This window comes from Pseudomonas sp. ANT_H12B, from assembly GCF_008369325.1.
Classification (GTDB): Bacteria; Pseudomonadota; Gammaproteobacteria; order Pseudomonadales; family Pseudomonadaceae; genus Aquipseudomonas.
In genome coordinates, this window is record NZ_VOBI01000009.1 from 1 (window position 1) to 57,671 (window position 57,671).

General features: G+C 59.4%; 49 protein-coding genes and 4 pseudogenes (1 of these 53 running past the window's edge). 26 read left to right on the forward strand and 27 right to left on the reverse strand.

What is annotated here, in order from left to right:
• Positions 1–233: 233 nt before the first annotated feature.
• From FQ185_RS15175 to FQ185_RS15190, 4 genes are read right to left on the reverse strand one after another with little or no spacing between them, the layout of a single operon-like run.
• Entirely contained in the window at positions 234–1,403 is a 1,170-nt protein-coding gene (locus FQ185_RS15175) for a betaine/proline/choline family ABC transporter ATP-binding protein (protein ID WP_149418115.1), read from the reverse strand.
• Positions 1,400–2,053: an ABC transporter permease gene (locus FQ185_RS15180; RefSeq protein WP_008148960.1), complete on the reverse strand. Its 654-nt coding sequence runs from the start codon at positions 2,051–2,053 to the stop codon at positions 1,400–1,402. Before FQ185_RS15180 ends, FQ185_RS15175 begins: the two co-directional genes overlap by 4 nt.
• A 12-nt stretch (positions 2,054–2,065) precedes the next feature.
• Positions 2,066–2,959, reverse strand: coding sequence for a glycine betaine ABC transporter substrate-binding protein (locus FQ185_RS15185; RefSeq protein WP_149418116.1), 894 nt, complete (start codon positions 2,957–2,959; stop codon positions 2,066–2,068).
• Positions 2,960–2,979: 20 nt separating this feature from the next.
• Positions 2,980–3,696, reverse strand: coding sequence for an ABC transporter permease (locus tag FQ185_RS15190; RefSeq protein WP_149418117.1), 717 nt, complete (start codon positions 3,694–3,696; stop codon positions 2,980–2,982).
• Between the two features lie 329 nt (positions 3,697–4,025).
• Here FQ185_RS15190 and FQ185_RS15195 point away from each other — a divergent pair, with 329 nt between their 5' ends.
• The 3 genes from FQ185_RS15195 (at position 4,026) to FQ185_RS15205 (ending at position 7,496) form a co-directional block, all read left to right on the forward strand.
• The gene (locus tag FQ185_RS15195; RefSeq protein WP_074873726.1) at positions 4,026–5,609 is read left to right on the forward strand and encodes a peptide chain release factor 3; all 1,584 of its coding nucleotides are present in this window, start codon (positions 4,026–4,028) and stop codon (positions 5,607–5,609) included.
• A gap of 247 nt (positions 5,610–5,856) precedes the next feature.
• On the forward strand, positions 5,857–7,095 hold the full coding sequence (locus FQ185_RS15200; RefSeq protein WP_149418118.1) for an MFS transporter: 1,239 nt from the start codon (positions 5,857–5,859) through the stop codon (positions 7,093–7,095).
• Between the two features lie 155 nt (positions 7,096–7,250).
• Positions 7,251–7,496, forward strand: a complete 246-nt coding sequence (locus FQ185_RS15205) for a hypothetical protein (RefSeq protein ID WP_149418119.1) — start codon at positions 7,251–7,253, stop codon at positions 7,494–7,496.
• A 106-nt stretch (positions 7,497–7,602) separates the two neighbouring features.
• Here the strand turns inward: FQ185_RS15205 and FQ185_RS15210 are convergent, their stop codons facing one another.
• The 9 genes from FQ185_RS15210 to FQ185_RS15250 all read right to left on the reverse strand — a co-directional run bounded on the left by FQ185_RS15210 (position 7,603) and on the right by FQ185_RS15250 (position 19,978).
• The gene (locus tag FQ185_RS15210; RefSeq protein ID WP_149418120.1) at positions 7,603–8,583 is read right to left on the reverse strand and encodes a peptide ABC transporter ATP-binding protein; all 981 of its coding nucleotides are present in this window, start codon (positions 8,581–8,583) and stop codon (positions 7,603–7,605) included.
• Positions 8,583–9,551: an ABC transporter ATP-binding protein gene (locus tag FQ185_RS15215; RefSeq protein ID WP_149418121.1), complete on the reverse strand. Its 969-nt coding sequence runs from the start codon at positions 9,549–9,551 to the stop codon at positions 8,583–8,585. The genes FQ185_RS15210 and FQ185_RS15215 overlap by 1 nt, the downstream gene beginning before the upstream one ends.
• Before the next feature lie 10 nt (positions 9,552–9,561).
• Positions 9,562–10,473, reverse strand: coding sequence for an ABC transporter permease subunit (locus FQ185_RS15220; protein ID WP_149418122.1), 912 nt, complete (start codon positions 10,471–10,473; stop codon positions 9,562–9,564).
• Between the two features lie 13 nt (positions 10,474–10,486).
• Positions 10,487–11,497, reverse strand: a complete 1,011-nt coding sequence (locus FQ185_RS15225) for an ABC transporter permease subunit (protein ID WP_149418123.1) — start codon at positions 11,495–11,497, stop codon at positions 10,487–10,489.
• Positions 11,498–11,569: 72 nt separating this feature from the next.
• Entirely contained in the window at positions 11,570–13,165 is a 1,596-nt protein-coding gene (locus tag FQ185_RS15230; protein ID WP_149418124.1) for an ABC transporter substrate-binding protein, read from the reverse strand.
• A 77-nt stretch (positions 13,166–13,242) separates the two neighbouring features.
• Positions 13,243–14,619, reverse strand: coding sequence for an OprD family porin (locus tag FQ185_RS15235; RefSeq protein ID WP_149418125.1), 1,377 nt, complete (start codon positions 14,617–14,619; stop codon positions 13,243–13,245).
• Positions 14,620–14,792: 173 nt separating this feature from the next.
• Complete coding sequence (locus FQ185_RS15240) at positions 14,793–16,394, reverse strand: ABC transporter substrate-binding protein (protein ID WP_149418126.1); 1,602 nt, start codon at positions 16,392–16,394, stop codon at positions 14,793–14,795.
• Between the two features lie 305 nt (positions 16,395–16,699).
• Positions 16,700–18,325: an ABC transporter substrate-binding protein gene (locus FQ185_RS15245; protein ID WP_149418127.1), complete on the reverse strand. Its 1,626-nt coding sequence runs from the start codon at positions 18,323–18,325 to the stop codon at positions 16,700–16,702.
• 936 nt (positions 18,326–19,261) lie between these two features.
• On the reverse strand, positions 19,262–19,978 hold the full coding sequence (locus tag FQ185_RS15250; RefSeq protein ID WP_149418128.1) for an SIMPL domain-containing protein: 717 nt from the start codon (positions 19,976–19,978) through the stop codon (positions 19,262–19,264).
• 314 nt (positions 19,979–20,292) lie between these two features.
• On the opposite strand from FQ185_RS15250, the gene FQ185_RS15255 reads away from it, so the two are divergent.
• From FQ185_RS15255 to FQ185_RS15270, 4 genes are all read left to right on the forward strand, one after another.
• Positions 20,293–21,555 (forward strand): ATP-binding protein, encoded by a 1,263-nt coding sequence (locus tag FQ185_RS15255; RefSeq protein ID WP_149418129.1) that lies wholly within the window; start codon positions 20,293–20,295, stop codon positions 21,553–21,555.
• Positions 21,548–22,114 (forward strand): response regulator transcription factor, encoded by a 567-nt coding sequence (locus FQ185_RS15260; protein ID WP_149418130.1) that lies wholly within the window; start codon positions 21,548–21,550, stop codon positions 22,112–22,114. The genes FQ185_RS15255 and FQ185_RS15260 overlap by 8 nt, the downstream gene beginning before the upstream one ends.
• 97 nt (positions 22,115–22,211) lie before the next feature.
• A complete protein-coding gene (locus FQ185_RS15265; protein WP_149418131.1) occupies positions 22,212–23,939 on the forward strand; it encodes an ABC transporter ATP-binding protein/permease in 1,728 nt (575 codons plus the stop codon).
• A 175-nt stretch (positions 23,940–24,114) separates the two neighbouring features.
• Positions 24,115–24,864: a FadR/GntR family transcriptional regulator gene (locus FQ185_RS15270; protein WP_178113542.1), complete on the forward strand. Its 750-nt coding sequence runs from the start codon at positions 24,115–24,117 to the stop codon at positions 24,862–24,864.
• A gap of 42 nt (positions 24,865–24,906) precedes the next feature.
• Here the strand turns inward: FQ185_RS15270 and FQ185_RS15275 are convergent.
• Positions 24,907–25,097: pseudogene (locus FQ185_RS15275) on the reverse strand (hypothetical protein).
• Between the two features lie 26 nt (positions 25,098–25,123).
• Positions 25,124–25,612, reverse strand: a pseudogene (locus FQ185_RS15280) (hypothetical protein); the annotation flags it as partial.
• Positions 25,613–25,846: 234 nt separating this feature from the next.
• Between FQ185_RS15280 and kdgD the strand changes: the two are divergent.
• From kdgD to FQ185_RS15305, 5 genes are all read left to right on the forward strand, one after another.
• Positions 25,847–26,758 (forward strand): 5-dehydro-4-deoxyglucarate dehydratase, encoded by a 912-nt coding sequence (gene kdgD, locus FQ185_RS15285; RefSeq protein ID WP_149418132.1) that lies wholly within the window; start codon positions 25,847–25,849, stop codon positions 26,756–26,758.
• Between the two features lie 60 nt (positions 26,759–26,818).
• Complete coding sequence (locus FQ185_RS15290; RefSeq protein WP_149418133.1) at positions 26,819–28,264, forward strand: aldehyde dehydrogenase family protein; 1,446 nt, start codon at positions 26,819–26,821, stop codon at positions 28,262–28,264.
• 51 nt (positions 28,265–28,315) lie between these two features.
• Complete coding sequence (locus tag FQ185_RS15295) at positions 28,316–29,791, forward strand: MFS transporter (RefSeq protein WP_371926625.1); 1,476 nt, start codon at positions 28,316–28,318, stop codon at positions 29,789–29,791.
• A gap of 11 nt (positions 29,792–29,802) precedes the next feature.
• A complete protein-coding gene (gene garD / locus FQ185_RS15300; protein ID WP_149418134.1) occupies positions 29,803–31,356 on the forward strand; it encodes a galactarate dehydratase in 1,554 nt (517 codons plus the stop codon).
• Positions 31,357–31,555: 199 nt separating this feature from the next.
• Positions 31,556–32,497: an AEC family transporter gene (locus tag FQ185_RS15305; protein ID WP_149418135.1), complete on the forward strand. Its 942-nt coding sequence runs from the start codon at positions 31,556–31,558 to the stop codon at positions 32,495–32,497.
• A 156-nt stretch (positions 32,498–32,653) separates the two neighbouring features.
• Here the strand turns inward: FQ185_RS15305 and FQ185_RS15310 are convergent, their stop codons facing one another.
• The 6 genes from FQ185_RS15310 to gatC all read right to left on the reverse strand — a co-directional run bounded on the left by FQ185_RS15310 (position 32,654) and on the right by gatC (position 37,857).
• Positions 32,654–33,034, reverse strand: a complete 381-nt coding sequence (locus FQ185_RS15310) for a carboxymuconolactone decarboxylase family protein (RefSeq protein WP_090175522.1) — start codon at positions 33,032–33,034, stop codon at positions 32,654–32,656.
• Positions 33,031–34,092, reverse strand: coding sequence for a calcium/sodium antiporter (locus tag FQ185_RS15315; RefSeq protein WP_149418136.1), 1,062 nt, complete (start codon positions 34,090–34,092; stop codon positions 33,031–33,033). Before FQ185_RS15315 ends, FQ185_RS15310 begins: the two co-directional genes overlap by 4 nt.
• Positions 34,093–34,142: 50 nt before the next feature.
• Positions 34,143–34,517 (reverse strand): septal ring lytic transglycosylase RlpA family protein, encoded by a 375-nt coding sequence (locus FQ185_RS15320; RefSeq protein WP_149418137.1) that lies wholly within the window; start codon positions 34,515–34,517, stop codon positions 34,143–34,145.
• A gap of 128 nt (positions 34,518–34,645) precedes the next feature.
• The gene (gene gatB / locus FQ185_RS15325) at positions 34,646–36,091 is read right to left on the reverse strand and encodes an Asp-tRNA(Asn)/Glu-tRNA(Gln) amidotransferase subunit GatB (RefSeq protein ID WP_149418138.1); all 1,446 of its coding nucleotides are present in this window, start codon (positions 36,089–36,091) and stop codon (positions 34,646–34,648) included.
• A 10-nt stretch (positions 36,092–36,101) separates the two neighbouring features.
• Positions 36,102–37,553, reverse strand: coding sequence for an Asp-tRNA(Asn)/Glu-tRNA(Gln) amidotransferase subunit GatA (gene gatA / locus FQ185_RS15330; protein WP_149418139.1), 1,452 nt, complete (start codon positions 37,551–37,553; stop codon positions 36,102–36,104).
• Positions 37,554–37,569: 16 nt separating this feature from the next.
• On the reverse strand, positions 37,570–37,857 hold the full coding sequence (gene gatC, locus FQ185_RS15335; RefSeq protein WP_007901429.1) for an Asp-tRNA(Asn)/Glu-tRNA(Gln) amidotransferase subunit GatC: 288 nt from the start codon (positions 37,855–37,857) through the stop codon (positions 37,570–37,572).
• Between the two features lie 214 nt (positions 37,858–38,071).
• Here gatC and mreB point away from each other — a divergent pair, with 214 nt between their 5' ends.
• From mreB to tldD, 8 genes are all read left to right on the forward strand, one after another.
• Positions 38,072–39,109: a rod shape-determining protein MreB gene (gene mreB, locus FQ185_RS15340; RefSeq protein ID WP_002555108.1), complete on the forward strand. Its 1,038-nt coding sequence runs from the start codon at positions 38,072–38,074 to the stop codon at positions 39,107–39,109.
• A 142-nt stretch (positions 39,110–39,251) separates the two neighbouring features.
• A complete protein-coding gene (gene mreC, locus FQ185_RS15345; RefSeq protein WP_149418140.1) occupies positions 39,252–40,412 on the forward strand; it encodes a rod shape-determining protein MreC in 1,161 nt (386 codons plus the stop codon).
• Positions 40,412–40,903, forward strand: coding sequence for a rod shape-determining protein MreD (mreD, locus tag FQ185_RS15350; protein WP_149418141.1), 492 nt, complete (start codon positions 40,412–40,414; stop codon positions 40,901–40,903). The genes mreC and mreD overlap by 1 nt, the downstream gene beginning before the upstream one ends.
• A gap of 201 nt (positions 40,904–41,104) precedes the next feature.
• Positions 41,105–41,701, forward strand: coding sequence for a nucleoside triphosphate pyrophosphatase (locus tag FQ185_RS15355; RefSeq protein WP_149418142.1), 597 nt, complete (start codon positions 41,105–41,107; stop codon positions 41,699–41,701).
• A gap of 57 nt (positions 41,702–41,758) precedes the next feature.
• Positions 41,759–43,216 carry a ribonuclease G gene (rng, locus tag FQ185_RS15360; protein WP_149418143.1) on the forward strand — a complete coding sequence of 486 codons (1,458 nt, stop codon included), beginning with the start codon at positions 41,759–41,761 and terminating at the stop codon, positions 43,214–43,216.
• A gap of 76 nt (positions 43,217–43,292) precedes the next feature.
• A complete protein-coding gene (locus FQ185_RS15365; protein WP_149418144.1) occupies positions 43,293–47,096 on the forward strand; it encodes a YhdP family protein in 3,804 nt (1,267 codons plus the stop codon).
• A gap of 151 nt (positions 47,097–47,247) precedes the next feature.
• Positions 47,248–48,108 carry a carbon-nitrogen hydrolase family protein gene (locus FQ185_RS15370; RefSeq protein WP_149418145.1) on the forward strand — a complete coding sequence of 287 codons (861 nt, stop codon included), beginning with the start codon at positions 47,248–47,250 and terminating at the stop codon, positions 48,106–48,108.
• Positions 48,109–48,113: 5 nt separating this feature from the next.
• Complete coding sequence (tldD, locus tag FQ185_RS15375) at positions 48,114–49,556, forward strand: metalloprotease TldD (protein ID WP_149418146.1); 1,443 nt, start codon at positions 48,114–48,116, stop codon at positions 49,554–49,556.
• A gap of 48 nt (positions 49,557–49,604) precedes the next feature.
• Here tldD and yjgA read toward each other — a convergent pair whose 3' ends face one another.
• Complete coding sequence (yjgA, locus tag FQ185_RS15380; RefSeq protein WP_059403243.1) at positions 49,605–50,129, reverse strand: ribosome biogenesis factor YjgA; 525 nt, start codon at positions 50,127–50,129, stop codon at positions 49,605–49,607.
• 108 nt (positions 50,130–50,237) lie between these two features.
• Between yjgA and pmbA the strand changes: the two genes are divergently transcribed.
• The 6 genes and pseudogenes from pmbA (at position 50,238) to FQ185_RS15410 (ending at position 54,395) form a co-directional block, all read left to right on the forward strand.
• A complete protein-coding gene (pmbA, locus tag FQ185_RS15385) occupies positions 50,238–51,584 on the forward strand; it encodes a metalloprotease PmbA (RefSeq protein WP_149418147.1) in 1,347 nt (448 codons plus the stop codon).
• 239 nt (positions 51,585–51,823) lie between these two features.
• Positions 51,824–51,913, forward strand: a pseudogene (locus FQ185_RS15390) (FagA protein); the annotation flags it as partial.
• Positions 51,914–52,403: pseudogene (locus tag FQ185_RS15395) on the forward strand (lyase family protein); the annotation flags it as partial.
• Between the two features lie 27 nt (positions 52,404–52,430).
• Positions 52,431–52,859, forward strand: coding sequence for a hypothetical protein (locus tag FQ185_RS15400; protein WP_149418148.1), 429 nt, complete (start codon positions 52,431–52,433; stop codon positions 52,857–52,859).
• 1 nt (position 52,860) lies between these two features.
• Complete coding sequence (locus tag FQ185_RS15405; protein ID WP_149418149.1) at positions 52,861–53,472, forward strand: superoxide dismutase; 612 nt, start codon at positions 52,861–52,863, stop codon at positions 53,470–53,472.
• 29 nt (positions 53,473–53,501) lie between these two features.
• On the forward strand, positions 53,502–54,395 hold the full coding sequence (locus FQ185_RS15410; protein ID WP_149418150.1) for a ZIP family metal transporter: 894 nt from the start codon (positions 53,502–53,504) through the stop codon (positions 54,393–54,395).
• Positions 54,396–54,428: 33 nt separating this feature from the next.
• Here the strand turns inward: FQ185_RS15410 and FQ185_RS15415 are convergent, their stop codons facing one another.
• The 5 genes from FQ185_RS15415 to FQ185_RS15435 form a co-directional block, all read right to left on the reverse strand.
• Positions 54,429–54,704 carry an HPr family phosphocarrier protein gene (locus FQ185_RS15415; protein ID WP_149418151.1) on the reverse strand — a complete coding sequence of 92 codons (276 nt, stop codon included), beginning with the start codon at positions 54,702–54,704 and terminating at the stop codon, positions 54,429–54,431.
• 15 nt (positions 54,705–54,719) lie between these two features.
• Positions 54,720–55,577: an RNase adapter RapZ gene (gene rapZ, locus FQ185_RS15420; protein WP_149418152.1), complete on the reverse strand. Its 858-nt coding sequence runs from the start codon at positions 55,575–55,577 to the stop codon at positions 54,720–54,722.
• Between the two features lie 2 nt (positions 55,578–55,579).
• On the reverse strand, positions 55,580–56,044 hold the full coding sequence (gene ptsN, locus FQ185_RS15425) for a PTS IIA-like nitrogen regulatory protein PtsN (RefSeq protein WP_149418153.1): 465 nt from the start codon (positions 56,042–56,044) through the stop codon (positions 55,580–55,582).
• A 12-nt stretch (positions 56,045–56,056) separates the two neighbouring features.
• Positions 56,057–56,365 (reverse strand): ribosome hibernation-promoting factor, HPF/YfiA family, encoded by a 309-nt coding sequence (gene hpf, locus FQ185_RS15430; protein ID WP_007941242.1) that lies wholly within the window; start codon positions 56,363–56,365, stop codon positions 56,057–56,059.
• Positions 56,366–56,439: 74 nt separating this feature from the next.
• Positions 56,440–57,671: the 3' portion of an RNA polymerase factor sigma-54 gene (locus FQ185_RS15435; protein ID WP_149418154.1), read on the reverse strand. It continues 262 nt past the right edge of the window; 1,232 of the gene's 1,494 nt are visible here — the last part of the coding sequence; its start codon lies off the right edge, out of view — the gene reads right to left on this strand; its stop codon occupies positions 56,440–56,442.

Consider the following 57,671-nt stretch of genomic DNA (forward strand, 5'->3'; position numbering starts at 1 on the left):
GTGTGCCACATCCCTCAAACCCGCGCTACCGGAACAGTAGTCCTGCACTGCTGCCAGTTTTACTTGCTCTGTGTACTTACCCATGACACCCCCAAAGGTTGTGTTCAACCTTTGGGGGTCAGTTCACTCTGCGTGGGAACGCATCCGGAGACGCTCTGCGTCTCAAAGGGGGGGACGCAGAGCGTCCAGGGCGGCATTCCCACGCTCTGCGTGGGAACGATCAGTAGGAAGCGTCAGGCTGTTGCGGCCTGTTCAGCCACTTCAGCAGGCGAAACAATGCTGGTCTTGCCCCCACGGGACTTACCGGAACTCAAATACTCGGCAATCGATTCCTGAGTCACTTCCCCGAGAAACACCCGCTCGGCGTCCAGCACCGGCAACCACGAGCGGTTGAACTCGTACATGCGCGACAGCAGAATGCGCAAATGCTCGTCATACACGGCGGTGGCGTTGAACTCGCGCAGGTATTGCGCACACGTACCGGCCTGACGGTGCAGGTCGCGGCGGCGTACATAACCCATCGCCTTGTTGTCGGCACACGTCACCACCACGTAGCGTCGGTCCAGTTCATCCATCAATTCCAGCGCTTCGGCCACCGGAGTTTCCGGACTCACCGACGGTGCGTTGTCCGCCGCGTCCTCGGCTTTTACCAGTAACAGACGCTTGAGGGTGCTGTCCTGACCGACGAAGCTGCTGACGAACTCGTCTGCCGGGTGCGCCAACAAGGTGTCCGGGTGATCGACCTGGATCAGTTTGCCGCCACGGAAAATCGCGATTTTGTCGCCCAGCTTGATGGCTTCGTCGATATCGTGGCTGACCATGATCACGGTCTTGCCCAGCGCACGTTGCATCTCGAAAAACTCGTTCTGGATCATCTCGCGGTTGATCGGGTCGACCGCGCCAAATGGTTCGTCCATCAACAACAGCGGCGCATCCGCTGCCAAGGCACGAATCACGCCGATCCGTTGCTGCTGGCCACCCGACAACTCACGCGGGTAGCGAGTCAGATACTGCTTGGGTTCGAGCTTGATCATGCTCATCAACTCGCGGGCGCGGTCATGGCATTTCTGTTTGTCCCAGCCCAGCAGACGCGGAACGATGGTGATGTTTTCCTCGATGGTCATGTTCGGGAACAGACCGATCTGCTGGATCACATAACCGATGTTGCGGCGCAGGGTCACGGCGTCGAGGTCGGTGGTGTCTTCGCCGTTGATCAGGATCTTGCCGGAGGTCGGCTTGATCAGGCGGTTGATCATCTTCAGCGTAGTGCTTTTGCCGCAACCCGATGGCCCGAGGAACACACAGATCTCGCCTTCATTGACGGTCAGGCTTACCGAGTCCACGGCTTTCACATCTTTGCCGTTGCTTTGGAAGGTCTTGCTGAGGTTTTGAAGTTCGATCATTTCAGGAGTCCTTTTGGAGTCAGCGTGCGTTGCAGCCATTGCAGAAGCAGGTCGGCAAAGATGGCCAGGAGACTGACCAGCACGGCGCCGACGATCAGCATCGACATGTCGCTGCGGCTGATGGAAGCGAGAATGAGTACACCGAGGCCACCGGCGCCGATGGTCGCGGCGATGGTCATCACACCGATGTTCATGACCACGGCGGTGCGCACACCGGCGAGGATCACTGGCACCGCAATCGGTAGTTCGACCATGCGCAGGCGCTGGCCGAAGGTCATGCCGATGCCGCGGGCGGCTTCGCGAATGCCGGGGTCGACACCGGTCAGGGCGAGGTAGGTGTTACGCATGATCGGCAGCAGCGAGTACAAAAACACCGCGGTGATCGCCGGCATCGGGCCCAGGCCCTGGCCGAACTTGGAGTAGAACGGCAGCAGCAGGCCGAACAGCGCAATCGACGGAACCGTCAGCAGCACCGTGGCGCTGGCCTGCAAGGGGCCGGCGAGCGTCGGGAAGCGCGTCATCAGGATGCCCAGCGGCACGCCGACCAGAATCGCCAGGGTCACGGCAATGCCGACCAGGGTGATGTGCTGCCCGGTCAGTTGCAGCACCAGCGGCCAGTCGAGATGGGAAAAGGCGTTCAGAAATTCCATGTCTTTTCCTCCTTAGTTCAATGGATGCTGGCGCAGGAAATCGGCGGCAACGGATGAAGGGCTTTCGTGATCGACATCGACCCGCGCGTTGAGCTGGCGCATGGTGGCGTCGTCGAACAGTTCGGCCAGCGGCTTGAGCTCTTCCGCGAGTTTCGGATGGGCGTCGAGGTAGACCTGACGCACCACCGGCGCAGCGGTATAGTCCGGGAAGTAATGCTTGTCGTCTTCCAGCAGTTTCAGCTTGAAGGCGTTCAAGCGACCGTCGGTGGTGTAGACCAGACCGGCAAACACCTGGCCATTACGCAGGGCGGTGTAGACCAAGCCAGCATCCATCTGCCGGATGTTTTTGCGGGTCAGGTTCATGCCGTAAAGGTCGACCATGCCGTTCAGACCGTCGGAGCGGTTGGCGAACTCGGTGTCGAGCGCGACCAGGTGATTGGTCTTCGCCTCAGCCTGCAGCACCGTGTTCAGCTCGCTGATGGTGTTGATCTGCGGGTAAGCCTTCGCGGTGTTTTCCGGCAGGGCCAGGGCGTAGGTGTTGCTGAACTTCGACGGGGTGAGCCAGATCAGGCCTTTTTTCGCGTCGAGTTCTTTCACCTTGGCGTAGGACTGAGCGCTGTCGAGCTTGTCGGTGACATGGTTGTAAGCCACCAGAGACACTCCGGTGTATTCCCACATCAAATCCAGTTGGCCACTTTCGTGGGCGCTGCGGGCCAAGTTGCTGCCCAGACCGCCGGTCACTTGCGTGTCGTAACCCTTGGTGCGCAGGTACTGGGAAGTGATTTCCGCCAGCAGGGTTTGTTCGGTGAACACCCGGGCGCCGATGCGGATCACGGGTTTTTCAGCGGCTTGGGCAATTCCTGCGAACAGCAGGACGCAGCCTAGTAATAAGCTTAATTTCTTCATGAATATTCCTTTGCCGAGGCTTAAGACGGGCGCAGGCCGCGTTCGAGCCAGAGGCGGCTGGCGAGTGTCACCAGACCGTCGAGCAGCAAGGCCAGCAGGGCGGTGCAGACCGCGCCGAGCAGCAGTTGCGGCTGATTGTTCAGGGCGATGCCAGGGAAAATCAGGCTGCCCAGACTGTTGGCACCGATCAGGAAGGCCAGCGGCGCGGTACCGACGTTGATCGCCAGCGCCACGCGCACGCCACCGATGATGATCGGTACGGCGTTTGGCAGTTCGACCCGCCACAGCACCTGAGTCGGTGTCATGCCGATGCCGACGGCTGCTTCCTTGAGCGAACCCTGGACGTTTTTCAGGCCTTCATAGGTGTTGCGCACGATCGGCAACAGCGAGGCGAGGAACAGGGCGAAAATCGCGGGGCCGCTGCCGATGCCGAGGATACCCAGGGCGATGGCCAGTACGGCGAGAGGCGGCACGGTGTTGCCGATGTTGAAGATCTGCATGAAGCGTTCAGCGCGGCCCACCATGGTCGGGCGGCTGAGAAAGATACCGGCGGGTATGCCCACAACGAGGGCGGCCAGCATGGAAGCGAGAACGAGAATCAAATGGGCTTGCAGGTAAAACAACAAATCGTCGCGGTAATGTTCGATCGTGTTGATGCCAATCCAGTGGACCAGCAGGGCCAGAAGGGCGACGACAACCGCACCTCCTATCAGCCCCTTGCCATAGCGAATAGCCACAGGCGGACTCCTTTTTCTTTGTCGGCGAACGCAGTCCCGTGTGGCAATGCCATTCCTGGCTGCCGGGAAAACAACGTTCGCGATAAGCAGCTCTTCATGCTGGTGGAACCGCATGAAATCGAGCCATAAGCGCAGCCTCGTCAGGCCAACTTGCTGATTTTTCAACCCTGACGAATGGTCGTAACAGGGGAGTGGACGCCTCCACTGTCTTAAAGGTTCCCATCTGAAGCAGCATTTGGCCACCCCTAATGTGCTCAACGGTTCGGTTCTTGATACAAGTTGGGCTATAATCGCGGCCCTTTTTTGAATCACCTGCCAGGCGATTTCCCATGACCAAACAGGCCGCCGAAGTCGCGAAACGCCGCACTTTCGCCATTATTTCCCACCCCGATGCCGGTAAAACCACCATCACCGAGAAGCTCTTGCTGATGGGCAAGGCGATTGCGATTGCTGGCACGGTGAAATCTCGAAAATCCGACCGCCATGCCACCTCCGACTGGATGGAAATGGAAAAACAACGGGGTATTTCCATTACCACGTCGGTCATGCAGTTCCCGTATCGCGACCACATGATCAACCTGCTCGACACCCCGGGCCACGAAGACTTCTCCGAAGACACCTACCGCACCCTGACGGCGGTTGACTCGGCATTGATGGTTCTCGACGGCGGTAAGGGTGTAGAGCCACGGACCATCGCGCTGATGGACGTCTGCCGTCTGCGTGACACGCCGATTGTCAGCTTCATCAACAAACTCGACCGTGACATCCGCGACCCGATCGAACTGCTCGACGAAATCGAAGCGGTTCTGAAGATCAAGGCGGCGCCGATCACCTGGCCGATCGGCTGCTACCGCGATTTCAAAGGCGTTTATCACCTCGCCGACGACTACATCATCGTGTACACCGCGGGCCACGGCCACGAGCGCACCGATGTGAAAATCATCGAGAAACTCGACTCCGATGAAGCCCGCGCACACCTCGGTGACGAATACGATCGCTTCGTCGATCAGCTGGAACTGGTGCAGGGCGCCTGTCACGAATTCAATCAACAGGAATTCCTCGACGGCCAACTGACCCCGGTGTTCTTCGGGACTGCATTGGGCAACTTCGGTGTCGATCACGTGCTCGACGCCGTGGTCAACTGGGCGCCGAAACCGCTGGCTCGTGTCGCCAACGAGCGCACCGTAGAACCGGTCGAAGAGAAATTCGCCGGCTTCGTGTTCAAGATCCAGGCGAACATGGACCCCAAACACCGCGACCGTATCGCCTTCATGCGTATCTGCTCCGGCAAATACGAAAAAGGCATGAAGATGCGCCACGTGCGCACTGGCAAGGACGTGCGGATCGGCGATGCGCTGACCTTCTTCTCCTCCGAGCGTGAGCAACTGGAAGAAGCGTTTGCCGGCGACATCATCGGCCTGCACAACCACGGCACCATCCAGATCGGCGACACCTTCACCGAAGGCGAAGTCCTGGGCTTCACCGGTATCCCGCACTTTGCCCCGGAACTGTTCCGTCGTGTGCGTCTGCGCGATCCGCTGAAATCCAAGCAACTGCGTCAGGGCCTGCAGCAACTGGCAGAAGAAGGCGCCACTCAGGTGTTCTTCCCGACGCGCAGCAACGACATCATCCTCGGCGCCGTCGGTGTGCTGCAGTTCGATGTGGTCGCCAGCCGTTTGAAAGAGGAATACAAGGTCGAGTGCTCTTACGAGCCGATCACCGTTTATTCCGCGCGCTGGATCGATTGCGATGATAAGAAGAAGCTCGAAGAATTCAGCGTCAAAGCTGTGGAAAACCTCGCCATCGACGGCGGCGGTCACCTGACCTACCTGGCCCCGACCCGGGTCAACCTGGCGCTGATGGAAGAGCGCTGGCCGGATGTGAAATTCCGTGCGACGCGCGAGCATCACTAAGCGCTGAGTTGCGAAAGCCAAAAGCCCACTGTGAACAACAGTGGGCTTTTTTTTGCTCATTGAGCGAGCTCGCATTGATTGCTGAGTAAGGTTTTTCTGTAGGTCTTTTTTCCTGATTTTGTAGCTTGTCTCCGTTTTTCTGTTCTCGGGACTTTTACCCGCGACAACGAAATCATTGACGTCTAACGTTCAGAGGACACTTCACACGCAGCACTCTCCACGAGCAGGAGCACAAGGGATCAATGGAATGACCAGTCGGCTCACTCACCTGATTCGGTTAGATGGCTATTTCAGTCCAATGGCCTGGGTGCTTGCTGCGTTGCTCTTCATCAATCGCTTGAGCACCATGGTCAAGCTGTTTATGGCGTTGTACCTGCGCCAGGAACTGGGGCTTGCGATTGAAACCGTTGGCTGGTTGTTATCCGGTTACGGGGCTGGCTTGCTGATAGGGTCAATGGTCGGCGGACTGCTGAGTGATCATTTCTCCACGGCGCGGCTCACTGCCGCGTTGTTTTTTTCCTCGGCGTGGGTTTTGGTCTCGTTGGGGCTGGTCACTGACGTGCCTTTGCTGGCTGGGTTGCTGCTGTTCAGCGGTGTACTTGATGGAGCGATTCGCACCCTTCATCAGCGATTGATCATGGAGTATTGCCACGTTGCGCAGCGTGCTCGTGCGCAGTCATTGAGTCGTGTTGCCAGAAACCTGGGAATGGCGGTCGCCGGGGTGGTGGGTGGGGGCCTGGCGCAGACTGATTTTCGCTGGGTGTTTTTTGTCAGCGCAGCCATGACGCTGTTGGCATTGCTGTGGTTTGTCCGCACGACATTTCATCGACCGGTTCTGATACCGGATGAGGTGCCTGAGATTGCTTCAGGTTCATGCGTACCGTATCGAGACAAACCTTTCCTGTGGTTGTTGGCGGCTGCTGTATTGCTCGGCCTTGCCTTTGACCCGGTCTACAGCATGCTGGGCAACTATTTGCACGATTACTATCGGTTGAGTACCGAGGTCATCGGATGGCAATTTGCACTCAACGCGGTGCTGGTGGTGCTGCTGCAAATACCGTTATCTCATTGGAGTGAGCAATGGGGCGCGCGCCGGCAGCTATTGGCAGGGAGCCTGTTATTGGCCTGCGGGCTGGGGATGTTGCCTTTGGGTTCCGGGGTGCTTTATGTCTGCCTGTCGACGGTTATTTGGACGCTTGGCGAAGCTCTTTTCATACCGCCCCTGAACGTGCTGGTCATGCAGCATGCGCAAGGAGGAAAAAGCGGGCACTACTTTGGTCTTTTTTTCATGTGCTGGAGTGCGAGTGCGCTGCTCTCGCCTGCGCTTGGAGGCCAGCTCTATGGTCATTTCGGTGGGCATAGCGTCTGGTTCGCCAGCGCGGCTCTGGCGATCCTGTCCATACCGCTGATTTATCAGGCGACCCGTTTATCGGGGCCTCGAAGGGTTCTTTCCTCAGCGCGCGGCGAGCCTGCTCCACTTAGCTGATCTGGTTATACGCATTATTCAAAACCAATCTCCCCGCCAACGGCATTCCGTCCATTCGTTAGCGTCCTATCTGGAGAACCGCGCTGATCAGAACTAGATTTCATTCAGCGCCACAGAGGCACCGCTGTTTCACCTATAAATGGATGGAATCGGCTATGAACAGGTTGCTACGCGTTGTATTGATGGTGAAAGTATTGGTAATGCTGGCCCTCGGCAGTTCGGCGGTCTGGGCCGAGTGCGAGGATCACGATACCCAGGCTTCGAGCGGCCAGGTCGGGCACGGTGAGTTGATGCTTGCCAAGTCTGAATCGGAGCCGGGCGATCAGGGGCAGGGTGGCAGCGCAGACGATGACGACTCGACCACTGACGATCCGGACAGCGACGAGGATGAAGGGGCTTAAATGACAGACAAAAGAAAACCCCTCTTGCCCGACTGATGCGCAGTCCGGGAAGAAGGGGTCTGGTCAACTCCGCAAAAGCGCGCCCCAGTGATTGAGGCGCGTTTTTTTATGCCGCGCCGTCGAGGAATTGCTCGGCGTAGTGGCATGCCACTTGGCGGCCATCGAGCAGGCGCAGCGCCGGCTCTTCAGTGCTGCAGCGTTCGGTCGCATACGGGCAGCGCTTGTGGAAAGCGCAGCCCGACGGCGGGTTCAGCGGGTTGGGTAACTCACCGACGATCTTGATTTTCGGCTTGTCCGGATCCGGGTGGATGGTCGGTGTCGCCGACAGCAGCGCCTGGGTGTACGGGTGTAGGGGACGAGTGTAGATGTCCTCTTTCGGCCCCATTTCAACCGGACGACCGAGGTACATCACCATCACATGATCGGCGACGTGACGCACCACGGCCAGGTTGTGGGAGATGAACACGTAGGCAGTGTTGAACTCTTGCTGCAGGTCCATGAACAGGTTCAGTACCTGCGCCTGAATCGACACGTCCAGTGCGGAGGTCGGTTCATCCGCCACCAGTACTTTAGGCTGCAGCATCATCGCGCGGGCAAGAGCGATCCGCTGGCGCTGACCGCCGGAGAACATGTGCGGATAACGCTGATAGTGCTCAGGACGCAAACCGACCTGCTTCATCATCGCCTGAACTTTCTCGCGGCGTTCGGAGGCGCTCAGGTTGGTGTTGATCAGCAACGGCTCGGCCAGTTGATCACCGACTTTCTGCCGCGGATTCAACGAAGCGTAGGGGCTCTGGAACACCATCTGCACGTCTTTGCGCAGTTGTTTGCGTTGAGCCTTGTCAGCACCGGCGACTTCCTGCCCGGCGATTTTCAAGGAGCCGGAGGACGGCTCTTCGATCAGCGTCAGGGCTCGGGCCAGGGTGGATTTGCCGCAGCCTGATTCGCCAACCACAGCGAGGGTCTTGCCGGCTTCCAGTTCGAACGACACACCGTTCAAGGCGCGTACGGTCGCATGGCCCTTGAAGAGGCCGCGGGACACTTCGTAGTGACGGGTCAGGTCGCGGGCGGTAAGTACGACGGCCATTACGCCACCTCCTGATTCAGCGGGTAGAAGCAGCGGGCGAGGCTGTTGCTTTTCGGGTCAAGGGCTGGACGCTGCACGCGGCAGTTGTCCTGCACATACGGGCAGCGCGGCGACAACAGGCAGCCTTGCGGGCGGTCATAACGGCCGGGAACGATGCCCGGCAGCGTGGCCAGACGCGTTTCACCCAGGCTGTGTTCCGGAATCGCCTTGAGCAGTGCTTCGCTGTACGGATGCGCTGGAATGTCGAACAGCTGTGGCACCTGACCCACTTCGACCGCTTGGCCGGCGTACATCACGCACACGCGCTGGGCGGTTTCGGCGACGACCGCGAGGTCGTGCGTGATCAGCACCAGGCCCATGTTCTGCTCTTTCTGCAACGCCAACAGCAGATCCATGATCTGCGCCTGGATCGTTACGTCCAGTGCAGTGGTCGGTTCGTCGGCGATCAGCAGTTTCGGTTCACCGGCAATCGCCATGGCGATCGCAACACGCTGGCTCATACCGCCGGACAATTGGTGCGGGTAGGCGTCCATACGGCTGGCGGCACCCGGGATTTCAACTTTTTCCAGCAGTTCGATGGCACGCTTGCGGGCGTCCTTGCCGGACATTTTCAGGTGCAGGCGCAACACTTCTTCGATCTGGAAACCGACGGTGTAGCTCGGGTTCAGCGCGGTCATCGGGTCCTGGAAAACCATGGCCAGGTCTTTGCCGACGATTTGCCGACGCTGACGGTTGCTCAGCTTGAGCATGTTCTTGCCGTCGAAATTCAGGGCGTCGGCGGTGACGATCCCCGGATGTTCGATCAGGCCCATCAGCGCCATCATGGTCACGGATTTGCCGGAGCCCGATTCGCCAACGATGGCCAGCACTTCGCCCTTGTCCACGGTAATGTCGAGACCGTCGACCACCGGAACGGCGTTCTTGTCGCCGAAGCGAACGTTGAGATTCTTGATTTCTAACAGTGACATTTGAATCTCCTCAGGCGGCATTCTTGAGTTTCGGGTCCAGCGCATCGCGCAGGCCGTCGCCCATCAAGTTGATTGCCAGCACGCTGAGCAAAATGGTCAAACCAGGCAGACTTACCACCCACCAGGCGCGTTCGATGTAGTCGCGAGCCGAAGCCAGCATGGTGCCCCACTCAGGGGTTGGCGGTTGAACGCCAAGGCCGAGGAAGCCCAGTGCCGCAGCATCGAGAATCGCCGAGGAGAAACTCAGGGTGGCCTGAACGATCAGCGGCGCCATGCAGTTGGGCAGCACGGTGACGAACATCAGGCGGGGCAGATTGGCACCGGCCAGGCGCGCAGCGGTCACGTAGTCGCGGTTCAGCTCGCCCATCACCGCAGCGCGGGTCAGACGAACGTAGGACGGCAGGGACACCACGGCGATCGCGATCACGGTGTTGATCAGGCCAGGGCCGAGGATGGCGACAATCGCCACGGCCAGCAGCAGGGACGGCAGGGCCAGCATGATGTCCATCAGACGCATGATGGTCGGGCCGAGCACGCGCGGGAAGAACCCGGCGAACAGACCCAGCAGGATGCCCGGGAGCAGCGACATCACCACCGACGACAAGCCGATCATCAAGGACAGGCGCGAACCCTGGATCAGACGCGACAGCAGGTCGCGACCCAGTTCATCGGTGCCGAGCAGGAACTGGATCTGCCCGCCTTCCAGCCAGGACGGCGGGGTCAGCAGGAAGTCGCGGTATTGCTCGCTCGGGTTATGCGGGGCGACCCATGGGGCGAAAATCGCGCAGAAAATCACCAGCAGCATGAACATCAGGCCGGCGACGGCACCTTTGTTCTTGGAGAACGCTTGCCAGAATTCTTTGTACGGGGACGGATACAGCAGGCTTTGATCGACTGCTACCGCTGGAATTGAAGTGGTCATGGTCATAATGATCTCAGCGCTGGTGACGGATGCGTGGGTTGGCAAAGCCGTAGAGGATGTCCACCACGAAATTGACCATGATCACCAGGCAGGCGATTAACAGGATGCCGTTCTGCACCACGGGATAATCCCGTGCGCCAATGGCTTCGATCAGCCATTTGCCGATGCCCGGCCAGGAGAAGATGGTTTCCGTCAGGACCGCACCGGCCAGCAGAGTGCCGACTTGCAGGCCGACCACGGTCAGCACCGGAATCAGCGCGTTACGCAGGCCGTGAACGAATACCACGCGCGACGGCGACAGGCCTTTGGCGCGGGCAGTACGGATGTAGTCTTCACGCAGTACTTCGAGCATCGAAGAACGGGTCATCCGCGCGATCACCGCCAGCGGGATGGTGCCGAGCACGATGGCCGGCAGGATCAGGTGATGCAGGGCATCGAAGAACGCACCGACGTCATCGGCCAGCAGCGTGTCGATCAGCATGAAACCGGTGCGCGGCTCGATGTCATAGAGCAGGTCGATCCGCCCGGACACCGGGGTCCAGCCCAGAGACACCGAGAAGAACATGATCAGGATCAGGCCCCACCAGAAGATCGGCATCGAATATCCCGCCAGGGAGATGCCCATCACCCCGTGGTCGAACAGGGACCCTCGCTTGAGTGCCGCGATCACCCCGGCCAGAAGGCCCAGAATGCCGGCGAACAACAGGGCGGCCATGGACAGTTCCAGGGTCGCCGGGAATAGAGAGCTGAACTCGGTCCAGACGCTTTCACGGGTACGCAGTGATTCACCGAGATCGCCGTGGGCCAACTTGCCGATGTAGTCCAGGTATTGGGCATACAGCGGTTTGTTAAGGCCAAGGCGTTCCATTGCCTGAGCATGCATTTCGGGGTCGACGCGACGTTCGCCCATCATCACTTCCACGGGGTCGCCTGGAATCATGCGAATCAACGCGAAAGTCAGCAAGGTGATGCCGAAGAACGTGGGAATCAATAACCCCAGTCGGCGGGCAATAAAACTAAACATCTTGTGGTGTACCTCATCAGCCGGTTAGGCGTGCCCGGCATTCCTGGTTCAGGAATGCCGGTAGTTTCTTATCTACTTCACCTGGGTGGTGGCGAAGTTATTAGTGGTGAGCGGGCTAATGTGATAGCCCTCTACGTTGTTACGCATTGCGGTGAACATACGGGTGTGGGCCATGCTGATCCAGGGTTGGTCCTGGTTAAAGACTTCCTGGGCTTGCTCATAGAGCGCTGCGCGTTCGGCGGGGTCAACTTTAGCCCGTGCTTCATCGATCAGCGTCTGGAACTTCTCATTGCACCAGCGCGCGTAGTTTTCGCCGTTTTTGGCCGCCTCGCAACTGAGCATAGGCGTCAGGAAGTTATCCGGGTCGCCGTTATCGCCAGCCCATCCGGCGGAAACCATGTCGTGCTCGCCGTTTTTCGCGCGTTTGAGCATTTCGCCCCATTCCATGACGCGAATGTCGACCTTGATCCCGACCTTGGCCAGGTCAGCCTGCATCATCTGCGCGCCGAGCATCGGGTTAGGGTTGGTCGGACCGCCGCCGTTACGGGTGAACAGGGTCAGCACGGTGCCGTCCGGCACGCCGGCTTCCTTGAGCAAGGCGCGGGCCTTGTCCAGATCGCGGGGTGGGTTTTTCAGGGTCTGGTTGTAACCCAGCAGGGTGTCCGGATACGGGTTGACCGCGACCGTCGCATTGCCTTTGCCGAACAGCGCGTTGACGTACGCGGCTTTGTCGAAGGCGATGTCGATGGCTTTACGTACGCGCACATCACTCATGTACTTGTGCGTGGTGTTCATGGCGATGTACGAAACGGTCATCGCGTTCAGTTCATCGACCTTCAGCTTTTCGTCTTTCTTGATGCTCGGGATGTCATCCGGTTTCGGATACAGGGCGATCTGGCACTCGTTGGCCTTGAGCTTTTGCAGGCGCACGTTGTTGTCGGTGGCGATGGCCAGAATCAACGCTTCAGCCGGAGGCTTGCCACGGAAGTAATCCGGGTTGGCCTTGAAGCGGACCTGTGCGTCTTTGTTGTAACGCTGGAAAACGAACGGGCCGGTACCGACCGGTTTGTTGTTCAGGTCGCCAGTCTTGTTGGCTTTGAGCAACTGGTCGGCGTACTCGGCGGAATAGATCGAGGAGAAGGCCATGGCGATGTCCGCCAGGAACGGCGCTTCACGACGGGTCAAGGTGAATTTGACGGTGTTGTCGTCAACTTTTTCGACGCCTTTGAGCAGTTCTTTGAAGCCCATGCTTTCAAAGTACGGGAAGCCCACGCTCGACAGTTTGTGCCACGGGTGATTCGGGTCCAGCTGACGCTGGAAGCTCCAGACCACGTCGTCGGCATTCATGTCGCGGGTCGGCTTGAAGTATTCGGTGGTGTGGAACTTGACGCCTTTGCGCAGGTGGAACGTGTAGGTCAGACCGTCTTCGCTGATGTCCCAGGAGTCGGCCAGTGCCGGAATCACCTCAGTGGTGCCGGGCTTGAAGTCCGCCAGGCGATTGAAGATGGTTTCGGCCACTGCATCGGCGGTGACTGCAGTCGTGTACTGGACCATGTCGAAGCCTTCCGGACTGGCTTCGGTGCAAACCACCAGGGGTTTGGCCGAGACGCCAACAGCGACACTCAGCAACGCGGCAGCGATGGCCGCACGTAGGGGAAGCATTTTCATCAAGAACCCTCTGCAATCGGTTGAGCTGAAAAAACCGAACGGCCGACTCGTCATGAGTCAGCCGTCGGCTGGCGTTTTTACAAAATCTTGAACGGGATGGTGGTCACGAGACGGAACTCGTTGATGCTGCCGTCAGCCTGGTTTTCGCTGGCACGGTGGGTGGTGTAGGTCGCGCGAATGGTGGTCGCTTTGAGCGGGCCACTCTGCACGGCGTACGCAGTACCGATGCCGTATTCGTAATGGTGTTCGCCGTCCATGCTGCGCACGTCGTAGGCGCTGCCGGTGTAGTGAGTACCGTCGATACCCCAGCCGCGAGCCTGGTAGATGTTGAACTTCAGGCCTGGCACGCCGTATTCAGCCATGTTCAGACCATAAGCGATCTGGAACGATTTTTCGTTCGGGCCGTTGAAGTCGGACAGCAGGGAGTTGGCCAGGTAGATGCCGTTGGTTTCATGCAGGTAGTCGAAGTACTCGTTACCGTTCACTTCCTGGTACGAGAAGGTCAGGCTGTGCGCCTGGTGAGTCAGGCCGAACGACAGCGAGTAGGTATCGTTGTCGATTTCGCCCATCAACTTTTTGCCTTCGTCGACGGTTTTGTAGTAGTTCAGGCCGGTGGTCAGGCTCAGGACCGAGCTGTCGCCCAGCTCGTGAGCAGCGCCGAAGTAGTACTGGTTCCAGAAGTCTTCGACGTTGGTGGCGTACAGGCTGGTTTTCAGGCTTTTCAGCGGCTGATAGTTCAGGCCTGCGGTGTTCACGTGGTCGGTTTCGACACCGGTGGCGCTGTATTCAGTGCGGAATTTCGACAGGCTCTGCTCGGTACGTGGCGACACGCGATCGAAGGTGCCGAGGTCGAACGACAGGTTGTCGAATTCTTCACTGTGAATGGCCACGCCTTCAAAACTCGAAGGCAGCGGACGGTTGCCGATAACGTCGACGATCGGGCTGCTGAAGTTCATGCGGCCGGCGGTCAGGGTGGTGTTGGAGATACGCGCCTTGACGTTGGCCAGGCCCAGTTTGCTCCACTGATCCACGGCGTCGCCGTTGGTGTGAGCCAGGGTACGGTTGGAGCCGCCCTTGATGTCTTCACGGCTGCGATCCAGCGCCAGGGCGTTGTAGGCCGCAACTTCGGTAGCGAAACCCACGGTGCCTTGGGTGAAGCCCGAGCTGTAGTTGAGGATGGTGCCCTGAACCCAGTTGATACGACGCGAGCCGTTCAGTGTTTCGCCGTGGCGTTCGTATTTGAAAGTACCGCCACGCTGCTTGTCTTCGTTGGCATACCAGTTACGGGTGGTACCCGACAGGCTCTGGCCATCGATGAAGCCTGTGGCTTGCGACTGGGCACTGGTGCTTGCCAGTTGGGTCGGAACGAAGTCTTGGCTAACGCTCTCGGCATGGGCCCCCGCGGTGATGCTGCTAATGGCCAGGGCCAGTAAAGCGGTGCTGCTCAGTTTCATGGGTGAAGCTCCTTTCTTTCTTTTTTTTAATGCCGGTCTTTTTTGGTGATCCGGCTATTGGTTTAGAACTCATTCAAGGCATCGCAAACGTTTGCTGTAGACCCGATTGACGAATTACGGCAATACGCGTGCGTGAGGGCGCAATGCGCCCCCAGCGGTTCCTGGCTAATCGGTTATTTTTCTATGCTGACACCCGAGAACACGTTACGACCGAAAGGACTCACCTTGAATCCTTCGATTTTGGCGCTCAACGGCTGGTTAACCGTCGAGTGGGCGACTGGCGTAATCGGCACCTGCTGTTTGAGGTACTGCTGCGCCTGTTTGTAGAGCACGGTGCGCTGGTCGCGGTCAGTGACGACCTTGGCCTGCTTGATCAGCTTGTCGTAAGCCGGATCGCACCACATCGAGTAGTTGTTGCCACCAATGGCGTCGCAGCTGTAAAGCGTGCCAAGCCAGTTGTCCGGGTCCCCGTTGTCACCGGTCCAGCCAATCAGGCTGACGTCGTGTTCGCCATTCTTGGTGCGCTTGATGTACTCGCCCCATTCGTAGCTGACGATCTTGACCTTGAGGCCGATTTTCGCCCAGTCAGCCTGGAGCATTTCGGCCATCAACTTGGCGTTCGGGTTGTATGGGCGCTGAACCGGCATGGCCCAGAGGGTAATTTCTGTGCCTTCCTTCACGCCGGCAGCCTTGAGCAGTTCCTTGGCTTTTTCCGGGTTGTAGGCGGCGTCTTTAATGGTCTCGTCGTAGGACCATTGGGTCGGCGGCATGGCGTTGACCGCCAGTTGACCGGCGCCTTGGTAAACGGCGTTGAGAATGCCTTGCTTGTTCACCGCCATGTCCAGCGCCTGACGCACTTCGAGCTGGTCGAAAGGCTTGTGCCGCACGTTATAGGCGATGTAACCGAGGTTGAAACCAGGCTTCTCGATGAGCTTGAGCGTCGAGTCGTTCTTCAGCGCGGTCACGTCGGCAGGGCGCGGGTGCAGGGTGATCTGGCACTCGTTGGCCTTGAGCTTCTGCACCCGCACCGAAGCGTCGGTGTTGATGGCGAAAATCAGGTTCTCGAGCTTGACCCGGCTCGGGTCCCAATACTGCTTGTTGCCGGTGTAACGGATGTTGGAATCTTTCTGGTAGCTCTTGAACACGAACGGCCCGGTGCCGATCGGTTTCTGGTTGATGTCGCTCGGCTTGCCTTCGGCCAACAGCTTGTCGGCGTATTCGGCCGAAAGAATGGCGGCGAAGCTCATGGCGATGTTCTGGATGAACGCGGCGTCCACGCTGTTGAGCGTCATGACCACGGTCAGCGGCCCGGTTTTCTCGACCTTGGCGATGTTTTTGTTCAGGCTCATCCCGTTGAAATACGGGAACTCGGTCGGATAAGCCTTACGGAAGGGTTGTTGCGGGTCGAGCATGCGATTGAACGTGAACAGCACGTCATCGGCGTTGAAGTCACGGGTCGGCGTGAAGTATTTGGTGGTGTGAAATTTCACCCCTTCGCGCAGGTGAAAGGTGTACTTGAGGCCGTCCTCGGAAATATCCCAACTAGTGGCCAGGCCTGGTACGACGTTGGTCGCGCCTTTTTCAAACTCTGCCAGTCGGTTATACAACGGCTCGGCGGCGTCGTTATCGGTCGCAGTGGTGTACTGCGCCGTATCGAAACCGGCGGGACTGCCTTCGGAGCAAAACACCAGGCTGTTGTTGGCAGCCTGGCTGATGGAAGTGGCGGCCAACAGGCCGGTGCCCAGTAATGCGGATAAAACCAAGGAATGGCGCATGACGCTCCCTCTTGTTTAGTGTTTTACCAATGAGCCGTCATCCCGTCCGGGGACGTTGCGGCCTCACTGATCTCAAGCCATGACGTGCAGCAAATAAACCGATGGCCCACGCGTGAACTGGTCAGATCCCGACGGTAAGAACCGTGGGTCCGGCAGTAAATGCGTAAAGTCCGAAAGACTCGTGGGAAAAGGCAATACGTCCGAAACCGCTGCTGTAGTACGCAGCGGATTTGGATGTCAGCGAATTCCTGCTTTCTCGGTTGATAAAGCAACGACGCCGTCAGAAACGTCGCCGTTGCAAAACCTTATTTGCTGACGCTGACGCCGTAGAAGGAGTTCAAGCCGAATGGGCTGATCTTGAAGTCCTGCACGTTGTCGCGCATGGGTTGGAACACCGTCGAGTGAGCGATGGGTGTCATTGGAACGGCGTCTTTGAGGACGTGTTGCGCCTGCTTGTACAGTTCGGTGCGCTTGCCCTGGTCGGTCGTGCGCTTGGCTTCTTTCACGATGCCGTCAAACTTCTTGTCGCACCACTTGGAGAAGTTGTTGCCGCTGAGCGAGTCGCAGCCGAACAACACGTTCAGCCAGTTGTCCGGATCACCATTGTCGCCGCTCCAGCCAATCAGCATCGCCTGGTTCTCGCCGCCCTTGGAGCGCTTGATGTACTCGCCCCATTCGTAGCTGACGATGTTGACCTTGAGGCCGATCTTCGCCCAGTCGGATTGCAGCATTTCAGCCATCAATTTCGCGTTCGGGTTGTACGGACGCTGAACCGGCATGGCCCACAGAGTGATCTGGGTACCTTCCTTGACGCCCGCTTCCTTGAGCAGCTCCTTGGCTTTCTCAGGGTCGTACTTGGCATCCTTGATGGTGGTGTCGTAGGACCACTGGGTTGGCGGCATGGCGTTGACCGCCAGTTGACCTGCACCCTGGTAAACCGAGTCGATGATCTGCTGCTTGTTCACCGCCATGTCCAGCGCCTGACGAACCTTCAGCTCGGCCAGCGGGTTGGCGTCGGTGCGGCCCTTGAGCACGGGCATCACGTTGTAGGCGATGTAACCGAGGTTGAAACCAGCCTGGTTAGGCACTTTCAGGGTCTTGTCTTCCTGAAGAGCCTTCAGGTCGGCCGGACGTGGGAACAGAGTGATCTGGCACTCGTTCTTCTTCAGCTTCTGGATACGTACCGATGGGTCGGTGGTGATGGCGAAGATCAGGTTGTCGATCTTCACGTCGTCAGGCTTCCAGTAGTCCTTGTTCCCGGTGTAGCGGATGTTGGAGTCTTTCTGGTAGCTCTTGAACACGAACGGACCCGTGCCGACCGGCTTCTGGTTGATGTCGGCAGCCTTGCCTTCTTTGAGCAGCTGGGCGGCGTACTCGGCAGACTGGACGGAAGCGAAACTCATGGCCATGTTCTGGATGAACGCAGCGTCAACTTCTTTGAGGGTGAACTTGACGGTGTGCTCGTCGACTTTATCGATCTTGGTGATGTTGGTGTCCATCCCCATGTCGGTGAAGTACGGGAATTCGGTCGGGTACGCTTTGCGGAACGGGTCGTTCTTGTCAATCATGCGATTGAAGGTGAACAGCACGTCGTCGGCGTTGAACTCACGAGTCGGCTTGAAGTACGGGGTGGTGTGGAACTTGACGCCTTCACGCAGGTGGAAGGTGTAAGTCAGGCCATCATCGGAGATGTCCCATTTGGTCGCCAGACCTGGAATGACAGCGGTACCGCCACGTTCGAACTGGGTCAAACGGTTGAACATGGTTTCTGCAGAGGCGTCGAAGTCGGTTCCGGTGGTGTACTGACCAGGATCAAAACCGGCCGGGCTCCCTTCGGAGCAAAACACCAGGTTAGTCGCCGCTTGGGCGAAAGGTGCGGCAGCTAATAAGCTGGCGCCGACTAAAAACGGAATGACCGCGTGTTTAAGCATGGTGGCCTCATGATTTGTTGTCATTTTTGGAATTAGAGGACGACCTCGTGAGTCGTGCCTGCGGATACTTATGCAGGGGCCATACCCAATGCAAGATCCAGAGCGGCTACGGGCCTTAAACAGTGGCACGAACGTACCTTAATGTCGCATATGTATAAATACCTGCGCATTTGACCGTTTGCGCACGGTTTTTTCGGTGCAAATCGAGCACCAGCAAGGGGCGGCCGGGGCACTGGACGCACCCGGTTGTAGCACGGTGTTACTTATTTATACCCACCCCAAAGAAGGGTGTGAGGCCGAACGGGCTGAGCTTGAAGTCGGTGACCTCTTTGCGCAAAGGCTGGAACACCGTCGAATTCGCAATCGGTGTGATAGGTACTTGTTGTTTAAGGATTTGGAAGAGCCCCAAGTAACCAAGGGCTCTTGCCCCTGACGTTCGGTGCCTCGCTGTGGCTCGGCATGCCCTCGCTCCGGTCCTGCTCCGTGGGCCCGCCGGCATCCATGCCGGGTTGCTCACTGCGCAGAACCTCCACTCGGCGTGAGGGGGCGGGTGGATCAAGAGCTGCAGGCGAACTAACGCTCGGCCTGATGAGTGGTTTAGAGCGGGCGGATGTACACCGGAACACTGTGGGAGCTGGCTTGCCTGTGATGGCGGCCTGACAGCCGACCAGTCTCCTGCGTCTGATGTTGATCGTTCCCACGCTCCGCGTGGGAATGCAGCCAGGGACGCTCCGCGTTCCGCTTTGACTGTGAGCAAGGATCGACTGTGTACATGGACGTTGTGTACGGCACAGATCAAATGCGGTCGCGAGCTCGCTAGCGAAGGCGGCGGATCAATCACCAAAAAATCATCAGGCATACCCACCCCGGCTGGCGCCAGGCAATAAAAAACGGCGATCACTTCGGTGATCGCCGTTTTTTGTACGGGTTATCGAATCAAGGCATCAACACTTCAATCGAACCATCCGCCGTCATGCTGACCTGGCTGGTGCCCGCTTCAACTTCCGGCGTCACCGGCGCACCGTCCATGCTGGCCGCTTTCATCATCATTGGCGCGCGCATGTACGGTTGTGGATAACCGTTGCTGTTGAGGTTCAGGTTGACGATTTTGTAACCCTTGCCGCCCAACGCATCGGTCGCCAATTGAGCACGGGCCTTGAACGCAGTCACGGCGTCTTTGAGCAGCGCGTCTTCGCTGGCCTTGCGGGTTGGGGTGGCGATGGCGAAGTCCATGCCGCCCATTTTCAGGTCGGTCAGCAGTTCGCCGGTCAACTTCGACAACGCCGCGAAGTCCGAGCTTTCCAGGCGCAATTCGGCGCGTTCGCGCCAGCCGGTGATTTTCTGGCCTTTGGTCTCGTAGATCGGGTAGCTGTTGCGGCTGCCCTGGCGCAGGGTGATGTCTTTGACCTGTTTGGCCTGGGCCAGTGCTTTGTTCATGGTGGTGCTGACGTCGGCGGCAAGTTTGGCCGGGTCGCTGTTTTGTTCTTCTGTATAGAGGGTCACGATCATCAGGTCGCGGGCCACTTCCTGGCTGACTTCGGCGCGCAGGGCGATCTGGTTGTAGTGCAGCTCGTCGGCGGCCAGGGCCGGTAGGCTGGCGATGGTGCCAACGCTAAGGGCGAGGAGGGCGGCGCTGCGGCGGAATGTGTGCATGAAAGCTCCTTGGGCGATGCGCAGGGGTAATGTCCGAGCCTGCGTGAAACCATCAGACTCTAGCTTTAATGATCCGGTTCGCACAGTTACAACTTCTATACAGATCGAAGATGACCGCTGCGCGGTCAATCGCGAGCAGGCTCGCTCCCACAGGGGAACGCATTTCAATGTGGGAGCGAGCCTGCTCGCGATAGCGGTCTTATAGACGCCACAATCCTCCCAGGCATGTGGCCGTTTGCCGCACTTTCGCCTGCCAGCCCCCGTGCTTGGTTATACTCCCTGCGATCCGCCTGGAGCGCTCATCAGGAGAGCTCATGCTCGCCCCCGTTCAAATCACTTCCGCAACTCGCCAGAATCTCTGGCGGCTGACGTTCATCCGCACATTGGTGCTGGCCGCTCAGGCCGGTTCCGTAGGCCTGGCCTACTGGCTCGACTTGCTGCCATTGCCCTGGTTTCAACTGGCCGCGACCCTCGGTTGCTCGATGTTGCTGTGCGCGTTCACGGCCATTCGCCTGCGCACCTCATGGCCGGTTACCGAACTCGAATACGCCGTGCAACTGGCCTGCGACCTGTTTATCCACAGTGCCCTGCTGTATTTCTCCGGTGGTTCGACCAACCCCTTCGTCTCTTATTACCTGGTGCCGCTGACCATCGCCGCCGTGACGTTGCCGTGGCGTTATTCGGTGATTTTGTCTGGCATCGCTTTGGCCTTGTACACCTTGCTGCTGGCGCGCTTCTATCCGCTGCAGACCTTTCCGATCGCTCGGGAAAACCTGCAGGTCTATGGGATGTGGTTGAGTTTTGCCCTGGCGGCGGCGGTCATCACTTTCTTCGCTGCACGGATGGCTGAAGAGCTGCGCCGTCAGGAAGAGCTGCGCGCCATTCGTCGCGAAGAAGGTCTGCGCGATCAGCAATTGCTGGCCGTCGCCACCCAAGCCGCTGGCGCGGCCCATGAACTGGGCACGCCGCTGGCGACCATGAGCGTGCTGCTCAAGGAAATGCGTCAGGACCATCACGACCCGATGTTGCAGGACGACCTGAGCGTGCTGCAGGATCAGGTCAAGTTATGCAAAGAGACCTTGCAGCAACTGGTGCGCGCCGCCGAGGCCAATCGCCGTTTGGCGGTGGAAATGCAGGACGTCACCGACTGGCTCGACGAAGCGCTGAACCGCTGGCACCTGATGCGCCCGGAAGCCAGTTATCGCTTCCAGCGCTTGGGTCAGGGCACCGTGCCGCGCATGGCGCCGCCGCCGGACCTGACCCAGGCGCTGCTGAATTTGCTGAACAACGCCGCCGACGCTTGCCCCGAAGGGTTGCAAGTGACGCTGGACTGGAATGCCGACGACCTGACCATCAGCATTCGCGACCACGGCGCCGGTGTGCCGCTGGCCATCGCCGAACAGATCGGCAAACCGTTTTTTACCACCAAGGGCAAAGGTTTCGGCCTGGGCCTGTTTTTGAGCAAGGCCAGCGTGACACGCGCCGGCGGCTCAGTGAAACTCTACAGTCATGAGGAAGGCGGCACGCTCACCGAGCTGCGCCTGCCTCGTGTCGCCCGAGGAGACGAACATGAGTGACGATATCCAAGTCGAAGGCGAAGGCGAAGAACTCCCGCATTTGCTGTTGGTCGACGACGACGCAACTTTCACCCGAGTGATGGCCCGTGCCATGTCCCGCCGTGGTTTTCGCGTCAGTACCGCAGGCTCCGCCGAAGAAGGCCTGACGATCGCTCAGACCGACCTGCCGGATTACGCCGCGCTGGACCTGAAAATGGACGGCGATTCCGGCCTGGTGCTGTTGCCCAAGCTGCTGGAGCTGGACCCGGAAATGCGCGTGGTAATCCTTACCGGTTACTCGAGCATCGCCACCGCCGTCGAGGCGATCAAGCGCGGCGCCTGCAATTACCTGTGCAAACCGGCGGACGCCGATGACGTGCTGGCCGCGCTGCTCTCCGAGCATGCCGACCTCGACACCCTGGTGCCGGAAAACCCGATGTCGGTGGATCGCCTGCAATGGGAACACATCCAGCGCGTGCTGACTGAGCACGAAGGCAACATCTCCGCCACTGCCCGCGCCCTGGGCATGCACCGCCGCACGCTGCAGCGCAAATTGCAGAAGCGCCCCGTTCGTCGCTGAACCTGCGCTGAACGGATGCCCGCCGCTCCTCGCGAGGAACCGAACCGATCATCTATGATCGGTTCGTGTGTGTTCTTTTCTTTATCGAGCCTTATCCATGAATCAGAACGCTGAATATTCCGCGGTCAATGATGCTGTGCGCGGGCAGTTTTTTCGCAAAGTCTGGGCGATGACCACGCCTTACTGGCGCAGCGAAGAGAAGGGCAAGGCCTGGACGTTGCTGATCGCCGTGATCGCGCTGTCGCTGTTCAGCGTGGCGATTTCGGTATGGATCAACAGTTGGTACAAGGACTTCTACAACGCCCTGCAAAAGAAGGACGAGGCAGCGTTCTGGCAGTTGATCCTCTATTTCTGCGGCATCGCGGCCGTGGCGATCCTTGGCGCGGTGTACCGGCTCTATTTGACGCAGATGCTGACGATTCGCTGGCGGGGCTGGCTCACCGAGAAACACTTCGCCCGCTGGCTTAGTCACAAGAATTACTACCAGCTGGAACAGGGCGGTTACACCGATAACCCGGACCAGCGGATTTCCGAAGACCTCAACAAATTCACCACCAACACCTTGGGCTTGGGTCTTGGTTTGATCCGCAACATCGTTAGCCTGGTGTCGTTCTCGATCATTTTGTGGGGCGTGTCGGGCAGCATTGAAGTGTTTGGCTTCACCATTCCCGGCTATATGTTCTGGTGCGCACTGGTTTACGCTGCGGTGGGTAGCTGGCTGACGCATTTGATCGGTCGTCGCTTGATCGGTCTCACGAATAATCAACAGCGCTTCGAAGCCGACCTGCGTTTCTCCATGGTGCGGATTCGCGAGAATGCCGAAAGCATCGCGCTGTACAACGGCGAACCCAACGAGAACCGCCGTTTGAGCAGCCGCTTCGGCCTGGTCTGGCACAACTTCTGGGACATCATGCGCGTGTCCAAGCGCCTGACATTCTTTACCTCCGGCTATGCCCAGATCGCAATCATTTTCCCGTTCATGGTCGCCGCGCCACGTTACTTCACTGGCAAAATCGAGTTGGGTGAGCTGATGCAAATCAACTCCGCATTCGGCAACGTTCAGGAGAACTTCAGCTGGTTCATCAGCGCGTACCAGGACCTCGCCGAATGGCGCGCCACGTGTGATCGTCTGCTGAGTTTCCGTCAGGCCATGACCGACAACGAAGAGCGCGCGCCGGCCATCGACGTGCAAAATTCGGGCTCGGCGTTGAAGGTGCACAACCTCGGCCTCGACCTGGCGGATGGTCGTCACCTGCTGACCAATGCCGACATGACCGTGGAAGAGGGCGAGCGCGTCATGCTCAGCGGTCGTTCCGGCAGCGGCAAATCGACATTGCTGCGAGCGATGGGGCATCTTTGGCCGGCGGGCCACGGCAGTATTCGTTTGCCGGCGGCGCGTTATCTGTTCCTGCCGCAAAAGCCTTATTTGCCGATTGGCACGTTGCGTGAAGCGCTGAGTTATCCTCAGCCTGGCGAAACCTACCCCAACGAGCGCTATGTTCATGTGCTGGAAGCATGTCGTTTGCCGCACCTGGTTTCCCGTCTGGATGAAGCGAATCACTGGCAGCGCATGCTCTCGCCGGGTGAACAGCAACGCCTGGCCTTCGCCCGTGCACTGCTGTTTGCACCGCAGTGGCTGTATATGGACGAAGCGACCTCGGCGATGGATGAAGAGGATGAGGCATCGCTGTATCAGGCGTTGATCGACGAGTTACCGGGGCTGAGCATTGTCAGTGTCGGGCATCGCAGCAGTCTGAAGCGGTTCCATCCACGGCATGTTCGTATCGACAACGGTCATCTGGTAGACCAAACCGTGATCGCATAAACACCACAAACCCTGTGGGAGCGGGCTCGCCCGCGATGGCTTCGCCCGGTTCATCTGTAGAACCGCGTTATCGTTCATCGCGGACAAGCCCCGCCCACAGGGCGTGATGGTGATCGTACAACCGCGTTGAGCTATGATGCGGATTCAGCCGCAATTTTCGAGACAGACGTTCACCATGGAAAATCCGATCGACGCACCACGCCTACCTCGCAAGCGCCGCAGCCTCGCTCAGGAACTGGTGACGGTGCTGTCCGAGCAAATCCGCGACGGACACCTCAAGCGTGGCGATAAATTGCCCACCGAGTCGGCGATCATGGATGCCCATGGCGTCAGCCGCACCGTGGTGCGCGAAGCGATTTCCCGTTTGCAGGCGGCCGGGCAAGTGGAAACCCGGCACGGCATCGGCACTTTCGTGCTCGACACCCCGAGCCCGAGCGGTTTTCGCATCGATCCGGCGACCGTGGTCACGTTGCGTGACGTGCTGGCAATTCTGGAACTGCGCATCAGCCTGGAAGTGGAGTCCGCCGGCCTCGCCGCGCAACGCCGCAGCCCCGAGCAGCTGGCGTTGATGCGAGCTGCTTTGGACGCGTTGAATGAAAGTGTCTCCCACGCCAGCGATGCCGTGGCGTCCGATTTCCAGTTCCACCTGCAAATCGCCCTGTCGACCGGTAACCGTTATTTCACCGACATCATGACCCACCTGGGCACCAGCATCATTCCGCGCACGCGACTGAACTCGGCGCGCCTGGCCCATGACGACCAGCAGTACTATATGAATCGCCTGAGTCGCGAGCACGAGGAGATTTACGACGCAATTGCCCGCCAGGATTCCGATGCGGCGCGGGCGGCGATGCGGTTGCATTTGACGAATAGTCGTGAGCGGCTGCGTCATGCGCATGAAGAGGCTGAGGCGCAGCGCGGGTAAGGATCGTTTCCACGCAGAGCGTGGGAACGATCAGCTGGGGAGTCAGCCGGTCCTGAGAATTGAACGATTTACCCGCACGGCGAATTCAGCGCCCCCGGTTTGGTATTGAACACCGCCTATCCATGCTCATCTACAACCCCCCGAGCAATTGCCACTCCCTTGGCCAATAACTCCAGCGGTGCACCCTTCAGCGATTGGCCCGAAGCCAGTTCCAGTTTCAGTTTCAGTTTCAGTTTGATAGTCATCGTTGATCTCCTTATCAGGCGACATTGCCAGTCGGTTGGTAATCCTTGAGCAGAAGGTAAGTGCTCCAGCCCCACCCATCGTCCACAGTGACGGTATCGTTCAGGTTATTGACGTCCTTGCGCCGCAGTACCTTGTTGCCCGCGACCTTGAACAGCGGTGAGAAATTACCCGCCGGGTTCAACACGGCTTGCAATTCAGGCAACTTTTTCAAGGCCGCAAAGCTGCCGGACGCCGGGGTGACAATACCGCGAGAGGGTTGAAGGCGTTGGTAAAACGCTGGATCCGGTCTGCGGCTGTCACGCCTTCGCTGATCGGTTGATCGGCAATTCCATAAAAATCACCCCCTGGCGCGACGACCCTGGCCATAGGTCAGCGCCAGTCCGTTGGACAAATGCAGCTCTACCTGTGAAGCGGGGATCGCGGGTGCATCCTTGACGAAACGCAGCAGGGTCTGGTCGCCGATGGCGGTGTGTTCGCCTCCCTTGAACCTCAGCTGCGGCCTAGCTCCTTGATGTGTCGTCGGTATGAAGCAAAATAACTGTATGCATCCACAGTTTTTTCGATCATGGATGAGACATTTCCTCCGTCAAGAAAATACCTTTCAGACACAAAATCTGCGGATGGCGATGAAATGCAGTTGACGGTTATTTTTTAAGTTGTACGATGACCTACAACTTCGGCGCAGGCTGAACGGTTTTCTCACACACACATACGTCGCTACCAGGGTGTTCGAATAATGAATCCACAAGAACTGAAGTCCATCCTCTCTTCCGGTCTGCTGTCTTTCCCGGTTACCGATTTCAATGCTCAGGGCGATTTCCATCGCGCGGGCTACATCAAACGTCTCGAATGGCTGGCCCCATACGGCGCCTCGGCATTGTTCGCCGCGGGCGGCACCGGTGAGTTCTTCTCTCTGGCGGCCAGCGAATATTCGGAAATCATCAAGACCGCCGTCGACACCTGCGAAACCAGCGTGCCGATCCTGGCCGGCGTTGGCGGCTCGACTCGTCAAGCCATCGAATACGCACAGGAAGCCGAACGTCTGGGCGCCAAAGGTCTGTTGCTGCTGCCTCACTACCTGACCGAAGCCAGCCAGGAAGGTGTTGCCGCCCACGTTGAGGCCGTGTGCAAATCGGTGAAAATCGGCGTGGTGATTTACAACCGCAACGTCTGCCGCCTGACCGCGCCATTGCTGGAACGCCTGGCCGAGCGCTGCCCGAACCTGATCGGCTACAAGGATGGCCTGGGCGATATCGAGTTGATGGTGTCGATCCGTCGCCGCCTCGGTGATCGCTTCAGCTATCTGGGTGGTTTGCCGACCGCCGAAGTCTACGCCGCGGCCTACAAGGCATTGGGCGTGCCGGTTTACTCCTCTGCAGTGTTCAACTTCATCCCGAAAACCGCGATGGATTTCTACCACGCCGTTGCCCGCGAAGATCACGCCACCGTTGGCAAGATCATCGACGACTTCTTCCTGCCATACCTGGACATCCGTAACCGCAAAGCCGGTTACGCGGTGAGCATCGTCAAGGCCGGAGCAAAAATTTCCGGTTATGACGCAGGCCCTGTGCGTGCACCGCTGACCGATCTGCTGCCAGAAGAGTACGAAGCTCTGGCCGCGCTGATCGACAAGCAAGGTGCGCAGTAACCCCCCCGATTAACAAGGCCGCTGAGTGATCAGCGGTCTTTTGCGTTAGGAGACTTTCAAGTGGCAGATGCAAAGCGTTTTGATAACTACATCGGTGGCCAATGGGTCGCCGGCACCGACTACTCCACCAACATCAACCCATCGGAGTTGACCGATACCATTGGCGAATACGCCAAGGCTGATCTGGCTCAAGTGCATGCCGCCATCGACGCCGCTCGCGCTGCATTCCCGGCGTGGTCGACCTCGGGCATTCAGGCTCGCCACGATTCACTGGATAAAGTCGGCACTGAAATCCTCGCTCGTCGCGAAGAACTCGGCACCTTGCTGGCCAGGGAAGAGGGCAAGACCCTACCCGAAGCCATCGGCGAAGTGACTCGCGCGGGCAACATCTTCAAGTTCTTCGCCGGTGAATGCCTGCGTCTGTCCGGTGATTACTTGCCGTCTGTTCGGCCGGGTGTGAACGTCGAAGTCACTCGCGAAGCGCTGGGCGTGGTCGGTCTGATCACGCCGTGGAACTTCCCGATCGCGATCCCTGCGTGGAAAATCGCTCCGGCCCTGGCCTACGGCAACTGCGTCGTCCTGAAACCGGCAGACCTGGTACCAGGTTGTGCCTGGGCACTGGCCGAAATCATCTCCCGCGCAGGCTTCCCGGCCGGCGTGTTCAATCTGGTGATGGGCAGCGGTCGTGTGGTTGGCGATGCGCTGGTGCAGAGCCCGAAAGTCGACGGCATCAGCTTCACCGGTTCCGTGGGCGTCGGTCGTCAGATCGCGGTCAACTGCGTGTCGCGCCAGGCCAAGGTTCAGCTGGAAATGGGCGGCAAGAACCCGCAGATCATTCTCGACGACGCTGATCTCAAGCAAGCGGTCGAACTGTCGGTACAGAGCGCGTTCTACTCCACCGGCCAGCGTTGCACCGCTTCGAGCCGCTTCATCGTCACCGCCGGTATTCACGACAAGTTCGTTGAAGCCGTGGCCGAGCGCATGAAGTCGATCAAGGTCGGTCACGCGTTGAAAACCGGCACCGACATCGGTCCGGTCGTCTCGCAAGCGCAGCTTGAACAGGACATGAAGTACATCGACATCGGCCAGTCCGAAGGTGCACGTCTGGTCAGCGGCGGTGGTCTGGTGACGTGTGAGACCGAAGGCTACTTCCTCGCGCCGACGCTGTTTGCCGACAGCACAGCGGCGATGCGCATCAGCCGCGAAGAGATCTTCGGCCCGGTGGCCAACGTGGTTCGCGTTGCGGATTACGAGGCAGCGCTGGCCATGGCCAACGACACCGAATTCGGTCTGTCGGCGGGCATCGCCACCACGTCGCTGAAGTACGCCAACCACTTCAAGCGTCACTCCCAGGCCGGGATGGTGATGGTCAACCTGCCGACGGCGGGCGTGGATTACCACGTTCCATTCGGTGGGCGGAAAGGTTCATCCTATGGATCACGCGAGCAAGGTCGCTATGCGCAAGAGTTCTACACCGTGGTGAAGACCAGCTACATCGGCTCCTGATACACGCAATACCTGTGGGAGCTGGCCTGCCAGCGATAGCATCATCGCGGTGTGACTGACACACCGAGTGGCCCGCATCGCCGGCAGGCCAGCTCCCACAAAAGACAGACCACAGAAGATTCACCCGCGCATAAAAATAATCAGTGGGAGTACATCTACATGCAAGCGACCAAGCCGACCCACGTCCGCTATTTGATTTTGCTCATGCTTTTTCTGGTGACCACGATCAACTACGCCGACCGGGCTACCATCGCGATCGCGGGCTCCAGCCTGCAAAAAGACCTTGGCATCGACGCGGTCACTCTCGGCTACATTTTCTCTGCATTCGGTTGGGCCTACGTGGCCGGGCAAATTCCCGGTGGCTGGTTGCTGGACCGTTTCGGCTCGAAAAAAATCTACGCGCTGAGCATTTTCACCTGGTCGCTGTTCACCGTGCTGCAGGGCTATGTCGGTGAGTTCGGCATGTCAACGGCGGTGGTTGCGCTGTTCATGCTGCGCTTCCTGGTGGGCCTGGCCGAAGCGCCATCCTTCCCCGGTAACGCACGCATTGTTGCGGCCTGGTTCCCGACCGCTGAACGCGGTACGGCGTCTGCGATTTTCAACTCGGCGCAATACTTCGCCACCGTGTTGTTTGCGCCGCTGATGGGCTGGATCGTTTACAGCTTCGGCTGGCAGCACGTGTTCATCGTCATGGGCGTGATCGGCATCATCTTCTCGGGGATCTGGCTGAAGGTTATCCACAGCCCGCGTCAGCACCCGATGATTAATGACGCCGAGTTCAAGCACATCGCCGACAACGGCGGCATGGTCGACATGGACCAGGACAAGGGCAAAGGCAAAAAGGTCGACGGGCCGAAATGGGACTACATCCGCCAGCTGCTGACCAACCGCATGATGCTTGGCGTGTATCTGGGCCAATATTGCATCAACGGCATCACCTACTTCTTCCTGACCTGGTTCCCGGTGTACCTGGTGCAAGAACGCGGCATGACCATCCTCAAGGCGGGTTTCATAGCCTCGTTGCCGGCGATCTGCGGCTTTATTGGTGGTGTGCTCGGCGGCGTGATTTCCGACTACCTGCTGCGCAAAGGTCATTCACTGACCTTCGCCCGCAAGGCGCCGATCATTGCCGGCCTGCTGGTCTCCAGCAGCATCGTGGCCTGCAACTACGTGGACGTTGAATGGATGGTCGTCGGCTTCATGGCCCTGGCGTTCTTCGGCAAAGGCGTGGGTGCGCTGGGTTGGGCCGTGGTGTCTGACACCTCGCCAAAACAGATCGCCGGTCTGAGTGGTGGCCTGTTCAACACCTTCGGTAACATCGCTTCAATTACTACGCCGATCGTCATCGGCTACATCATCAGCTCCACCGGTTCGTTCAAATGGGCGCTGGTGTTTGTCGGTTGCAACGCACTGGTCGCAGTGTTCAGTTACCTGGTGATCGTCGGCCCGATCAAACGTGTGGTGCTCAAAGAGCCGCCTGTCAGCGGTCCTGAAACAAGCAATAAATTATCTGAAGCGCATTCCTGAGGAGCGGCGTCATGCAGTTGATTGAACATTCCGACTCGCCCCGCTACATCCGCCTGCACGAGCGGGACAACGTCGTGATCGTGGTCAATGATCAGGGCGTACCGGCCGGCACCGAATTTCCGGACGGCCTGGTCACCGTGGACTTTGTGCCACAGAGCCACAAGGTCACCCTGGAGGACATTCCCGAGGGTGGCCAAGTGATTCGTTACGGCCAGACCATTGGCTACGCGTTGCAACCGATTCCACGCGGCAGCTGGGTCAAGGAAGATCAACTGCGCATGCCTACCGCGCCGCCGCTGGACAGCTTGCCGCTGTCCACCGAAGTACCGCCCGCGCAAGCGCCGCTGGAAGGCTATACGTTCGAGGGTTATCGCAACGCCGACGGCACCGTCGGCACGCGCAACATTCTCGGGATTACCACCACTGTTCAGTGCGTCACCGGCGTGCTGGACCATGCGGTCAAGCGCATCAAGGATGAATTGCTGCCGCTCTATCCGAACGTCGATGACGTGGTGGCGCTGACCCACAGTTACGGCTGCGGCGTGGCGATCACCGCCACCGACGCGTACATCCCGATCCGCACCGTGCGCAACCTGGCGCGCAACCCGAACCTGGGTGGCGAAGCGCTGGTGATCAGCCTGGGCTGCGAAAAATTGCAGGCCGGGCAGGTGATGCACGAGAACGACAGCTCGGTGGATTTAAGCGATCCGTGGTTGTACCGCTTGCAGGATTCCAGTCACGGTTTCACCGAGATGATCGAGCAGATCATGGCGCTGGCCGAGACCCGTTTGAAGAAGCTCGATCTACGTCGCCGGGAAACCGTGCCGGCGTCTGAGCTGATTCTGGGCATGCAGTGTGGCGGCAGCGATGCGTTTTCCGGAATCACCGCCAACCCGGCGTTGGGCTTTGCCTCGGACCTGTTGTTGCGGGCCGGTGCGACGGTGATGTTTTCTGAAGTGACCGAAGTGCGTGATGCGATTTACTTGCTGACTTCCCGTGCGGAGACTGAGGAGGTTGCTCAGGAACTGGTGCGCGAGATGGACTGGTATGACCGTTACCTGGCCAAGGGCGAAGCGGATCGCAGCGCCAACACCACGCCGGGGAACAAGAAGGGCGGGCTGTCGAACATTGTCGAGAAGTCCTTGGGCTCGATCGTCAAATCCGGCAGCAGCGCGATCAACGGGGTGCTTGGCCCTGGCGAGCGGTTCAAGCGCAAAGGGCTGATTTTCTGTGCGACCCCGGCCAGTGACTTTGTCTGCGGGACGTTGCAATTGGCGGCGGGGATGAACCTGCATGTGTTCACTACCGGGCGTGGCACGCCCTATGGTTTGGCGATGGCGCCGGTGGTGAAGGTGTCGACCCGGACTGAACTGGCGCAGCGCTGGCCGGACCTGATCGACATCGATGCCGGGCGGATTGCGACCGGGCGGGCGTCGATTGAGGACCTTGGCTGGGAGTTGTTTCACTACTACCTGGACGTGGCCAGCGGCAAGAGGCAGACGTGGGCCGAGCAGCACAAGCTGCATAACGACATCACCTTGTTCAACCCTGCACCGATCACTTAGGACCGAGTCGCCTGCATCGCGAGCAAGCTCGCTCCCACAGTGATCTTCTTTGTTGCACAAATTGCGTGAACACCGAAGATCCCTGTGGGAGCGAGCTTGCTCCGGGCGGCGTTCCGACGATAGCGGTCTAACAGACGCCAGAGGACTTGGTGGCTTATCATTAGCCCCCTAACAACGCTCACCCAAGGTTACCCCCGGCATGCTGGCTATCTTCCTCGAAACCCTGAACATCACCGCGCCGGTGTTTGCCATGCTGTTTCTGGGGGCGCTGCTCAAGCGCATCGACTGGATCAACGACAACTTCATCCACACAGCGTCGGCCCTGGTGTTCAACGTCACCATGCCGGCGTTGCTGTTTCTGGGCATCCTGCATGCCGACCTGCATGCAGCGTTGCAACCGGCATTGCTGATCTATTTCTCGCTCGCCACCCTGGCGAGTTTCGCCATCGCCTGGGGTTGGGCGATCTGGAAGTGTCCGCGTGAAGACCGCGGGATTTACACCCAAGGCGCGTTTCGTGGCAACAACGGCGTCATCGGCCTTGCGTTGGCCGCGAGCATGTACGGCGACTATGGCATTTCCCTCGGGGCGATTCTCGCGGCGCTGGTGATCCTGTTCTACAACACGCTCTCGACCATCGTGCTCGCGGTTTATAGCCCGGTAATCAAGTCCGACCCTTGGAACATCTGCAAAAGCGTGATGGTGAACCCGCTGATCATCAGCGTGTTTTTGGCGGCGCCGTTTGCCTACTTCAAGATCGGCTTGCCGGGGTGGCTGGAGACGTCCGGCCAGTATCTGGCGCAAACCACCCTGCCGTTGGCACTGATCTGTATTGGCGGCACGTTGTCGCTGGCGGCGTTACGCAAAAGCGGCAACATGGCGCTCAGCTCAAGCCTGATGAAGATGATCGGCCTGCCGGTGCTGGCGACTCTCGGTGCGTGGCTTTGGGGTTTTCGTGGGGCGGAGCTGGGGATTCTGTTTCTGTACTTCGGCAGTCCGACCGCCGCGGCCAGTTTTGTCATGGCCCGTCAGGCCAATGGCAATCATGAACTGGCGGCGGCGATCATCGTCATCACCACGTTGATGGCGGCGATCACCACTAACATCGGGATCTTTTTGTTGCAGTGGGGTGGGTGGATTTAACCGAAGGTTTTGCGGTGTTCTTCAGGGCCTCATCGCGGGCAAGCCCGCTCCCACAGTGGTCTTCGGTGTTCATGCAATTTATGCAACAAAGCAAAATCCTGTGGGAGCGGGCTTGCCCGCGATAGCGATCGCACTGTCACTGCAAAAGCCAGGCTGTTACTCCGGCTTTTGATAGCTGTCGATCACTTCCTGCGCCGCCCGAAACGCATCGATCGCTGCCGGCACGCCGGCATACACCGCGCAATGCAGCAACGCTTCGCGAATCTCTTCCACGGTGCAGCCGTTGTTCAGCGCGCCGCGCACGTGACCTTTCAATTCCTGCGGGCATTTCAACGCGGTCAGCGCGGCGAGGGTGATCAGGCTGCGGGTTTTCAGCGGCAGGCCTTCGCGGTTCCAGACGCTGCCCCACGCGTGCTCGTTGACGAAATCCTGCAGCGGCTGGCTGAACTCGGTGGCATTGCCCAGGGCGCGGTCGACGAAGGCGTCGCCCATCACTTGGCGGCGTACTTCAACGCCAGGCTTTTTGTTATCGGTCATGGGAGTTCCCTCTTGTGGTGTTGGCGACGCCAGGCGCGCAGCGACGTGAACAGTAAAAACGCCACCAGCGCCGGCAGGACGAAAATCAGCATCAGGTGCTCGAGCTTGCCGGCCAGCGGCATGCCGGTGGTGAACGACACCACGTGCAGACCGTAAGCCAGGTACAAACCCAAAAACAGCAGACCTTCGATGCGGGTCACCCGGTAACCGGAATAGAACATCGGCAGGCACAGCACCGCGACACCGAGCATCACCGGCAGGTCGAAGCCCAGGGCATTGGGCGATACCGACAGTGGCGACGGCGCCACCAGCGCGGTAAAGCCCAGCACGCCCAGGAGGTTGAACAAGTTGCTGCCGATCACATTGCCCACGGCGATCTCCCGCTCCCCGCGCATCGCAGCAATCAGCGAGGTGGCGAGCTCCGGCAGGGAAGTACTGACGGCGACGATGGTCAGGCCGATGATCCGCTCCGACAGCCCCAAGTCTGTGGCAACGGTCACCGCAGCGCCCAACAACAGGTGACCCGCGTAAACCAGCATTGTCAGCCCGACGACAATCATCAGCAGGCTGCTGAGCCATGGCGCTTTTGACGTTTCGGCCTGGCTCGATTGTGGACGCGTAGAGTGCCGCGTCTGGCGCAGCAGCAGCCCTAGATAGATCAGCAGCGCGGTCAGCAGAATGACGCCGTCCAGTCGGGTCAGCTCTTTATTCCACGCCAATACGAACACCAGCAGGCTGGCGCCGATCATCAGCGGAATATCCAGGCGCACCAGTTGCCGTGAAACCCGCAACGGAATGATCAGCGCCGAAAGGCCGAGGGTGACGAGGATGTTGAAAATGCTGCTGCCGATCACGCTGCCGACGGCGATATCGGCGTTTTGCGCCAGAGTGGCTTGCAGGCTGACCGCCATCTGCGGCGCGCTGCTGCCGAGGGCAACAATCGTCAGGCCGATGATCAGCGGCCGAACATGCAGCCGCGCGGCCAGGCGCACGGCGGCGCGCACCATCAGCTCGGCGCCGGCGATCAGCAACAGCAAGCCGCTGAGCAATTCAATCACGCTGATCAGGGGTAAATCGGCAAGTCCGAAAATGGTCAGCGCTCCGTCTATCAGTCGTCGAGGGCTTGCACGCGAACCTTCGCGGTGCCGCTTCTGAGCATACCCAGTTGTTCGGCCGCTTCATGTGAAACATCGATCAGACGCCCACGGGTGTATGGTCCGCGATCGTTGATGCGCACGACACAGGATTTGTCGTTGTTCAGATTGGTGACCTTCACCCGTGTGCCAAAGGGTAGCTGGCGGTGGGCGGCGGTCAGGGAATTCTTGTTGAAACGCTCGCCACTGGCGGTGCGTTTACCGTGGTGTTTGGCGCCGTAATAGGACGCCGTGCCGGTCTTGTCGTAGCCGTGTGGAGCGATGATATCGGTGCTGGCGCAACCGGCCAGCAAAGAGAGCAGGGCGCAGGTACTGAGCAAACGCTTCATTAGGTGACCCCATGATCGTTCCCACGCTCCGCGTGGGAATGCAGCCCGTGACGCCGTGCGTCACAAAAAGCGGACGCAGAGCGTCCAATGAGGCGTTCCCACGCAGAGCATGGGAACGATCACTGTGGTTAGCCTTCGAGTTTGCTTTTGAGCAGTTCGTTGACCTGTTGCGGGTTGGCTTTGCCTTTGGAGGCTTTCATGGCCTGGCCGACGAAGAAGCCGAACATCTTGCCGCGTTTGGCTTCGTCTGCCGCGCGGTACTGTTCAACCTGTTCGGCATTGGCCGCGAGCATTTCGTCCAGCACCGCAGAGATTGCGCCGCTGTCGGTCACTTGCTTCAAGCCGCGCTTGTCGATGATCTCGTCCGCGCTGCCTTCGCCGTTGGCCATGGCTTCAAACACCACTTTGGCGATTTTGCCGGAGATGGTGTTGTCGGTGATGCGCAGCAACATGCCGCCCAGTTGCTCGGCCGAAACCGGCGACTGATCGATGTCCAGGCCCTGCTTGTTCAACAGGCTGCCCAGTTCAACCATCACCCAGTTGGCCGCCAGCTTGGCGTCGCCGCTGATGCTCACGACTTTCTCGAAGTAATCGGCTTGCTCGCGGCTGGTGGCCAGGACGCTGGCGTCGTAGACCGACAGACCGAACTGCGCCTGGAAGCGCTCGCGTTTTTGCGGTGGCAATTCCGGCAGGGTGGCGCGCACGTCGTCGAGGAACGAGTTCTCGATAACCACCGGCAACAGGTCCGGATCGGGGAAGTAACGGTAGTCGTTGGCTTCCTCTTTGCTGCGCATCGGACGGGTTTCGTCCTTGTTCGGATCGTACAGACGGGTCTGCTGGATCACCCTGCCACCGTCTTCGATCAGCTCGATCTGACGCTGCACTTCGGTGTTGATCGCCTTCTCGATGAAGCGGAACGAGTTGACGTTCTTGATCTCGCAGCGCGTGCCGAATTCAACCTGGCCCTTTGGACGGATCGACACGTTGCAGTCGCAACGCAGCGAGCCTTCGGCCATGTTGCCGTCGCAGATGCCCAGGTAACGCACCAGCGCGTGGACCGCCTTGACGTAAGCCACGGCTTCCTTGGCGCTGCGCATGTCGGGTTCGGAAACGATTTCCAGCAGCGGCGTGCCGGCACGGTTCAGGTCGATGCCGGTGGCGCCGCTGAATTCTTCGTGCAGGCTTTTACCGGCGTCTTCTTCCAGGTGCGCGCGGGTGATGCCGACGCGTTTGACCGTGCCGTCTTCCAGCGCGATGTCCAGGTGGCCCTTGCCGACGATCGGCAATTCCATCTGGCTGATCTGGTAGCCCTTGGGCAGGTCCGGGTAGAAATAGTTTTTACGGGCGAACACGTTGTGCTGGCCGATCTCGGCATCAATCGCCAGACCGAACATCACCGCCATGCGCACCGCTTCCTGGTTCAGCACCGGCAGTACACCGGGCATGCCCAGGTCTACCAGGCTGGCCTGGGTGTTCGGCTCGGAACCGAAGGTGGTGGAACTACCGGAAAAGATTTTCGACCGGGTGGTGAGCTGGGTATGAATCTCCAGCCCGATCACGACTTCCCATTGCATGTGTTTCTCCTCAGAAGCCGGTTGGGGTGCGGGTGTGCCAGTCAGTGTTCAACTGATACTGATGGGCAACGTTCAACAGGCGGCCTTCCTGGAAATACGGGGCGAGCAATTGCACGCCGACCGGCAGACCATCGACAAAACCGGCTGGCATGGACAAGCCCGGCAGACCGGCGAGGTTGGCGGTGATGGTGTAGACGTCTTCCAGATAGGCAGCGACCGGGTCGCTGTTCTTGGCGCCGAGCTTCCAGGCCGGGTTCGGCGTGGTTGGGCCGAGGATGATGTCGACCTCATTGAAGGCCGCCATGAAGTCGTTCTTGATCAAGCGACGAATCTTTTGGGCCTTCAGGTAGTAGGCGTCGTAGTAACCGGCCGACAGCGCGTAAGCACCGACCATGATCCGGCGTTGCACTTCCGGGCCGAAACCTTCGGCGCGGGAACGCTTGTACAGGTCTTCCAGGTTTTTCGGGTCTTCGCAGCGATGGCCGAAACGCACGCCGTCGAAGCGCGACAGGTTGGAAGACGCTTCTGCCGGGGCGATCACGTAGTACGCAGGGATCGCGTGCTGCATGTTCGGCAGGCTGATTTCCTTGACCACCGCACCGAGCTTTTCCAGCTCCTTGACGCTGTTGTGGATCAACTCGGCGATGCGCGGGTCGAGACCGGCGCTGAAGTATTCCTTCGGCACGCCGATGCGCAAGCCTTGCAGCGAACCGTTGAGGCCGGCGCTGTAATCAGGCACGGGCTCGTCGATGCTGGTGGAGTCCTGCGGGTCGAAACCGGCCATGCCTTGCAGCAGGATGGCGCAGTCTTCGGCAGTGCGAGCCAGCGGGCCGCCCTGATCGAGGCTGGAGGCGTAAGCGATCATGCCCCAGCGCGAAACACGACCGTACGTCGGTTTCAAGCCGGTGAGGTTGGTCAGGGCCGCGGGCTGACGGATCGAGCCGCCGGTGTCGGTGCCGGTGGCCGCAGGCAGCAGGCGAGCGGCGACCGCAGCAGCGGAGCCGCCGGAGGAGCCGCCCGGAACATGTTCCAGGTTCCACGGGTTTTTCACCGCGCCGTAGTAGCTCGACTCGTTGGCTGAACCCATGGCGAATTCATCCATGTTGGTCTTGCCCAGGGTCACGGCCCCGGCAGCGGCCAGCTTGGCGACGACAGTGGCGTCGTACGGTGCTTTAAAGTTGTCGAGCATCTTCGAGCCGCAGCTGGTGCGGATGCCTTGGGTGCAGAACAGATCTTTGTGGGCGATCGGCGCGCCGAGCAGGGCGCCGCTCTCACCATTGGCCCGGCGTGCGTCAGCGGCTTTCGCCTGCGCAAGCGCCAGGTCTTCGGTGATGCTGATGAAACTGTTGAGCTGCGGATCGAGCTGGGCGATACGCGCCAGCAGGGTTTTGGTCAGCTCTTCGGAAGAAAACTTTTTATCGGCGAGTCCGCGGGCGATCTCGGCCAGAGTCAATTGATGCATTGCAGGCTCTTTCCCTTTAGTCGATGACTTTCGGAACCAGATACAGGCCGTTTTCGACCGCTGGTGCGATGGACTGATAAGCCTCGCGATGATTGGTTTCGGTCACGACGTCCGCACGCAGACGCTGGCTGGCTTCCAGTGGGTGGGCGAGCGGCTCGATACCGTCGGTATTGACCGCCTGCATTTCGTCGACCAGCCCGAGAATGCTGTTCAGGGCCGAAGTGATGTGTGGAAGATCGGCATCATTAAGGCCAAGACAGGCCAGATGAGCGATTTTTTCCACGTCGGAGCGTTCAAGCGCCATGGGATTCTCCAGTGGAAGGAAAACAGAACGGATGCTATCCGTGTGTTAGATTGTCGGAACACTACCGCATTTCTACGGTCATAAGGCCGCGATTGTGGGGGTTGGTGCACAGAAAAGCGGCCAATTTAACATATTGGCGCCTTGCCCAAAATCCCTGTCGTTGTTAGAGTTTGCCGCACTTTTTTACCCACGCGTTGCCTAGGGTCCCTTCCCCATGTTCAAGAAACTGCGTGGCATGTTTTCCAGCGATCTTTCCATTGACCTGGGCACTGCCAACACCCTTATTTACGTGCGCGAGCGCGGTATCGTCCTGAATGAGCCATCGGTTGTGGCTATTCGGACACACGGTAACCAGAAAAGTGTCGTTGCTGTCGGCACCGAGGCCAAGCGCATGCTCGGCCGTACGCCGGGCAACATTGCTGCCATTCGTCCGATGAAGGATGGCGTGATCGCCGACTTCAGCGTTTGCGAAAAGATGCTGCAGTACTTCATCAACAAGGTTCACGAAAACAGCTTCCTGCAGCCTAGCCCTCGTGTGCTGATCTGCGTTCCATGCAAATCCACTCAGGTTGAGCGTCGTGCCATCCGTGAATCGGCCCTTGGTGCCGGTGCCCGTGAAGTGTTCCTGATCGAAGAGCCGATGGCGGCTGCGATCGGTGCCGGCCTGCCGGTTGAAGAAGCACGCGGTTCGATGGTTGTCGATATCGGTGGCGGTACCACTGAAATCGCGCTGATCTCCCTGAACGGTGTGGTTTACGCCGAATCCGTACGGGTTGGCGGCGACCGCTTCGACGAAGCGATCATCACTTACGTGCGTCGCAACTACGGCAGCCTGATCGGCGAATCCACCGCCGAGCGCATCAAACAGGAAATCGGTACTGCCTACCCGGGCGGCGAAGTTCGCGAAGTCGATGTTCGCGGCCGTAACCTGGCCGAAGGCGTTCCACGCGCCTTCACCCTGAACTCCAATGAAGTGCTGGAAGCTCTGCAAGAGTCCCTGGCCACCATCGTTCAGGCTGTGAAAAGTGCGCTGGAGCAATCGCCTCCGGAACTGGCTTCCGATATCGCCGAGCGTGGTCTGGTACTGACCGGTGGTGGCGCCTTGCTGCGTGACCTCGACAAGTTGCTGGCTCAGGAAACCGGTCTGCCGGTGATCGTTGCCGAAGACCCGCTGACCTGCGTTGCTCGCGGCGGTGGCCGTGCATTGGAAATGATGGATAAACACACCATGGACCTGCTTTCCAGCGAGTGATCTCGCCGGTTGCATCTATGCTGTTGGCGCGCAGGCAGCACTTTGCAGTGCTGCCTGTTGGCGTTTATCTTCTGTCAGTCTGCATCCAGGCCGGTTTGATGCCGTATGAATAAAGAAAACATTTGCCTGGGAGGAGCGGCTTATTAAACCGCTTTTCACCAAAGGGCCCTCACTGGGCGTGCGCTTGTTGGTGCTGGTCGTGCTGTCGGTCGCGCTGATGGTGGTCGATGCCCGCTTCACACTGTTCAAGCCAGTGCGTAGCCAAATGTCGCTGGTGCTGATGCAGTCTTACTGGATCACCGACCTGCCACAGCGGCTATGGCAGGGTGTGGCCAGCCAATTTGGCAGCCGTACCGAACTCGTCGCCGAAAACGAAAAACTCAAGACCGAAAACCTGCTGTTGCAGGGCCGCATGCAAAAGCTTGCCGCCCTGACCGAGCAGAACGTTCGGCTGCGCGAGTTGCTCAACTCTTCCGCGCTGGTCAACGAGAAGGTTGAAGTCGCCGAGTTGATCGGCATGGACCCCAACCCCTTCACCCATCGCATCATCATCAATAAAGGTGAGCGCGACGGCGTGGTCCTCGGCCAACCGGTACTCGATGCCCGTGGCCTGATGGGCCAGGTGGTCGAGTTGATGCCGTATACCTCTCGCGTCCTGCTTCTGACCGACACGACTCACAGCATTCCGGTGCAGGTGAATCGCAACGGCCTGCGGGCAATCGCCAGCGGTACCGGCAACCCGGAACGTCTGGAATTGCGTCACGTCGCAGACACGGCCGATATCAAAGAAGGCGATCTGCTGGTCAGCTCCGGCTTGGGTCAGCGGTTCCCGGCGGGTTACCCGGTGGCGACGGTCAAGGAAGTGATACACGATTCCGGTCAGCCTTTCGCGATTGTCCGCGCTGTGCCGACCGCAGCCTTGAACCGCAGCCGTTATCTACTGCTGGTGTTCACCGACAGCCGCACCGCCGAAGAGCGCGCCAACGACGCCGCACAGGCTCAGGAAGCGCTGGACCAGCATGGCGGCGGGCCGATTATTCCAGCGACGGTGCCCAAACCTGCCATTGTCCCGGCTGCTGTTGCAGCTCCCGCTGTACCGGCTGCTCCGGCCGCTGCGCCTGCCGCTACAGCGTCGGTCAAGCCTGCCGCAACCCCGGCCAAGCCTGCTGCCGCGCATCCTGCTGCTGCCAAACCGCCCGCGACACCTGCAGCCGCCAAACCGCCGGCAGCGCAACCCGCTGTCGTGAAGCCTGCTGCCAAACCGCCTGTCTCCGCGCCGGCTACCACTGGGGGACGAGAATAATGGTGGGTGCTACTTCATCCCGAAACGGCTGGATGGTCTGGCTGACGTTTGCCGTTGGCATGCTGCTCAGCGTTTCACCGCTGCCGCAATTCATGGAAATCCTCCGCCCGTTGTGGCTGGCCTTGCTGCTGGCCTTCTGGGCGTTGGTCTTGCCGCAAAAAGTCGGCATGGTCACCGCGTGGTGCCTGGGTCTGGCTGAAGACGTTCTCTACGGCACGCTGTTGGGCCAGAATGCATTGATCCTGACGCTCATCACCTTCCTGGTGCTGTCGCTGCAACAGCGCCTGCGCATGTTCCCGATGTGGCAGCAGTGCCTGGTGATCCTGGTGATCTTCGGCCTCGCGCAGCTTGTACAACTCTGGCTCAGCGCCCTGACCGGCAACCGTCAGCCGACGCTGGCGCTGGTCTTGCCGGCACTGGTCAGCGCATTGCTCTGGCCGTGGATCAGCTTCGGTTTGCGCGGGTTGTGTCGACGCTACAAAATTAATTAATTCGGTCAGGCATGTGCCCGCACCGGTGCCCTGCCTCGCAAGTACGTTCCTTTTTGGCGAGTGGCTGTTGTTGCCAGACAAGGCGCCGCGACGAGTCATAGCTCGCTATGGCGAGGAGCGGCAACGCAGTATGACAACAAAAGACGCCGCCAAAAAAGAACAGTATTTGTGAGGCAGGGCACTAAACAGGGAGATGTCTTGATGAAACAGCTATTCCTCGCCTCAGGCTCGCCGCGTCGGCGTGAACTGCTCACGCAGATCGGCGTGCCGTTCTCCGCCATCAGCGCAGATATCGATGAAACCCCTTTGAATCACGAATCGCCGTCGGCCTATGTCGAGCGCCTCGCGCGCGGCAAGGCTGAAGCCGGGCGCGGCGCTGTCGTGTCCGACGTAGACTTCTGTGTGCTGGGCGCTGATACCGCTGTAGTGCTGAACGGGAAAATTCTCGGCAAACCGGTGGACGAAGCCGACGCGTGCGCCATGCTTATGATGCTGGCCGGTCAAGAGCACGAAGTGTTGACGGCCATTGCTGTGCTTGACGGCGAGCGTTGCGAGTCACGGGTTGTGCGCAGTCTGGTGCGTTTTCGCCCCATCGGCCGCGATGAAGCGGCGGCCTACTGGGCCAGCGGCGAGCCGCGGGACAAGGCGGGTGGCTACGGTATTCAAGGGCTGGGCGCGGTGTTTGTCGCCCAGATGAATGGAAGCTACTCGGCGGTGGTTGGACTGCCGCTGTGCGAAACCTCGGAGCTGCTCGGCCATTTCGGCATACCCTGTTGGCAAACCCTTAACGCGCGCTGAGCGTCGTACTGACAAGATGCGGCCATTATCGTGAACATGCCTGAACGAGACCCTGCCATGAGTGAAGAGATCCTGATCAACATCACGCCGATGGAATCGCGCGTGGCGGTGGTTGAAAACGGTGTCCTGCAAGAGGTCCACGTAGAGCGCACGCAAAAACGCGGGATAGTCGGCAACATCTACAAAGGCAAGGTCGTGCGGGTACTGCCGGGTATGCAGGCGGCATTCGTCGACATCGGTCTGGACCGCGCCGCGTTCATTCATGCCTCGGAAATTTCCCTGCGTGAAGGCCCGACGGTAGAGAGCATCAGTTCGCTGGTTCACGAAGGCCAGAGCCTGGTGGTGCAAGTCACCAAGGACCCGATCGGTTCCAAAGGTGCACGCCTGACAACCCAGTTGTCGATTCCCTCGCGTTATCTGGTGTACATGCCGCGCACTGCCCACGTCGGCATTTCCCTGAAGATTGAGGACGAAGCCGAGCGCGAACGCCTCAAGCAAGTGGTCACCGATTGCGTGGCCAAAGAAGGCATCAAGGAAGCCGGAGGCTTCATCCTGCGAACCGCCGCCGAAGGCGCGGGTGCTGATGAAATCCTGATGGACATCCGCTACCTGCGCAGGCTTTGGGATCAGATCAACGAGCAGATCAAAACCATCAGCGCGCCGAGCGTGATCTACGAAGACCTCGGCCTGGCGCTGCGGACCTTGCGTGACTTGGTGAGCCCGAAGATCGAAAAGATCCGGATCGACTCCCGGGAAACCTTCCAGAAAACCACGCAGTTCGTCGCTGAACTGATGCCCGAAATCGCTGATCGTCTCGAGCACTACCCAGGTGAGCGGCCGATTTTCGACCTGTACGGCGTCGAAGATGAAATCCAGAAAGCCCTCGAACGCAAAGTCCCGCTGAAGTCCGGCGGTTATCTGGTGGTCGATCCGGCGGAAGCCATGAGCACCATCGACGTCAACACCGGGGCGTTCGTCGGTCACCGCAATCTCGAAGAAACCATTTTCAAGACCAATCTAGAAGCCGCGACCGCCATTGCTCGTCAGCTGCGCCTGCGTAATCTGGGCGGGATCATCATCATCGACTTCATCGACATGGAAGACGAAGAGCACCAGCGTCAGGTGTTGCGCACACTCGAGAAGCAACTGGAGCGCGATCACGCCAAGACCAACATCATCGGGATTACCGAGTTGGGCCTGGTGCAGATGACCCGCAAGCGCACTCGCGAAAGTCTCGAACAAGTGCTGTGCGAACCGTGCAGCAGTTGCCAGGGTCGCGGCAAGCTCAAGACGCCTGAAACGGTTTGCTACGAGATCTTCCGCGAAATCCTGCGAGAGGCGCGCGCCTATCAGGCCGAAGGCTATCGTGTATTGGCCAACCAGAAAGTCGTCGACCGTTTGCTCGATGAAGAGTCGGGCAACGTTGCCGAGCTGGAAGGCTTTATCGGACGCACCATTCGGTTCCAGGTGGAAACCATGTATTCCCAGGAACAATACGACGTGGTGCTGCTCTGAATCGCTGTATTTCACTCTTTACTAGAACGGCTGGCTTCAGCTTTTTGCAGTATTTTTGCCATGGGAGCCAACTGACATGGAACGTCTGACACGCATTTTGGCCGCACTGACCCGCTGGGGTCTGGGCCTGTGCGCGTTGGTATTGGTGTTGATGGCGTTGTACGTCAGCCTCGGCCGAGAGCTGACGCCGCTAGTGGCCGAGTACCGTACCGAAGTTGAAACCAAGGCGAGCGCTGCCTTGGGCATGCCGTTGAATATCGGCGAACTGGAAGGCAACTGGAGCGGTTTTGCGCCGATTCTGCTGGCTCACGACGTGATGGTTGGCGAGGGCGCCAATGCCTTGCGCCTGGATCAGGTGCGAGCGGTGCCGGATCTGTGGGCCAGCCTGATGGCTCGCGAAGTGCGCATCGCGCACCTGGAACTCAACGGCCTGAAGATCAGCCTCAAGGAAGGCGAAGACGGCCATTGGGCGCTGGAAGGTTTACCGGTGCAGCAGGATCAGCCGCTGGCCCCGGAACAGTTGCTCAATCGCATGCAGATGGTCCAGCAGTTGTCGGTACTCGACAGCCAGGTGACCTTGCAACCACTTGAGCATCCGCCTCTCACCCTGACGTACGTTGGCCTGAACCTGAAAACCGGCGCCTCCCGTCAGCGACTTGATGCGCGTTTGACCCTGCCCGACGGTCAGCCGGTGGCCATGAGCCTGCGCACCCGCCTAAGCGCCAGCCAGTGGAAGGATGGCGAGGCGCAGGCTTATGTGAGCCTGCCGCAAAGCGACTGGTCTAAATGGTTGCCCGAACGCCTGACCCAACAGTGGAATTTCTCCGAGATCAAGGCCGGTGGCGAGCTCTGGGTCAACTGGAGCAAGGGTGCCCTGCAAAGCGCCGCGGTTCGCTTGAACGCGCCGCAACTCAAGGGTGCCTACGCCGAGCGCAAGCCGATCCAGATCAATAATCTGGCGCTCAACGGGTATTTTCAGCGCAGTTCCGAAGGCGTCCTGCTGACTCTGGATTCGCTGGCCATGAACCTCGGCGAGACCCGCTGGGAATCGCACTTGCAACTCAGGCAAAGCGCGGCCACCGACAAATCCGAGGAGCTTTGGCATTTGCAAGCCGACCGCCTCGACCTCACCCCGATCACGCCGCTGCTCAATGCCTTGGGGCCGCTGCCTGAAGGCGTTGCTACGGCGGTCGAGCGTCTGAAAGTGACCGGTGGTTTACGCAACGTGTTGATGGACTTCCGGCCCAACGCGACCGACGACAGCAAATTCAGCTTTGCCGCCAATCTGGATCGGGTAGGCTTCGATGCCTATCACGGCGCACCGGCGGCGCGAAATGTCAGCGGCAGTATCAGCGGCGACCTGGGGCAGGGTGAGCTGCGGATGGACAGCAAAGACTTTGTCCTGCATCTGGACCCGATCTTCGCCAAGCCATGGCAATACATTCAGGCCAACGCCCGGTTGACCTGGAAACTCGATAAAGAAGGTTTCACCCTGATTGCGCCGTACCTGAAGGTGTTGGGTGAAGAGGGCAAGATTGCTGGCGACTTCCTGATCCGCCTGCATTTCGATCACACCCAGGAAGACTACATGGACCTGCGGGTCGGTCTGGTGGACGGTGACGGTCGTTACACCGCCAAGTACCTGCCGACAATGCTCAGCCCGGCGCTGGACGAATGGCTGCGTACGGCGATTCTAAAAGGCGCGGTGGACCAAGGCTTCTTCCAGTACCAGGGTTCGCTGAACCACGGCGCCGCCGAGACGGCTCGCAGCATCAGCCTGTTCTTCAAGGTTCACGATGCCGAACTGGCTTTCCAGCCGGGCTGGCCACATGTCAGCAAGGTTACGGGGGACGTGTTCGTTGAAGACAGCGGTGTGCGGATTTTGGCCAGCAAGGGGCAGTTGCTCGACACCCAGGTTCGCGACATCTACGTCAACATCCCCCACGTGCCTGCCGGGCAGAACTCCCATTTGTACCTCGACGGTGCGTTCGCTGGTGGGTTGGGTGATGGCCTGAAAATTCTTCAGCAAGCGCCGATCGGTACAGCCGAGACCTTCGCCGGTTGGGAAGGCGAGGGCGATCTGCAGGGCAAGTTGAAACTGGATATCCCGCTGGCCAAAGGTGAACAACCGAAGATCCTCGTCGACTTCAAAACCGCCAAGGCCCGCCTGAAACTGGCCGAACCGACCCTGGAACTTACACAGCTCAAAGGCGATTTTCGCTTTGACAGCGACAAGGGTTTGAGCGGGCAGAAGATCACCGCACGGGCTTTCGACAAACCCGTAACCGCACAGATTTTCGCCGATGGCAGCCCGGGCAACATCAAGACTCGCGTCGCCGCATCGGGTCAGGTTGAGGTCAAGAAACTCACCGACTGGCTGAGCGTGACTCAGCCGTTGCCGGTGTCCGGTTTGATCCCGTATCAATTGCAACTGAACCTTGATGGCGCCGACAGTCAATTGATGGTCAGTTCCAGCCTCGAAGGCGTAGCGGTCGATTTGCCAGCACCGTTCGGCATGGCGGCCGACGCGAGGCGCGACACCACGTTCCGCATGACCCTGCAAGGGCCGGAGCGGCGCTATTGGGTCAACTACGGTGAGCTGGCGAACTTCACGTTTGCAGCTCCGACCGGTAATTTTGCTGAAGGTCGCGGTGAATTGTTCCTCGGTGGCGGCAACGCCGTGCTGCCCGGCGCCAAAGGCTTGCGTGTACGTGGCGTGCTCTCGGAACTGGATGTCGGCCCGTGGAAAGACCTGGTGGACAAGTATGCGGGCCAGGATCCGGGCGGCAGTGCCAAACAGTTGCTCAGCAGCGCCGATTTCAAGGTCGGCAAGCTCAGCGGTATCGGCACCACGCTCGATCAGGCGTCGGTGCAATTGAACCGAAAACCGGCCGCGTGGGCCTTGCAGCTCGACAGTCAGCAGGTCAAGGGCGCCGCCAACATCCCCGATGCGAAAGCCGCGCCGATTGCGATCAATCTGCACTACGTACGTTTGCCGGCGCCAGATCCAACGGTTTTGGCTGACGAGAACTCACCGGACCCGCTGGCAACGGTGGACCCGACCAAAATCCCGGCGCTGGATATCACCATCAACCAGCTGTTCCAGGGCCAGGATCTGGTGGGCGGCTGGTCGCTGAAGGTTCGTCCGACCGCTAAGGGCATTGCGCTCAATGCGCTGGATCTGGGCCTCAAGGGCATCCTGTTGCAGGGCAGCGGCGGATGGGAAGGTGTGCCCGGTTCGTCCACAAGTTGGTACAAGGGCCGGATTAGCGGCAAAAACCTCGCCGATGTGTTGAAGGGCTGGGGTTTTGCACCAAGCGTCACCAGTGAAGAATTTCATATGGATGTCGATGGCCGCTGGCCGGGTTCGCCGGCCTGGCTGGCCACCAAGCGCTTCTCCGGAACCCTTGATGCTTCGTTGAATAAGGGCCAGTTTGTTGAAGTCGAGGGCAGCGCTCAGGCGTTGCGGGTATTTGGCCTGCTCAACTTCAACTCCATCGGCCGCCGTCTGCGTCTGGACTTCTCCGATCTGTTTGGTAAAGGCCTGAGTTATGACCGGGTCAAGGGCCTGCTGGTGGCGACCAACGGGGTATACGTAACCCGTGAGCCGATCTTGCTGACCGGCCCGTCGAGCAATATTGAGCTCAACGGTACTCTGGATCTGGTGGGCGATAAGGTCGATGCCAAGTTGTTGGTCACCTTGCCGGTGTCCAATAATCTGCCAATCGCTGCGCTGATCGTCGGCGCACCGGCCATCGGCGGGGCGTTGTTCCTGATCGACAAGCTGATCGGTGACCGCGTGGCGCGTTTTGCCAGCGTGAAATACACCGTCAAAGGCCCTTGGAAAGAGCCGAAAATCACCTTTGACAAGCCTTTTTGACTTTCTTTCTCTGAGCCCACGTCCTTGGCTGATGGAGTAGCATGGTCAAAGACTTTTATGTGGCGACGCGGGTTTATGTAGCAGCTGACGAAGCCTTCGGCAGCTGCTACAGGGGCCGCAGGTCGTGCAGATTTCATATAAGGAAAAGGGCATGTCTGTAGCGGTGATTCAAATGGTCAGCCAGAGCGATGTGCTGGCCAATCTGGCCCAGGCCCGTCGTCTGCTCGAGCAGGCGGCTGCCGGTGGCGCTGCGCTTGCCGTGCTGCCGGAAAACTTCGCCGCCATGGGCCGTCGCGACATTGCCGACATCGGCCGCGCCGAGGCGTCGGGCGAAGGTCCGATCCTGCCATGGTTGAAACAGACCGCACGCGACCTCAAGTTATGGATAGTAGCCGGTACATTGCCGTTGCCGCCGGTGGATGAGCCGACGGCCAAGGTGCATGCCTGCTCGCTGCTGGTGGATGATCACGGCGAAACCGTTGCACGGTATGACAAGTTGCATCTTTTCGACGTCGATGTGGCGGACAATCGCGGCCGTTATCGCGAATCCGATGACTATGCTTATGGCAGTGGGGTAGTGGTGGCCGACACGCCCGTCGGTCGGGTCGGCCTGACGGTGTGTTATGACCTGCGCTTCCCGGAGCTCTACAGTGAATTACGAGCTGCCGGCGCCGAGTTGATTACTGCGCCGTCGGCATTTACCGCCGTGACCGGCGCGGCGCATTGGGATGTGCTGATACGCGCGCGGGCCATCGAGACTCAATGTTATGTGCTCGCGGCCGCCCAAGGTGGGACTCATCCGGGGCCGCGAGAAACCTGGGGGCATGCTGCAATCATCGACCCGTGGGGTCGCGTGCTGGCGCAACAGGATCAAGGCGAGGCCGTGCTGCTGGCCGAACGCGATAGCAGCGAACAGGCGTCCATCAGGGCGCGGATGCCGGTGTCCAGTCACCGGCGCTTTTTCTCGCAGGGCGCCCAGCGACCTGCCCGGAACGACGAATTTAAGGCGTAAAAAATATGAGCGAGTTGTTGTCCTCAGTCAGTGAGCACCTCCTGGCGCCCGGCGGCGTAACGATCGAGAGCCTGCAAGGTGTGCTCGGCGATCTGGCCGGCCCGGGCATCGATGCTGCCGACCTGTATTTCCAGGGGCAGATCTCCGAGTCCTGGGCGCTGGAAGACGGGATCGTCAAGGAAGGCAGTTTCAACCTCGACCAAGGTGTCGGCGTACGGGCGCAATCGGGTGAAAAAACCGGTTTTGCCTACAGCAATGCGATCACCCTCGAAGCCTTGGGCGCGGCGGCTCGCGCGGCGCGTTCGATCTCCCGGGCCGGGCAGAACGGCACCGTGCAAGCCTTCACTACCCAGGATGTCGCCCAGTTGTACGGGCCGGACAATCCGCTGGAAGTGATGACGCGCGCCGAGAAAGTCGAACTGCTCAAACGCATCGACGTCGCGACTCGCGCCCTCGACCCGCGAATCCAGCAAGTCACCGTGAGCATGGCCGGCGTCTGGGAGCGAATCCTCGTGGCATCCACCGACGGCAGCCTGGCGGCAGATGTGCGACCGCTGGTGCGCTTCAACGTCAGCGTGATCGTCGAGCAGAACGGTCGCCGTGAGCGCGGTGGTCATGGCGGTGGCGGTCGTACCGATTACCGATATTTCCTCAGTGACGACCGCGCCATGAGCTATGCCCGTGAAGCGTTGCGTCAGGCGCTGGTCAATCTCGAAGCCATCCCTGCACCGGCCGGTACGTTGCCGGTGGTATTGGGTTCTGGCTGGTCCGGCGTATTGCTGCACGAAGCTGTCGGCCACGGTCTGGAAGGCGACTTCAACCGTAAAGGCAGTTCGGCCTATAGCGGACGCATGGGCGAGATGGTTGCGTCCAAGCTCTGCACGATTGTCGATGACGGCACGCTGGCCGGTCGCCGCGGTTCCCTGAGCGTCGACGATGAAGGCACCCCGACCGAGTGCACCACGCTGATCGAAAACGGCGTACTCAAAGGCTACATGCAGGACAAACTCAACGCCCGCCTGATGGGCGTGGCCCGCACCGGTAACGGTCGTCGCGAATCCTATGCGCACCTGCCGATGCCGCGGATGACCAACACCTACATGCTCGCCGGCGAAAGCGACCCGGCAGAAATCATTGCCTCGGTGAAGCGCGGCATCTACTGCGCCAACCTCGGCGGCGGTCAGGTGGACATCACCAGCGGCAAGTTCGTGTTCTCCACCAGCGAGGCGTACTTGATCGAAGACGGCAAAATCACGGCCCCGGTCAAAGGCGCAACATTGATCGGCAACGGTCCGGAAGCCATGAGCAAAGTGTCGATGGTCGGTAACGATCTGGCGCTGGACAGCGGCGTGGGGACGTGTGGGAAAGATGGGCAGTCGGTGCCGGTGGGTGTCGGCCAGCCAACGCTGAAAATCGATGCGATCACTGTGGGTGGCACAGGATCTTGATGGATGGAGCTTCGGGTGAGCCGCTTCGTGGCTCACCCGATTCGAGATTTAACGCAGACCGCGTTGAGTCTCGTCCAGCTCACGGATGTACTTGAAGATTTTACGGCTCGAAGCCGGTGGCTTGTTGGTCGCCAGTTCGTGCTGGGCCTGACGGATCAGGGAGCGCAATTGCTGACGATCAGCCTCCGGGTAGTCGACCACGAACTTCTCCAGGACGCCGTCGTCGCCAGCGATCAAGCGATCGCGCCAGCGTTCCAGGCCATGGAAACGTTCGTTGTACTGCCGGGTGGAGGCATCGAGTTGATCGAGCAGCGTCAGAATGGCGTCAGTGTCCTGATCGCGCATCAGTTTGCCGATGAACATAAGGTGCCGTTTACGCGCGATATTCGCGGTGTGCTTGGGGGCATCGGCCAGGGCCCGGCGCATAGCGTCGGTCAACGGCAGTTTTGCCAGCAAGTCAGGCTTGAGCGTTGTAAGGCGCTCGCCGAGGTCAACCAGAGCATGAAGCTCGCGTTTAACCTGGGATTTGCTTTTTTCTCCCGTATCGAGGGAGTCGTCGTAAGAATCAACCATGGTGGCCGTCCGCAAAGAAACGCCGCCATGATAACCAGTCGGGGGCCGCTTGTCCGGCCCGGTCGCTCGAAGGCCCCAGCCGAAAGCAGAATTTGAGTGGAGAACAGCATGAGTGCAGTTGAAAGCGTCGGCCCACAAGCGTTGCCGGCACTGCAAGAACAAGTCGAGCAGATCATCGCTGAAGCCAAGCGTCAGGGTGCCAGTGCGTGTGAAGTGGCCGTGTCTCTGGAGCAGGGCCTGTCCACGTCGGTGCGTCAGCGAGAAGTCGAAACCGTCGAATTCAACCGTGATCAAGGCTTTGGCATCACCTTGTATGTCGGCCAGCGCAAGGGCTCGGCCAGCACCTCGGCCAGCGGTCCTGAAGCCATTCGCGAAACGGTCGCCGCTGCGCTGGCCATCGCCAAGCACACGTCTGAAGACGAAGCCTCAGGTTTGGCAGATGCCGCGTTGATGGCCAAGGATCTGCAGGATTTCGACCTGTTCCATCAATGGGACATCACCCCGGAGCAAGCCATCGAACAGGCCCTGGCCTGCGAAGCGGCGGCGTTTGCCACTGACAGCCGGATCAAGAACGCCGACGGCACCACCCTCAGCACTCACCAGGGCTGCCGCGTGTACGGCAACAGCCACGGTTTTATCGGCGGCTACGCGTCAACACGCCACAGCCTGAGCTGCGTGATGATTGCCGAGGCCGATGGCCAGATGCAGCGTGATTACTGGTACGACGTGAACCGCCAGGGCAACTTGCTGGCCGACCCGGTGAGCATCGGCCAGCGTGCCGCGCAACGGGCGGCGAGCCGTCTGGGCGCGCGTCCGGTACCGACCTGCGAAGTGCCGGTGCTGTTTTCCGCGGAACTGGCCGGTGGTTTGTTCGGCAGTTTCCTCTCGGCGATTTCCGGCGGCAGTCTGTATCGTAAATCCTCGTTCCTTGAAGGCACGCTGGGGCAGAAACTGTTCCCGGAATGGCTGACCATCGATGAGCGTCCGCATTTGATGCGCGCCATGGGCAGTTCGGCGTTTGATGGCGATGGTTTGGCGACTTATGCCAAACCGTTCGTCGAAAAAGGCGAATTGGTGTCGTACATTCTTGGCACCTATTCCGGTCGTAAGCTCGGCATGCCGAGTACTGCCAACGCCGGTGGCGTGCACAACCTGTTCGTTACCCATGGCGACGAAGACCAGGCCGCCTTGCTGCGTCGCATGGGGCGCGGCTTGTTGGTGACCGAACTGATGGGCCAGGGACTGAACATGGTCACCGGCGATTACTCCCGTGGCGCGGCGGGTTACTGGGTCGAGAACGGCGAAATCCAGTTTGCGGTCCAGGAAGTGACCATCGCCGGCAACATGCGTGACATGTTCAAGCAGATCGTCGCGGTCGGTAATGACCTGGAATTGCGCAGCAACATTCGCACAGGTTCGGTGCTGATCGAGAGGATGACGGTGGCGGGTAGCTAAACCCCGACCGTTATACAAAAAAGGCGCGCCACCCAATCAGGTGGCGCGTCTTTTTTATTGAGCTCACGCAAGGAGCGGGCTTGCCCGCAATGGCGGTGGATCAGGCGACAAATATGTTGATGTACCGGCCTCATCGCGGGCAAGCCCGCTCCCACAATGAATTCGGCATTCGTCATCGGGGTTGTTTTGGTTCTCATTATCATCTAATAATAAATCTCATTGACGAATGGGCCCGGATCATGAGTTCTGCCTCGCACGAGCAGCCTTACCTCGAAAGCTGGCACTGGATGAGTCGCCAGATCCGTTGCGCGATGGACCCCGACGAGCCTCCGGAATTTGCCGCGCGCTTGAGTCAACAACTGAGCGATCTGACTCACGTTCAATTCAAACCAGGCAAGGATCTGTTTGCGCTGATCGGTTCCCAAGACACCGCGGTGGCTGTTTCCGGACAGCTTAAAGCGTCAGCGGTCTCGGTGAAATCGAACTCGAAGCCTTGCAGCCGGGCTCGTCGATCATGCCTGGCAAGGTCAACCCGGTGATCCCGGAAGCCAAGCCATGGTCGCCGCTCAAGTGATTGGCAATGACACGGTCATCACCATCGCTGGCCAGTCGGGTAATTTCGAACTGAACGTGATGCTGCCGATCATCGCCCAGAACCTGCTGAGCAGCATCGGTTACCCAAAAGCCGCGGAGATCGCCAAGAAGGCCTATCAGCAGGGCCGTCCGGTGATCGATGTCGCCCTGGAACACACCGACCTGACACGCAGCCAACTGGAAGAGCTACTCAATCCTGAAAAGCTCACCGCAGGCGGCGTGTAATCACCGCTACCGCTTTGGAGGCTCACCATGGAGCACTGGAAACGCACGATCGAAAGAGCAAATCGCTGTTTCATGCTGGGCGAACTGGTCGATGCCCGCGAGGCTTATTTGCAGGCATTGGCCCTGGCCCAGGTGTTGTTCGAGCGCTGGGCGGATGTCGATGAAGCGGTGGCAGCCTGCGTGATTTCCCACCACAACCTGGCAGACCTGCATTTGCGTCTGAACCAGCCGGAGGAGAGCGCCGAATACCTGTGTGCGATCCATCAGCGGTTGTTGCAGACCATGCAGGACCCACGACTGGCACCAGCCCTGCGCGAAGCAGCGCTGCGCCAGAGCAGCAAAACCTACGTCGAGCTGCTGAATTTCATCAGCGAACACGGCGAGTATCCGCGCACCCATCGGTTGCTGCACATCGATGCCGCTTCGCCTGCGCCACTACATCATGGAGTCCATTGAAATGGCTTTTACGTTGCCTGCCTTGCCTTACGCCTACGATGCCCTGGAACCGCATATCGATGCGCAGACCATGGAAATCCACTACACCAAACACCACCAGACCTACATCAACAACCTCAACGCAGCGGTCGAAGGCACCGAGTTTGCTGAATGGCCGGTGGAAAAACTGGTGGGCGCTGTGCAGCAATTGCCAGAGAAGCTCCGCGCTGCCGTGATCAATCAGGGCGGCGGTCACGCCAACCATTCGCTGTTTTGGGAGGTGATGGCTCCTCACGGCGGTGGCAAACCTGAAGGCGAATTGGCCAAGGCCATTGATGAGCAACTGGGCGGCCTCGAGCGTTTCAAGGAAGCCTTCACCAAAGCGGCATTGACCCGTTTTGGCAGCGGCTGGGCCTGGCTGAGTGTGACGCCGCAAAAGACTTTGATCGTTGAAAGCAGCGGTAACCAGGACAGCCCGTTGATGAATGGCAATACGCCGATCCTTGGCCTGGATGTCTGGGAGCACGCGTACTACCTGCAGTACCAGAACCGCCGTCCGGAATACATCAATGCGTTTTACAACGTGATCAATTGGCCTGAAGTTGCTGCGCGCTATCAGGCTGCACGGGTTTAAGTCGTCTACAAAACCATCCAAGGCTGACTATGGGCACTGAAACACCGGCGATCGGAAGCGGGCGAATGTTTCGTTACACGTTTGGATCACTGTTATTGCTGGCGGGGATGACTTTATCGGCTGCCCAAGGGCTGGTGTGGCTGGTTCTCGAGCCGAAATTGCTGCGCGCGCTGCAAGGCGGGGCGATCTGCGCCCTGGGCACGGCTTTGGGCGCGGTGCCGGTGCTGGTGATTCGGCGGATGCCCCAGGCAGTCAGCGACACGCTGCTCGGTTTCGGGGCGGGGGTGATGCTGGCTGCGACGGCCTTTTCGTTGATCGTTCCGGGTATCTCCGCCGCCGAAAGCCTGGGGCTGACGCCTTGGGCGGCCAGCGGCCTGATCAGCTTCGGTATCATGCTCGGCGCGTTCGGGCTGTTTCTGGTGGATCGAAAGGTCTCCGGGGCCAGTCCGGAAATGTTGGTGGGCACGCTGGAGCGACCGGTCATTCCGCCCCGGATCTGGTTGTTTGTGTTTGCCATCATCGCCCACAACATCCCCGAAGGCATGGCCGTCGGGGTCTCGGCTGGTGGTGGAATGCCTGATGCTGACAGCTTGGCCATGGGTATCGCTTTGCAGGATGTGCCGGAAGGTTTGGTGATTGCGTTGGTATTGGCCGGGGCGGGGATGTCGCGAGTCAAGGCGTTCCTGATCGGTGCGGCGTCAGGGTTGGTCGAGCCGGTGTTCGCGCTGTTGTGCGCGTGGCTGGTGAGTCTGGCCGAGTTGCTGTTGCCTTTGGGGTTGGCGCTGGCGGCCGGGGCAATGCTGCTGGTGGTCACCCACGAAGTCATCCCCGAGTCGCGCCGCAACGGTCACGACAAACTGGCCAGCCTTGGCTTGTTGATCGGTTTTTGCTTGATGATGGTGATGGATACCGCGCTGGCCTAGAAGGAAGACGCTGACTTTATAGCAGGGCGAGTACTACTCGCCTTCGTCGAAGAAGTTATTGATCAACGCGACCAGCGCATCCAGCGCTTCCCTTTCCTGCTCGCCTTCCGTACTCAGATAGATTTTGGTGCCCTTGCCGGCCGCGAGCATCATCATGGCCATGATGCTTTTGCCGTCGACCGTGGAGTCTGGCGTGCGTCCTACCCTGATCGTGCAATCCTTGAATTGGCCGGCGATCCCAACGAATTTTGCAGAAGCACGGGCATGCAGGCCCAGCTTGTTGATGATTTCAATTTCCAGAGCAGGCATCGCGATGTGAATCCTTTAGCTGAGGTCGCGGTGGCGGACCTGGACGTTCTTCAGGGTTTTTTGCAGGACCTGACCCAGACGTTCGGTCAGGTAGACGGAGCGGTGATGCCCGCCGGTGCAGCCGATGGCAATGGTGACATAGGCGCGGTTGCTGGCTGCAAAGCGGGGCAGCCACTTGAGCAGATACGTGGAAATGTCCTGGAACATCTCTTCGACATCCGGCTGTGCCGCCAGGTATTCGGCAACCGGTTGATCGAGCCCGGACTGGTCACGCAACTCCGGCTTCCAATACGGGTTGGGCAGGCAGCGCACGTCGAACACCAGATCGGCGTCCACCGGCATGCCGCGCTTGAAACCGAAAGACTCCACCAGGAACGCAGTGCCGGGTTCGGGCTGGTTCAGCAGGCGCAGCTTGATGGTATCGCGCAGTTGATACAGGTTCAGGTTGGTGGTGTTTACTTTGAGATCGGCGAGGTCGGCAATTGGCCCGAGCAGGCTGGTTTCATCGTTGATCGCCTCGGCCAGCGAACGATTAGCAGTGCTCAGCGGGTGGCGACGGCGGGTTTCCGAGAAGCGTTTGAGCAGTGTTTCTTCGTCGGCATCCAGGTACAGGACATCGCAGTGGATGTGCCGGCTGCGGACTTCTTCGAGCAGTTCCGGAAACCGCGACAAGTGGCTTGGCAAGTTGCGCGCGTCGATGGATACCGCAACCAGCGGCTGTGGTAGTTCGGTGTGAATCAGCGCGCGTTCGGCCAGCTCTGGCAGCAGGCCTGCGGGCAGGTTGTCGATGCAGTAGTAGCCGTTGTCCTCGAGGACATTGAGCGCGGTACTTTTACCGGAGCCTGAGCGGCCGCTGACGATGATCAAGCGCATGATTAGTGACCGTTTTGCTCGCTCAGGACAACCTGATACAAGGCTTCATTGCTCGGGGCACTGCGCAGTTTCTCGCGCACTTCCTTGCGGTCGAGCATGCTGGCGATCTGGCGCAGTAGCTCCAGGTGCGCATCGGTGGCGGCTTCCGGGACCAGCAGAACGAACAGCAGGTCAACCGGGGCACCGTCGATGGCGTCGAAATCGATGGGGGCGTCCAGGTGCATCAAGGCGCTGATGGGCGAGGTGCAGCCCTTCAGGCGACAGTGGGGGATGGCGATGCCGTTGCCAAAACCGGTGGAACCGAGTTTTTCACGGGCAATCAGAGCCTCGAAGACATCTTGCATCTCCAGATCCGGCACTTCGCGATGGATTAGGTTGGCAATTTGCTCGAGGGCTTTCTTTTTACTGCCGCCCGGCACGTTCACGAGGGAACGGCCGGGGGTCAGGATGCTTTCAAGTCGGATCATGGGTTGGGAGTGTTAACGACCGGTTGCGCCCTGGAGGAGGCTCTGGGTCTTTTCCTTATGCTTTTTGAGTTGTTTATCCAGCTTGTCGGTCAATGCGTCGATCGCCGCGTACATATCAGTATGCTCCGCGTTTGCGACCACTTCATTGCCGGGAATATGCAACGTGGCTTCGATTTTCTGCTTGAGCTTTTCAACCGTCATCGTGACCTGCACGTTGGTGATCTTGTCGAAATGCCTCTCTAATCGTTCGAGTTTTTCGCCGATGTAGGTGCGAAGAGGTTCGGTCACTTCCAGTTGGTGTCCACTGATGTTGACTTGCATACAGCTTCTCCTTCGTTGCCAGTGCATAAAGCGGTAGATCAGATGATCTACCACTGGAACGCTGTGGCGTGGCTCTACATCAACCGCTTGCGTTCGCTCGAAGGCGCGATCCCAAGAGATTCGCGGTACTTGGCGACGGTGCGGCGAGCCACCTGAATGCCTTGTGCCTCCAGTAAACCAGCGATCTTGCTGTCACTCAACGGCTTTTTCTGATTTTCCGCGGCAACCAGTTTTTTGATGATCGCGCGGATCGCCGTGGACGAGCATTCACCGCCCTCGGAGGTGCTCACGTGGCTGGAGAAAAAGTATTTCAGTTCATATATGCCCCGGGGGGTATGCATGAATTTTTGCGTGGTCACCCGTGAAATCGTCGATTCGTGCATGCCCACCGCTTCGGCAATGTCATGCAAGACCAGCGGCTTCATGGCTTCGTCGCCGTATTCAAGAAAGCCGCGCTGATGCTCGACGATCTGAGTGGCAACTTTCATCAGGGTCTCGTTGCGGCTTTGCAGGCTCTTGATGAACCAGCGGGCCTCTTGCAACTGATTGCGCATGAAGGTGTTGTCGGCGCTGGTGTCGGCGCGGCGCACAAAACCGGCGTATTGGGCATTCACCCGCAGACGTGGCACCGATTCCTGATTGAGCTCCACCAACCAGCGCTCGTTGTCCTTGCGCACGATCACATCGGGAACGACGTACTCGGCTTCGCTGGACTCGATCTGCGAGCCCGGACGCGGGTTGAGGCTCTGGACCAGTTCTATCACCTGGCGCAGTTCGTCTTCCTTGAGCTTCATGCGACGCATCAGCTGGCTGTAGTCGCGGCTGCCGAGCAGGTCGATGTAATCGGTGACCAGGCGTTTGGCCTCGACCAGCCAAGGCGTCTTCGCGGACAACTGGCGCAATTGCAGCAGCAGGCATTCGCCCAGGTTGCGGGCGCCGATGCCGGCCGGTTCGAATTGCTGGATGCGGTGCAGGACGGCTTCGATTTCGTCCAGTTCAATGTCCAGTTCCGGATCGAAGGCTTCGAGGATCTCCTCGAGGGATTCGTCCAGATAGCCTTGATTATTGATGCAGTCGATCAAGGTCACGGCGATCAGGCGATCGGTGTCGGACATCGGTGCCAGGTTCAGTTGCCACAGCAAATGGCTTTGCAGGCTTTCGCCGGCCGATGTACGGGTGGTGAAGTCCCACTCATCGTCATCGTTGCTTGGCAAGCTGCTGGCGCTGGTCTGGTAGACGTCTTCCCATGCGGTATCGACGGGCAGTTCGTTGGGGATGCGCTCGTTCCAGTCGCCTTCCTCAAGGT

Excerpts from the sequence above, each read along its gene's own strand:
- FQ185_RS15400 (WP_149418148.1), top strand. The coding sequence starts at position 52,431 with ATGGAGCACTGGAAACGCACGATCGAAAGAGCAAATCGCTGTTTCATG.
- kdgD (WP_149418132.1), top strand. The coding sequence starts at position 25,847 with ATGAATCCACAAGAACTGAAGTCCATCCTCTCTTCCGGTCTGCTGTCT.
- FQ185_RS15210 (WP_149418120.1), bottom strand. The coding sequence starts at position 8,583 with ATGGCCGTCGTACTTACCGCCCGCGACCTGACCCGTCACTACGAAGTG.
- gatC (WP_007901429.1), bottom strand. The coding sequence starts at position 37,857 with ATGGCGCTTGAACGCTCCGACGTGGAAAAAATCGCTCATCTGGCCTGT.
- FQ185_RS15215 (WP_149418121.1), bottom strand. The coding sequence starts at position 9,551 with ATGTCACTGTTAGAAATCAAGAATCTCAACGTTCGCTTCGGCGACAAG.
- FQ185_RS15320 (WP_149418137.1), bottom strand. The coding sequence starts at position 34,517 with ATGAAGCGTTTGCTCAGTACCTGCGCCCTGCTCTCTTTGCTGGCCGGT.
- yjgA (WP_059403243.1), bottom strand. The coding sequence starts at position 50,129 with ATGGTTGATTCTTACGACGACTCCCTCGATACGGGAGAAAAAAGCAAA.
- FQ185_RS15355 (WP_149418142.1), top strand. The coding sequence starts at position 41,105 with ATGAAACAGCTATTCCTCGCCTCAGGCTCGCCGCGTCGGCGTGAACTG.
- FQ185_RS15255 (WP_149418129.1), top strand. The coding sequence starts at position 20,293 with ATGCTCGCCCCCGTTCAAATCACTTCCGCAACTCGCCAGAATCTCTGG.
- garD (WP_149418134.1), top strand. The coding sequence starts at position 29,803 with ATGCAGTTGATTGAACATTCCGACTCGCCCCGCTACATCCGCCTGCAC.
- FQ185_RS15205 (WP_149418119.1), top strand. The coding sequence starts at position 7,251 with ATGAACAGGTTGCTACGCGTTGTATTGATGGTGAAAGTATTGGTAATG.
- FQ185_RS15365 (WP_149418144.1), top strand. The coding sequence starts at position 43,293 with ATGGAACGTCTGACACGCATTTTGGCCGCACTGACCCGCTGGGGTCTG.
- rng (WP_149418143.1), top strand. The coding sequence starts at position 41,759 with ATGAGTGAAGAGATCCTGATCAACATCACGCCGATGGAATCGCGCGTG.
- FQ185_RS15245 (WP_149418127.1), bottom strand. The coding sequence starts at position 18,325 with ATGCTTAAACACGCGGTCATTCCGTTTTTAGTCGGCGCCAGCTTATTA.
- FQ185_RS15240 (WP_149418126.1), bottom strand. The coding sequence starts at position 16,394 with ATGCGCCATTCCTTGGTTTTATCCGCATTACTGGGCACCGGCCTGTTG.
- FQ185_RS15250 (WP_149418128.1), bottom strand. The coding sequence starts at position 19,978 with ATGCACACATTCCGCCGCAGCGCCGCCCTCCTCGCCCTTAGCGTTGGC.
- FQ185_RS15265 (WP_149418131.1), top strand. The coding sequence starts at position 22,212 with ATGAATCAGAACGCTGAATATTCCGCGGTCAATGATGCTGTGCGCGGG.
- mreB (WP_002555108.1), top strand. The coding sequence starts at position 38,072 with ATGTTCAAGAAACTGCGTGGCATGTTTTCCAGCGATCTTTCCATTGAC.
- gatB (WP_149418138.1), bottom strand. The coding sequence starts at position 36,091 with ATGCAATGGGAAGTCGTGATCGGGCTGGAGATTCATACCCAGCTCACC.
- hpf (WP_007941242.1), bottom strand. The coding sequence starts at position 56,365 with ATGCAAGTCAACATCAGTGGACACCAACTGGAAGTGACCGAACCTCTT.
- FQ185_RS15310 (WP_090175522.1), bottom strand. The coding sequence starts at position 33,034 with ATGACCGATAACAAAAAGCCTGGCGTTGAAGTACGCCGCCAAGTGATG.
- FQ185_RS15225 (WP_149418123.1), bottom strand. The coding sequence starts at position 11,497 with ATGTTTAGTTTTATTGCCCGCCGACTGGGGTTATTGATTCCCACGTTC.
- FQ185_RS15415 (WP_149418151.1), bottom strand. The coding sequence starts at position 54,704 with ATGCCTGCTCTGGAAATTGAAATCATCAACAAGCTGGGCCTGCATGCC.
- FQ185_RS15405 (WP_149418149.1), top strand. The coding sequence starts at position 52,861 with ATGGCTTTTACGTTGCCTGCCTTGCCTTACGCCTACGATGCCCTGGAA.
- FQ185_RS15270 (WP_178113542.1), top strand. The coding sequence starts at position 24,115 with ATGGAAAATCCGATCGACGCACCACGCCTACCTCGCAAGCGCCGCAGC.
- FQ185_RS15235 (WP_149418125.1), bottom strand. The coding sequence starts at position 14,619 with ATGAAACTGAGCAGCACCGCTTTACTGGCCCTGGCCATTAGCAGCATC.
- pmbA (WP_149418147.1), top strand. The coding sequence starts at position 50,238 with ATGAGTGCAGTTGAAAGCGTCGGCCCACAAGCGTTGCCGGCACTGCAA.
- FQ185_RS15185 (WP_149418116.1), bottom strand. The coding sequence starts at position 2,959 with ATGAAGAAATTAAGCTTATTACTAGGCTGCGTCCTGCTGTTCGCAGGA.
- tldD (WP_149418146.1), top strand. The coding sequence starts at position 48,114 with ATGAGCGAGTTGTTGTCCTCAGTCAGTGAGCACCTCCTGGCGCCCGGC.
- FQ185_RS15220 (WP_149418122.1), bottom strand. The coding sequence starts at position 10,473 with ATGACCACTTCAATTCCAGCGGTAGCAGTCGATCAAAGCCTGCTGTAT.
- FQ185_RS15410 (WP_149418150.1), top strand. The coding sequence starts at position 53,502 with ATGGGCACTGAAACACCGGCGATCGGAAGCGGGCGAATGTTTCGTTAC.
- FQ185_RS15260 (WP_149418130.1), top strand. The coding sequence starts at position 21,548 with ATGAGTGACGATATCCAAGTCGAAGGCGAAGGCGAAGAACTCCCGCAT.
- gatA (WP_149418139.1), bottom strand. The coding sequence starts at position 37,553 with ATGCATCAATTGACTCTGGCCGAGATCGCCCGCGGACTCGCCGATAAA.
- FQ185_RS15180 (WP_008148960.1), bottom strand. The coding sequence starts at position 2,053 with ATGGAATTTCTGAACGCCTTTTCCCATCTCGACTGGCCGCTGGTGCTG.
- rapZ (WP_149418152.1), bottom strand. The coding sequence starts at position 55,577 with ATGCGCTTGATCATCGTCAGCGGCCGCTCAGGCTCCGGTAAAAGTACC.
- ptsN (WP_149418153.1), bottom strand. The coding sequence starts at position 56,044 with ATGATCCGACTTGAAAGCATCCTGACCCCCGGCCGTTCCCTCGTGAAC.
- FQ185_RS15200 (WP_149418118.1), top strand. The coding sequence starts at position 5,857 with ATGACCAGTCGGCTCACTCACCTGATTCGGTTAGATGGCTATTTCAGT.
- FQ185_RS15370 (WP_149418145.1), top strand. The coding sequence starts at position 47,248 with ATGTCTGTAGCGGTGATTCAAATGGTCAGCCAGAGCGATGTGCTGGCC.
- FQ185_RS15175 (WP_149418115.1), bottom strand. The coding sequence starts at position 1,403 with ATGATCGAACTTCAAAACCTCAGCAAGACCTTCCAAAGCAACGGCAAA.
- FQ185_RS15305 (WP_149418135.1), top strand. The coding sequence starts at position 31,556 with ATGCTGGCTATCTTCCTCGAAACCCTGAACATCACCGCGCCGGTGTTT.
- FQ185_RS15230 (WP_149418124.1), bottom strand. The coding sequence starts at position 13,165 with ATGAAAATGCTTCCCCTACGTGCGGCCATCGCTGCCGCGTTGCTGAGT.
- mreD (WP_149418141.1), top strand. The coding sequence starts at position 40,412 with ATGGTGGGTGCTACTTCATCCCGAAACGGCTGGATGGTCTGGCTGACG.
- FQ185_RS15195 (WP_074873726.1), top strand. The coding sequence starts at position 4,026 with ATGACCAAACAGGCCGCCGAAGTCGCGAAACGCCGCACTTTCGCCATT.